Below are 57,671 nucleotides of genomic sequence, written 5' to 3'. Positions count from 1 at the left end.
AAAGTATCAGCAATAAAACTTGATGATATTGCGGTGACTACAACAGAGTCATTAATAACTGCCAATATCAAAAATCTGATTATTGAGCAAAGTCTATTTGCTGAAAATACCACAGATGATTTTCCCCCTTTAGCCCAATTCAAAAACCTAAGTATTAATGATGTAACTGTCTCTCAGCAAGGTCTATTCATCGATACGATTAACCTATTAGGTTTAACTATTGATACCAACTTAGACGAAGAAAAAAATATTACTGGCTTACCCACTTCACCAAAAGATCAATCGCCCGTTGCCGAGCCGCTAGCCAAAACAATTAATTCACCAAAAACCATTGAGGGTGAAGTAGAAAGCGAAGAAAGCTTATTTTTATTGTCACTTAATTCTTTTTCATTTGGTGATAGCGCCGGTATTACTTTTATTGATCGCAGCACAAGTCCTTATTACAAAAGAGCATTTAACATCACAACGTTTAACGCTGGCCCTTTTGATAACCAAAAGCCACAGCAAGAAAGTAATTTTATCTTAACCGGTAACAGTGATAAATACGCCAATTTCAACTTATCTGCCGTTGCTAAACCTTTTAGTAAAAAAGATTATTATAAATTGAATGGTTTCTTCAAAGAGGTCAGCTTGCCTTCATTATCGACTTATATTGCGCAAGCACTTAACTACGAACTTAAAAGCGGTCAGCTTGATGTCGATCTAGATGTAACCGTTGATGATAAAAAAATTGCTGGCAAGACCAAGTTATTTTTAAGAGGTGTGGAGCTAGGTGCAGCAAACGATCATGAAACAGGCACAGTGAAAAGCCAAACATCGATACCTTTTAACATTGCCTTAGGGATGTTAAAAGATGGTGATGGCAACGTAGAGCTAGATATTCCGTTGAAAGGTAGCACTGATGATCCTTCTTTTGGCATGAGTGGTTTTATTAATTTACTGGTAAAAAAAGCAACGATGTCTGCTGCTAAAGAATATTTGATCACTACCTTTGTGCCTTACGCCAATGTAGTTACTGTTGCTATGTCTGCGGGTGATTACTTATTAAAAGTTCGTTTTAGTGATTTAAACTTTCCAATAAAAGAAACACAATTAACGGCTCAGCAAAGCCAATTTTTGGCTCAATTTTCAGCCCTGATGACAGATAAGCTCGATACACAATTAACCTTGTGTGCTATTGCAACACCAGAAGACATTGATAAACCGTTAGGGACTAAGATTACCGACATAGATGATATAAAACAATTGGCTGAAATTTCTGGGCAGCGCCTTGAGGCTTTTAAAGATTATATGGTAAAAGAGCACGGCATCGCCTCTTCTAGGCTGTTACTTTGCTCACCAAAAATAGACTCTACTAAGGGTGCTAAACCAAGAATTACCTTTACAGACTAACTATTTTATTAGCGAATAAAAAAACGCTGACACGTAATGTGCCAGCGTTTTTATTTATCTATTAGGAGATTATCGCAAGTGCCTTTATTAAACGTTTCTCTACCAAAATTAAATTTACTTTCCTTGAGGAATAAAGCCGTTAATTTAGCGTTGAAATAACATCATCTAGGCTAATAAAATATATCTTTTAACCCATTAGCAAAAGCGGTGAAACGTTCTTTTAAGGTACGTTTCAGCTTGATATCTAGTGCACCAAATAAAACTAAACCTTCAACATATATTGTTGGTGCATCAATATAATCAGTTGATGGCGCTTTATTGTCAATGCCACCAAAAATACAAAAAGCTTTCGAAACAACTTTAACATTTTCAGGTACGAATATATCAATTCCGCCAAACAAACAAAAAACTTTCACCGTAACTTCACGCTGAGTAAAAATAGCCTCACTAAAGTCAATATCACAACCACCAAAGACACTTATTGATTTAATTTCTTTAGCGACTCGCCATTCACCACTGCGGCCACTTCCGCTAAAGATATTAATAAGTAAATCACTGTCATCTGTTGGCGTTGAAGAATAATTAAAGCGAAAGTCTTCTTTTTTCTTCTCGATATATTCTTCGTCAACTTTTAAGTCTAAATCAGCAACAAGTGAAACAAGGTCTTCATTAGATTCAAAAGCCATTGCTTGATCTAATCGCCTTTCAAAAGCTTCATGTGAAAGTTCACCGTGACTATAGTTCATCACTAATTGGTCAACCACCTCTTCTCTTACTTTGTCGGTAGGTCTATCTGCAATGTTAACGGCCATATTATTATTCCTTTAAACAGTTAAAATATTATTAAAATGAAAGCAATAAACAGACCATTAATAATAATGTTAAATTACAACACCCTACATATCCACGGTAATAAATAGACAGATAAAACATGATGATTTAGTATTTTTAACCAATATCCATGTAATTCAACCAACCCATCAAGCAATAACAAGGTTTATTCTTTACAGTCATGGTCAAAATTTGGTGCTAACTCATCATAGGATATATTAAGTCTATTTATCAAATCGGAGGAGGTATTAAGGCTACTCGCTAAATATAAATTACGCGTTAAGTAATCAATAGGAAAAATAGGTTCTATCTTGTCCGCATAGGGTGAATTGCTTTCAATGAGCGATGCAAAGTATGTTGATGAGAGAACGATCAACTCAACACGGTCGAAGGCTAACATTTGAATAAAATTATCGTTATTATATGAAATGGATAGATTTTTTTCAGGTTCAAAACCTAGTCTTAATAAATACTCGGCTGAAGCTTGCCCTTTTTGTGCAGCAATAAGATAATTTTTTGCTTCTGCTAATGAATTAACTTGAATATCAGGCCTAGTTTTTAAGCGATAAAATGAAAATTCTATCGAACATAATGGTGCTACCCACCGAAATAAAGACTCCCTCTCTTGTGTCCTTAACAGCGAAAATATAAAAATATTGGGTTGCGTTAACGCTAGTTGATAAGCCCGTGCCCACGGATATATCTTTATCTGATAATCAATAGAGGAATGATGAAAGAGCAATTTTACTTTATCAGCAGACAGCCCACTAAGCTCACCATTTTCATTGATAACTTGGTAAGGTGGATAAATTTCAGATACAACCTGAATGCCAGGTGACTCCTGTTTGAAGGTTTTTACTTGATTTTCATTAGATGCGTAACTATCGACATTAATAAAGATAAGTAAGACAAGTAATTCTCTTTTAAATAATAAGGTCATACAATTAAAAAATCTTCATTCAAAGTTCAACAAATACCTTCGCTGGCATACGCATGGTTTATCACTTTTTAAAAGTTAAGATAAGCCTTGCTCAACAGGTGAGGTTCTTATAGATTCATCCTTATGATATTAATATTAGACGATAATAAATAAAATGTTAGATAAACACTCTCCTGAAGTACAAGAACAAGCAATAAAAATAGCTAAAAGCATACAAAAGCCTAAACAAACGAAGGAGCAGACTAAACTTATTGCCCAAGGTATTGAGAAAGGTATTGCTGAATATAAGAAGCAGCAGAGTAAAAAATCTCGCATACGTGATAAGGCCAAAAAATCATTACTGAGAGAAAAGAACAATCAAGAAAAAAGCACTGAAGCTTGCCCTCAAGAGATACCACCTAAAAGGGCACTTTACTTACCTTGGTTGCTTTTAGTCATCAGCTGGATTGGTTTTATTCTTTTCAGTCAATGATGATAAATAAATTGATTACTTTTATAACCAAAAAGTATCTATCTCAATGTTAAAACCCTTTAATTTTTATTTAAGTATAAACAACAAAATATTCACACGTTAAGACTAAGGTATAAGACCATAGACAATAACGTTACGTTATACTCAATTGCCTTGATTTTAATCAATAAAGCCTTTAGCTGTTGCGGCATACTTTATTTATCATCATTAATGAGAGTCACTTACTATGTCATTATTCGACCAAGATAAGAAAACAGTAAAATGGGAACAATTCTTAAAATCAGGTAATCGCATTTTCATTGGCTCTAATGCCGCTGTACCAAACGCCTTAATCGACGATTTAATTGCCAACAGTGCAAAATTGCATGACATTGAAACGGTTCATATATTAACGCTTTCAGATAATAAGTGGGCAACACCTGAGCACAAAGATTTATTCAAAGTAAATGCGCTATTTATTGGTGGTAAAAATATTCGCGAAGCTATCGCAGAAGGCAGAGCTGACTATACACCGAGCTTTATTTCTGATATTCCCCGTTTATTTCGTGAAAATGTTTTACCACTTGATGCGGCATTAATTATGGTTAGTCCGCCAGATGAATATGGTTATTGTTCACTTGGCGTGAGCGTAGACATAGTGTCGTCGGCAGTAAAATCAGCAAAATATGTTATTGCACAAATCAATTCAAAAATGCCACGAACGAATGGACATAGTTTTGTTCATGTTAATCAAATTCATGCTTGGTTAGAGGCAGATCAAACTCTTCCTGTTTTAGCACAACCGAGTATTGACCGAGTGGCAGAGCAAGTAGGTCAATATGTTTCTATGCTCATTGAAGATGGCTCAACCCTGCAAATAGGTATAGGAAAAATTCCTGAAGCGGTCTTACGCTATTTAGCGAACCATAAAGATTTAGGCATTCATAGTGAGATGATCTCTGATGGCGTAATCGACTTAATACGTTCGGGTGTTATTAACAACCGTAAAAAGACCTTCCACAAAGGAAAAGCCGTGTTAACTTTTTGTATGGGAACGCAGCGACTCTACGATTTTGTTGATGGTAACCCCCATGTTGAATTCTATCCTTCAGAGCATGTTAACTCTCCGGTAAATATTGCTAAAAATGATAATATGGTTTCTATTAATAGCGCTATAGAAGTAGATTTGACTGGTCAGGTCGTTTCAGATTCTATTGGTTATCAATTTTATAGTGGTATTGGTGGTCAAGTCGATTTTGTACGTGGCGCGTCATTGAGTAAAGGTGGTAAACCCATTATTGCGCTGCCCTCGACAACAAAAGATGGAAAAACCTCTCGTATTGTTGCCCATATTACCGAAGGTGGTGGTGTGGTCACTTCTCGCGGTCATGTCTCTTATGTTGTTACTGAATATGGTATTGCTTCATTATTAGGGAAAAGTATCCGTGAACGGGCATTAGAACTTATTCGTATTGCTCATCCAAAATTTCGCGAGCAACTTTTAAAAGATGTCAGGAAAAATTATTGGGTGCCAGAATATCAAGAGAGCTCGCCAACCTCAGTACCTGAATTAGGCGAAATAGAACTCAAAAAATTTACCTTTGAAGACATTAATTATTATTTACGCCCCTTAGCTCCCGCTGACGAACGTCGTTTACAGGAGTTTTTCTATTCGCATACCAAAGAAACCTTGATCATGCGTTATAACCATCATGCCACACAAATGACCCGTGAAAACGCTTGTAAGTTAGTCAGTGTCGACCAACATAAAGATTTAGCCTTGTGCTTTACTCAGCGCACTAATTTAGCTGATGTTATCCATGCCGTTGGTCGCTACTACTTCATCGAAAGTCATAATTGTGGTGAAGTAGCTTTCGTTATCAGCGAGCATAAACGTGGTAAAGGAATGGCAAAAACCTTATTAGATGAAATAATAAAAATTGCTACCCTACGTAAGCTAGACAAGCTCATTGCCTGTGTAAGACGAGATAATGCGCCAATGTTAAAGGTCTTTGAAAAAGCAGGATTTCTTCGGAAATATTCTGAAGAGATGGACGAACTCAATTTAGAATTACAATTAACAGCATCAACAATAGCAGAAATAGAGGAACAATCATGACAGTAGGTGTAATTGGTCATCATAAATGTAATGGGCACAGTATGGGGGATTATCATCCAGAAAGCCCAAAAAGACTGGGGGCGATTCAAGATCAGTTGATCCGCAGTGGTCTTGAATATGTTATCCGCCAATATGATGCTACACCTATCGACCGAGATCTCATTTCACTTGCTCACGATGACAAGTATATCCAATATATTTTTGATAATGCTCCAAAAACAAGCGATCAAGATGCCATTTTTCGCCTTGATGATGATACCAGCATGAATGCTGATACCTTACCAGCTGCCTTATTATCGGCTGGTGCAGCGATTAATGCCGTTGATTTAGTGATGGATAAAACCTTAACGGCCGCTTTTTGTGCTACGCGCCCTCCTGGGCATCATGCTGAATATGATAAAGGTATGGGGTTTTGTTTTTTTAATAATATTGCTATCGCAGCCGCTTACGCAAAGAAAAAATATAAACTAGAACGTGTCGCGATCGTAGATTTTGACGTACATCATGGTAATGGCACCGAAGATATTATTAAAAGAGCCACCGCTAATGGCAAAGAACAAGGTTACTTATTTTGTTCAAGCTACCAGTACCCTTTTTATCCTTTTGAAATGCAAGAAAGTGATACGCCACCTATTATCAACACCCCCTTACCTGCCACTTGCAAAGGCCCTGAGTTTAGAGCGGCGATAAGTAAGCATTGGTTGCCGGCTTTAGAGAAATTTAAACCGCAAATTATTTTCATTTCTGCTGGTTTTGACGCTCATATCGAAGATGAAATGTCGCAAATTAGCCTGACTGAGTGTGATTACCGTTGGGTAACGGATGAACTTAAGACCATTGCTGATAAGTACAGCGAAGGTCGAATAATATCAATGCTTGAAGGGGGCTATGCTCTAAGTGCTTTAGGACGAAGTGTCGTTGAACATATGAAAGGTTTAATCAGTAATCAGTAATCAGTAATCAAGCATGTAGCTGAATATTTTTAAACATCAGCTACATTAAACTAACCACAGAAAACATATTAATGGGCTTTTTTAAGTGACTTTACTAATGTTACGACTAATAACACTAAGCCTCCGGCAATAATACCTATGATACCTTCGGTTAATATCGGTACTATAATTTCAGCGATCGCCCCAAAAGTGTTCGCCAGAAATTCAACCAGATGATGTACCTGCTTATGCAACCATGAAAAACTATGGACCAAAATACCACCGCCTACCAAGAACATTGCAATAGTACCAACCACTGTCAGCGTTTTCATTAATGCCGGGGCAAAAATAAGTAAACCGCGCCCTAAAGCTCGTTGAATGGCATTAAAGCGCCCCGAAACAGACTTTCTTAATAAGTATAAGCCTAAGTCGTCAAGTTTAACGATAGCGGCAACAAGCCCATAAACACCAAAGGTTATTGCTAGGGCAAGTCCAGAAACGACCGCAACTTGAACTTCAAAGGCAGCCTCTTGAACTGTGCCTAAAGCAATAACAACAATTTCTGCTGATAATATAAAATCAGTGCGGATGGCACCTTTAATTTTTTTCTCTTCAAAGGCGACTAAATCTACGTTTTCATCGGCTAAAGCTAACAACTTTTTTTGATGTGCCTCTTTTTGATCTTGAGATGAATTATCATTATGTTGGAAGAATTTATGGAAGACCTTTTCAAAACCTTCAAAGCATAAAAACAGCCCGCCAATAACAAGCAAGAGAGTAATTAAGGGCGGCGCAAAAGCACTAATAACTAAAGCGGTAGGCACAATGATAAGTTTGTTTAACAGCGACCCTTTAGCAACAGCCCAAACTACCGGTAATTCACGTTCAGCTTTAACTCCTGAGACCTGCTCAGCATTCAGTGCTAAATCATCCCCTAATACGCCAGCTGTTTTCTTTGCTGCGACTTTTGATAAGATAGCGACATCATCAAGTACTGTTGCAATATCATCGAGTAAGGTTAATAAACTTGATCCGGCCAATGGTTTCTCCCTGTTTACGCTGCCAGTTATAGACATCATCGTTATTTACCATCCACAATGGAAGGTCTAGATTTGTCGGCAGCTAAAATAACGTGCAACAAGCACTATTGCAGCAAAGACTAGGATGCCTAAAGCTGTTATCAACATTTTCCTGAACATAAAAAAGGCTGCTCATAGCAACCTTTGTTAAGATAATAAACTAATTCGATTACATTTATTCCACAGGTAAAAATGCATCTGATTGTTCAACTTCATATTTTTTATGTAATTTTGCAGCTAAGACACCTTTGCGGTGAGCGAGGGCTGCTTCCATCTTTTTAGCGGCACTTGCAATAGCAGCGTACAACTCTTTTCCTGATGCCGTTACGGAGATCTCATTACCTTCATAGTGAGTAGAAACTTCTAATTTTTGTTGATGAGGCTCGACGGTAATAATTGCGCTAATAGAAGTGAGACTTGGGTAATGCTTAGCAACTTTTTTAAACTTGTCCTCAATTGACTGCTGGATACCTTCAGTAATTTCAACATGGTGACCGGAAATATTTATTTTCATAATGTTACCTTTTACTAAGAGAAAATTGTCTTCACTTAATATACTCGGGGTTATCTCGGTAAAACACAATGGTAATTTTGTAATAAAATGAAAAAAAATTGTAACCATATTGAAATATAAATAAATTATTTCTTAAGCATTGATTTCAAGTCAGCAAATGGATTATAGGTTGCCGTATCTTGATTAGTATCACCGGCAATAACTTCTGTTTTATATTTAGCGTGATCTGTATATTTAGCGTGCTCGTTATCGTGACAGTAAATACATAACAGTTCCCAATTACTTCCATCATTTGGATTATTAGTATGGTCGTGATCAACATGATGCACAGTTAACTCCATAAGGTTTGAATAAACAAACTCACGAGCACAGCGGCCACAGACCCAAGGAAATAATTTGAGGGCACGGTCACGATAACCCTTTTCTTTGGCTTTGTAATTGAGGCTTGCGCCTAAGGTATCAGAGGACATAATTAAGCAATATGAAAGTAAACATAAACCATTGTAAAATGCTGCTTAAATATGTTCAATGTCTATTTCAATTCAATTCAATTCAATCAACATAACGCTTCAAAGGCTTAACGCATTTAAATGACTTCAATCTTATATTCAATATCCTGCATCATATGTCCATGTACCGAATTATCATGATGGTACTGGGCATTAAACTTTAACGTATGAACACCTTTAGCTAAGGGGCGCAACATTAACCAATAGCCATCAGTAGCAGAAGGATAAACTTTTTCTGTTGCTTGTGTTTTCGCAAGTAATGCGTGTAAATCAAAACACTCTTTTGATTTTATTCGATTATTACGGATATTGGGAATAGATTGGCCATCGAGTTCAGCATAAACAAAATACAACTCTCCATTGTTTAATGCCGCTTCTTGTTTTACTTCATCACAGGTTTTACTGACATTTTGTTCTGGCCAATACGCCATATTAATAATAGGAAAGAAGATATGTTTACCATAAGGAATAATGCAATGCCGCTTTATTTTCGAGGTGCCATAACCACCGGCTAAAAACCAAACATTCCCTTTTTGATTAACACCGCAAAACTCTCCCGTACTATCACGCACCGGAGAGCTTCTATCACTCATTGTTTGGGTCCATTGCCACCAAGTATTCGCATATTGATCAAGTGATTTACCGGCAATGCTCTCATTAACGCCAACAACTATCGGTTGATAATTATTAGCTAAGCCACTGAAGGTGAAAAAACTATAAATAAAACAAATAAAACTTAATGTTTTAATACACATATCAATTCCTTTTTAAATGTAAAACCAGTCACAACTCCACAGTATTGTTTTTAACATTGTTGACACTACTATTACAAGATAATTGCAGTGAAATAGTCATGCTATTGAAATACTTTTTCAGCCCAGCGCGCTAAGCCAACGGTTACACTGCCAAAGTGATCGCCAGCAATCACCGGCGTATTTGGCATTTGCTCACGTAAAAATTGGTTTAACACTGGTGACTTTGCTGAGCCTCCAGTAACAAAAATCACATCAGGTTGGCAATTAGCTTGCACCACACATTCATTCATCAATTGAGCAATTTGCTTCAATTGTGAAGAGCTTGCTTTCAACATCAAGGCACGATTAACTTCTACTTTTAAATTATCAGCTAATTCATCTAGGTATATTGGCTGAGAGTCTTGTTCGGTTAAGCCTATTTTTGCTTGCTCTGCACCATTAACAATAAGGTGACTTAATTTTTGCTGGTGAACCTTTAACAAACGGGAGAATACCTCAGGCTGTTTAGCATCGCGTTGCAGCGTTTGCAAATAACGATAATTGGCTTGACTGTAAAAATTAGTTTGCTCGTTAATATTATTAATGGCCACAGCTTGATTAAAACTATTAACAGGCATAGGTTTACCCGTTTTTAACGTATCATTCATCCCTAGGCTTGGCATTATTCCCTTGAGCGCTAATTGAATATCGAAATCATTACCGCCAATACGAACACCGGTGTGCGCAAGCAAATGTTGCTCTCTTGAAGTACTGCTTTTAAATTGTGGTCCCATCAATAACATTGAGCAATCAGTAGTACCACCACCTATATCAACAACCAAAACTTTCGTTTCTTCTTGCAAACTTGCTTCATATTCAAAACCAGCGGCAACTGGCTCATATTGAAATTCTACACTCTTATAACCGACGCGTTTAGCTGCATTAGTTAATATCGTTAACGCTTGACGATTACTTTCTTCACCTTTTAAGCCTTGAAAATTAATCGGTCTGCCAATAACAGTCTGCGTTATTTCTTTTTGCTGGTTTTCTTCAGCCAATGTTTTTATGTTGCTCATCATTGCAGCAACAATATCTTCGAATAAGTTAATTTGGCTATCAACCAAACCACTCGCCCCTAAAAAGGATTTTGGTGACTTAATGTAATAACCTTCTTCAGGATCTTCTAAGTATAGATTCAGCGCCGCTTGGCCAAACGATAATTCACTAGGGATGCCATCGAGCTTTAGCTCTCGTAATACATTCTGACCCCTTTGTAACGGACCAACCCGTTGTTGTTTGAACAGGAGCTGTTGCTCTTCACTTAATTGTTGACATAACCAATGAGAAATAATGTCTCGACTTGGTGCGTATAGTGTTGAAGGAATATACTTACCATGTTCGCCTAAAGATAATATCTTCGGCTGGCCACTTTCCATTACTGCGACAGCACAATTTGAAGTACCGTAATCAAAACCTATCATTGTTTATTTATACCACTGAGTCTAAAAGGGGTCGCGTAGCATACTGGGCAAGTGAGTAATTTTCAACTCATTAATAAATTTCAGTGATGTAATCGGTTTAATAACGCGGGTATTTACATTTTATTCAGTTGGTACCAATGACATTAAATAATAATCTTCAGTACAATTAAAAATAACTTTATTTATCTAATACTTTTGTTTAAAAACGCCTTAGTTAATTAACTGTCTCTTTTGAACATGATTATTACGACTATCAAAATATATTTTTCTCAGTGGATATAAATGTGCCACACCGTATGTTTTACCCACTAAGTCCTGCGCATTAGGTGCTCATTTGCAAAATGCGCTACTTAATAAAAAAAATGAGCTTAATAGTACATTTACTTTTTAGTATTTTCATCGGGGTATGCTCTAATAATAAAATGGCTATTAGTTCACTAACTTGCTGATATTTATTTACCCTCGAAAATTTTTAAACGTGAGGATAAAGTGATCATACTCCAAATTTTTGTTTTAGATCATGTGAATACAGACGCTTCTTGTTATAATGCCTTTAAGATTTATGACTCTATTTAATAAGGAAATAAAATGCCAATCTCACGTTCTCGTAATAATCAGCATAAAGTATACATTCCGTCATCTGCGCGTACTAATCACTACTTGTTAGTTAAATTCCCACTGACTGACGAGTTAATCAGCCTGAATAATCAATTAATTGATCGAACTAGTGAGCAGCCCTACCAGCGTCTATATCAACATTTAGCTGACAGTTTCTTTGACGTGAATAATAAATTAGACATAGAAAGTGGACAATTTATTGCTAACGGAAAATTTGCTCGTATCCGTTATAGCCCAGAAAAATTAACCGTACAAACTGACCAAGAAATTCTTTTTTTGTACAGTCCGCGCAACCATTACAGCCAAAACACTTACATTAACGGCAAAAAGCGCGTGCGAGTTATTACACTGGTATTTTTAGCTAATGGTGACGATGTTCGCCAAACCTCAGCAGAGTTTCATAAGAATGTTCTGCTCGCTTTAAATGAGTTTATTGACGTTAACCACATTAATAAATCAACAGTAAGAGTCTGTGATCACCAACATTTTACTTATGATTTATTCTCTAAAGATAAAGGCGTTACGGGTACACAAACCCATAAATTACGTACTTTAAAAAATCGCTATGCCGCTGATGATATTAGCTTGCCAGACAAAAGAGATGTACTTACTTATGTAGTGGCTGATTTACCTATTAACCGCCGCATCAAAGAACTACTTAATATTGATAAATCAAAAGAGCAACCTTATCAACCACTCTATGATTTAATCAGCCATGCTTTTATTGAGTCGGCTAATAAGCAACATTTATTCGAAGGTGCTATTTTAGCTAATGGTTTAATACCTATCGTCAGAAGTCGTTTGGAAGAAAAGCATAAAGCTGCAGGTGAGTTACAAAAATTAAGCTTCAACCCATTTGAACCTAATAATAACTTCACCTTACATTTTGCTGGCGATTGCTTAGTTGATTCCATACAATTTGTTATCATAGCAACAGAAGATCATAAAACGAGTCAAGGCTATGGTAAATTCCTTAATTTAGCTGAACAAGCACTGCGTTCAACTGCTGAAAAACTAGGCTATGTTAATTCGAAAGAAGAATTAGTCATCCGCTTACACCAGCACCTAGGTTATGACCTTTAAACCATTCAAGTAAAAATGATGCTATTAACGTTTGTCGTATAACCTTTATATACGACAAACTTATCATTTATTATCATGTGGCATGGCTATAAAGGAAATGTTAAAATGTTAGGGATATTTACTTGTAGAGAAAATTCGTGCCATTAAAACAAAACCTTCATCCAAGCAACCGCCATAACAACGGTTATGATTTTTTAGCACTGTGCCAGTCGTTACCGACATTAAAACCCTTTGTTCATACCAATAAATATCAGAACTTATCTATTGATTTTGCCAATGCAAAGGCGGTAAAAGCACTTAATCAGGCATTATTGAAATATCACTATCAAGTAAATCAATGGGATATACCTACGGGGTATTTATGTCCACCTATCCCTGGCAGAGTCGACTATATTCATTATCTTGCTGATTTATTAGCAATATCACTCCCTGCAACTTCAACCTTAAAGGAAAGCAAAGTATCAGTGCTTGATATAGGCGCTGGGGCAAGTTGCATTTATGCTATTTTAGGTCAACGTGAATATCAATGGCAGTTTACTTGCACCGATATAGATCCGACGTCCATTAAAGTTGCCAAGCAAATAATCGCTGCTGACAAGTCGTTTAAAAAATCGATTACTTGTCGCTTACAGCCGAATTCATCACAAATATTTAATGGCATCATTGAAGAAGATGATCGCTTTGAATTAACCATGTGTAACCCACCTTTTCATCGTTCATTGGCTGAGGCAACAAAAGGGTCAGCTCGGAAAGTCAAAAATTTAGCGGCAAATAAAAAAACGTTCAACCCCTCGCTAACAACCAGCCCCAGTGTACCGTTAAATTTTGGCGGTCAAAATGCGGAATTATGGTGCGAAGGTGGCGAGCTTGCCTTTATTAATCAGATGATAAAAGAAAGTAAATCTATCCAAAAACAAGTGCTATGGTTTACCTGCTTAGTGTCAAAAAAAGACCACATTAGCCAACTAAAGCAGACGCTTAATAAGTCGAAAGCCAAACAAATAAAAGTTGTAGATATGGCGCAAGGACAAAAAATCAGTCGTTTTATTGCTTGGAGTTTTCTCGATGAAAGCCAGCAAAAAAATTGGTTTGATTTGGTTTAATTTGGTTTAAGCACGCAGATGAGAAACATTAGTCAACGATTGCAAAAAATAGATAGTATGGTCAGTACTCACTATCAAAGCATTTGGGATTGTTGCTGTGATCATGGTTTACTGGGACTAACATTATTAAAGCGCCAAACAGCTGACACCGTGCATTTTGTCGATATTGTTCCCTCATTAACCACGCATCTTGAATCATTATTACAAAAGCACTTTAGTGCAGACGACTATATCCAAGCTTGGCAGGTCCATTGTATTGATGTCGCAAAGCTACCGTTGGTAATACAAGATAAACAGTTGGTTATTATTGCTGGCGTTGGTGGAGAGCTACTCATTAGTTTTATTGAAAGTATCATCACTAATTTTCAGCAAAACTCGCTCGTTCCCCCAACAAGCGAAATAGAGTTTATTGTTTGCCCCGTACATTACAACTACCCTGTAAGACAAACCCTAATAGCTCATAATTTTATTTTACTGGATGAATGTATCGTTACTGAAAACAAACGTTGCTATGAAATTATCCATGTCAAAAAACAGTTTGGTGCATCTGCCGACATTGATAACCCTTTAAATAAAATATCACCTACCGGTGATAAAATGTGGGATTTGTCGATTAAATCACATCAACAATATTTAGCGAAAACCATTGGCCATTATAAGCGTATGTTACTGGCCGCAAAAGATAATGAGAAACAAACGATTAACCGTATTATTGAACAATACTCTTCCCTTACAACCTAGCTAAGAAAACCTTAAAACAAATCTTGATTAATTTGTATTACATCTAAGTTTATTCGTTAAAAATCAAGTAACTAAACCACTTAAACAAACGCAAAATAGCAACAAAAAAGGCCTGCATAAGCAGACCTTTGATCATTATACCGCTAATTTATAAAAATTAAACGGTACCTTTTTCCATTTGGTTAAGCTCAATAGATTTAAACAAAGCGGTAAAATTGCCTTCTCCAAAACCTTGGTCGTCAACACGCTGAATCATTTCGATAAAGATTGGACCAAAAATATTTTTAGTGAAAATTTGTAATAAATACGAGTTTTCTTTTTGGCTATCGACAAGAATTTGATGATCTTGAATGCGTTTATGATCTTCTTTAACCCAAGGAATGCGTTTAAATACGTCATCATAATACTCAGGGACGATATCAAGGGTATCAATAATATTTTTATCTAACTTGTCTAAAGAACCAACTAAGTCATCACTGATAAAGGCTAAATGCTGAACACCAGGACCGTTATACTCATCTAAGTACTCATCGATTTGGTTATTCTTCTTACCCTTACCTTCATTAATTGGTAAGCAGAAAGTGCCACAAGGCGATGCTAACGCGTATGAAATTAGTGCAGTTTTCTCACCTTTAATATCAAAGTAGCGCACATCGGTAAAGCCAAAAATATCTTTATAGAAATTAGCCCAATGCTCCATCGTACCTTGATGAACATTGTTCGTTAAATGATCAACACGTAAAAAACCTTTATCTTCGTTAATAACCGGAGCGTCAATCGCTTCAAAGTCATCTTCGTAGATAGAACCCGGATTAGTCGTTGATGCTGCAAATTTCTCAATAAAATAAATTAAACTGTCACCAATACCAAAAATAGCTGGATAGGGTAATTTGTTGTCTTCGTTAGCCGCAGATTTAGCACCACGCTTAATCGCTTCTTCAAAAGCAAAATCAGCATCGTCTACACGCCAGCCCATAGAGCAAATAGCAGGACCATGGCTTTTAGCAAATTCTTTTGAAAAGCCTGCTTTTTCATTGTTTAATAAAAAATGAATATCATTTTGATTAAAGTAATCGATATCACGACCTTTAAACTTTTTCGTTTTTGAAAAACCAAAACCATAAAAAGCGTTTTCCATAAAATCTGAATCGGGTGTCGCATATTCAGTGAATTCTATACCACGAAGGTTAAGTGGATTTTTTACATCAGTCATGTTTATCTCTCTTAAAGAATCAATGGGTGCATTATTACTAGGTTTTCAATGAAGAGATAGCGCAAAGCAAATCTAATAAAACATCGCAGCGTAACAGAAAATGTACGTGCTATCTGTGCGGAATGTATTCGACGTCGAGACAAGCCATATAGTGCTTAGCCAACAGCTGTTCAGTTATGTTTACATGACTAATTAACGCTAAAGTATTCATGCTTTTTGGTAAATTACAGGCATAAAAAAAGGTACGATATACGTACCTTTTTATTATTTATTTATCGACTAGCTAGGACGATTAGAACGCTCTTGACGTTTACGAGGACGATCAGTTGTTGGTGTTGATTCAACCGTTTTAACATCTGAAACCGTAATTTCTAATGATTGACGACGAATTTTAACACGCTTTAATTGCTCAAATGATTTCTCTGGCATGCCTTTTGGTAACTGAACATAAGTATGTTTATCATGTAAGTTAATTGCACCAATGTAGCTACTATCTAACGAAATTTCGTTAGCGATTGCGCCAACGATATCACCAGGACGTGCACCATGCTCTTTACCTACTTCTAAACGGTATGTCTGCCAATCAACGTCGGTACGGTTAACTTTAACTTTACGAGGAGCACGTTCGCCACCACGCTCAGCGCCACGTTCATTTCTGCCGCCACGACTTTCGTTACGACCACCACGCTCACTTCTAGAATCACGGTCACTACGCTCACGCGTTTCACGACGAGGCTTAGGATCTTCTTTTGGTTGTAATGGCTGGTTTAATTGTTTTTGGAACAATAAAGCTGCAGCTAAATCAGTCATAGAAAGCTCTGATTCATTGGCCATTGCTTCAACAATTTCACGCATGTTTACTAAATCTTTATCTGCAACAATTTGTGCCATTTCAACACGTGTACGTTCGATACGTTTTTTACCAATTTCTTCAATATTTGGTAATTCATAAGTGTTAATAACACCTGAAGTTAAACGTTCGTAATGACGTAGAGAGTGCATTTCGCGAGGACGAACAAATGCAATTGACATACCTTCACGACCTGCACGACCTGTACGACCGATACGGTGAACATAAGCTTCATTGTCGCCTGGTAAATCATAGTTAACCACTAATGAAATACGTGGAATATCTAAACCACGAGCAACAACATCAGTTGCCACTAATATAGATGACTTACCTGATTTCATTTGTTCGATACAACGTTCACGCTGTGCTTGGTTCATGTCGCCGTTTAAAGCTAATGCTGGGTAACCAGCTCGCTCTAATTGTTCTGCAACTTCTACCGTGTCGCTACGAGTACGTACGAAAACTATCATCGCATCGTAATCAACGATTTCAGCTATACGCTCTAAAGCGGTAATTTTACGAATGCCACTAACTTTCCAAGCAAATTGAGAAATATTTGCTTTTGACTGTTTAACAGCAGCAATTTTAATATGTTCTGGATCTTTTAAGAAACGGTTAGCAATTTTACGAATTGCTGGTGGCATAGTTGCAGAGAACAAAGCCATTTGCGTCGTTTCTGGTAAATGGTCAAGTATCCACTGAATGTCTTCAAGGAAACCCATGTTAAGCATTTCATCAGCTTCATCAAGTACACAAAAAGATAAGTTACCTAGTTTTAGACTCTTACGACGTAAGTGATCCATTAAACGACCAGGTGTGCCAACAACAACTTGAGCGCCACGCTCTAATTGTTGAAATTGTGGCTGGTATGATTGACCACCGTATAAAGTAGCAACCAATAAACCTTTCATATTTTTACCGAAGCTTTCAATTGCTTCAGCAACTTGCATCGCTAATTCACGTGTTGGTGCTAACACCATTAACTGTGGCTTTTTCAATGAAACATCAATTTTAGCCAATGCAGGTAAACCAAAGGCAGCAGTTTTACCTGTACCTGTTTGTGCTTCACCTAAAACATCTTTACCCGCTAATAATGGCGGAATAGTTTTTGCTTGAATATCAGTTGAGTTTTCGAAACCGATAGATTTTACAGCAGATAATAAAGTTTCAGGCAAGCCTAAAGAGTCAAAGCTCACAGGAGCATCGTTAGAAGTAGTCATAAATTTTGTCTTCTCTTGTGGCGGAATAGGTTAAAAGTAACCAAAACATTCCGCGTTATATACGAGGAAACCACCAGGAAGACTTAAGGCACGTTCACTAAAGAACATAGGGCTAATAAAGAATATTAGCTAAGAAGTCTATTGGGCGGAAAACCCCACTCATTTCGTATAACCAGTGTGAAAGAAAATATTCAAGTCAGAATCACTGTTATCGAGGCGCGCATTATACTGACATTTATTTATTATTCAAGGTATATAAATCATTTTGTTCAAAAAACAATCAGAAAAATGTATTTAATACCAATAAAGATAAATAACAGGGGTAATGAGATTGACCGTGAAAAAGAAACGGCTATGGTTAAATTACAAATACTGACAAGTAATCCTCTGTGGCCTGAGCTATATCGGTCATTTTATGTAGACATTGATATAAAAAAGGCCAGACGCTTATATATGCCTGACCTATATTAAAATCAGTTAAACGTAGATAATATTTTAATTACTCGTCAGCACCCGTTAACAAATCAGAAAAAAGTGAAAGTTTATTTAAAACTAAACCATGAATAGATTTTCTTGGGTAGCGCCCCGTTCGACTAATTTCTCCAGCGGGTTCATTCATCAGCAACTCTAATGCTTGATCAATGTCTTCAACAGCGTGAATGGCAAATTGGTTGTTTTTAACCGCTTCAATAACATCGTCCGCTAACATCAGATTATTAACATTGGTGCGCGGAATAATAACCCCTTGCTTTCCCGTTAAGCCTTCGTCTTTACATAAACGATAAAAACCTTCAATTTTTTCATTAACGCCACCAATTGATTGCACACCTCCGTGCTGATTAATCGAACCAGTAATGGCAAAGCCTTGTTTAATTGGCAGTAAAGAAATAGCAGAAATAAGCGCACAAAGTTCCGCCATAGACGCACTGTCACCATCAATATGTCCGTAAGACTGTTCTATTGCAAGGTTGGCAGAAATTGACACTGGAAAACCTTGCCCGTATTTATGTCCTAAATACCCGGTTAATAACAGCACACCTTTGGAGTGAATAGACTTACCTAAGTCTACTTCTCTTTCTATATCGGTGACGCCTTCACTTCCCGCATAAACGGTTGCTGTGATGCGCGCAGGCGTTCCAAAAACACTGTCCCCTATTTCTAAGACAGTTAAACCATTTACTTTACCGATATGGTGCCCTTGGGTGTCAATCAATACTTGTTTTTCTTTTATTTCACCTAACCATGCCTCACTCATTCGGCCAGTTCTTCGCTGTTTAGCTGCAAGCGCTAAAGCAACATGGCTGGCAGTTAAATGACCTTTGTTGTCTGTTTTCTTCCACAAATAAAAAGCTTCATCAAGTAAGTCGTTTACTTGAACAATATTAGCCGAAATTTTATGTTGATGCTCTGCACGTCTCAATGCATAGCGCACTAGCTCTAATACAGCTTCATTACTGACATGTGGATAGTTGTATTTATGTGCACGCTGGCGAATCAAATGAGCGTAATCATTAAGATTTTCTTCGTTACTTTCAAGATACTGATCAAAGTCTGCTAAGACCCTAAATAATTCGGTGAACTCTTGATCATAGTCTTGCAACATGTAATAAATTTCGGGGTCACCGAGCAATATAACTTTAACGTTTAATGGAATTTTTTCAGGTTGTAAGCTAAATGAGCCCGGTTGACTATATTCAGAGTAAGGATTTTCAATGGTAATTTCTTGTGATTTAAGCGCTAATTTTAAACGTGCCCAGACAAGGGGTTGATTGAGTAGCTTGTCTGCCTCTAAAATTAAATAACCGCCATTAGCCTTATGTAACGCTCCAGGTCTAATTAATCGATAACTGGTATAGGTGCTTCCTTGAAAGCTCGCGAAATCAACATGGCCAAATAAGTTTTGAAAGGTTGGGTTTTGCTCATAAATAACAGGAGCGCCAGCATCAGGTTTTTGAGAAACAAGTAAATTAGGTAAAAATTGTTCAACCATAAGTTTACGCGCATCTTTATCGTTTCTGTTCTCAACACTTTCATCAACAAGAATTTCTAAAACAGTATCAACTACATGGGTTTTTACTTTTGACAAGTATTTTAACACGCCAATATTACTGGCAAACTCATGCTCTAATTCTTCTAGAAATGGCCTAATAGCTTGTTCTGCTGTCTCATTTTTTAATTTACGTAATTTATCAGATGAGATGCGTTTCCATTGTGGTAATTCGATCAATTTTTCAGAGAGGAAATTTTCTAATTTATCTAACAACAGATAAAAGTCAGCACGTTTGCCTTCATCTAAACCGGCAAATTCTTTATCATTTAAAGGTTTTCCCTCAACCAGCGGAGAAAAACCAATCTCTCCATTTTCTTCAAACAATAAAACATTATCTTTTAAAGCACTTTCTTCGACTTCAGCGATGGCTTGATCATATTTTTTATTAAATGCGCGATCAACCGCCGACTTTTGTCGTTGATAACTTGGGTTATCAAAAATCTCAGGAAATAAGTCTAATAATTCATCAATAAAAGTATTGATACGTGCCAATAATTGTTTACCATCTCCGGGACTTAAATAGAGGTTGTGCGGTGCATGAACATCATCAAAATTATTGATATAACACCATTCATAAGGCGTTTCTTGATTGCCAGCGGTTGTCGCTAACATTTGCTTAATTAAGGTTTGTCTACCCGTACCATGCTCTCCCATAGCAAAAACATTAAAACCGGGAGCTTCCATAGACAAACCAAATTCAAGCGCCTCTTTAGCGCGAGCATGACCGATAATAATTTGCTCTACATCAGGAGTGACTTCAGCATTAGAAAACTGCTCAGCAGATAATTGAGCAGTTAATTTTTCAACAGGTAACCGAGTAATTGAAGAAGTTAACTTAACGGATGAAGGCATGCAATATCTCACTGATAACGCTTAAAAAACAAGCGTATAATAATTAATAAATTTAATACTGCCAGTGTACCCTCATTTTAAATAATTAGTAAATTTTAGTGGCGTCCCAGCTTCGTTTTAAGGAGCAAAGGGTAACCTTATAAAAGAACTACCGCCGCAATTAAAACAATCAGCAACATCCGCCGCATGACTGTATGTTATTTTTTCTTGGCAATGCTGGCACTCTAACAAACCAAAACCAATAAAGTCGCCCGTTTTATATAGACCACGATGCTTAATATCTTCATCAAGCTCTGACCACTCCACTTGTGACTTATCAGTGATCGCTTGCATATTTTTCCAGAAAGACTCATTGAGTAAGCCTAAATAGAGGGAATGTTTGGCTTGTGCTTCATTTTGAATAATAAATTCGTTGATATCAAAACGTAAATTATCAACAAACTGCTTAACTTTCTCTTCGGGTAATTTTTCTGCCGCTTGCAAGTAAAGCTTACTTTGCTCTACTTTGTTAACGATATCAGTTATCTCATGCTGGTTAACATCTTCAGCCCATGTAACTAAAGCTTGATAAAGCTCTTGAAAAACACTATTTTTTGATTTCATAACACATTCCTCGACGACTTATAGATTAAGTATAGCTAGTCATAGCTTTATAGAAAAACAAATCAAATAAACTTCTAAAAACTATAACATATCCTTACTTTACTTCAATATGCTCAAAACAGTATCTTGATGTGAGACAGGTATATAAGGTATTCTATCGCCATTATTTTTATGCGTTCATGATCGCGGTCAATTTACTATTGATTGGCTAATGAACACCACATTCTAAAGTGTTTGAGAAATCTTTAATGGAATCCATTTACAATCCCCAAGCTATCGAAGCGCAAGTTCAAAAATTTTGGACTGATAACAATACCTTTAAAGCCGAAGAAAAGCCCGGCCAAGAAAAATATTACTGTCTTGCTATGTTCCCTTATCCAAGTGGACGTTTACATATGGGGCATGTGCGTAATTATAGTTTAGGCGATGTTATCTCTCGCTATCAACGCCTGCAAGGCAAAAATGTTATGCAACCTATGGGTTGGGACGCATTTGGTTTGCCTGCAGAAAATGCGGCAATTAAAAACAAAACAGCGCCGGCTAAATGGACCTATGAAAATATTGATTACATGCGTAACCAATTACAATCACTGGGTTTTGCTTACGACTGGAGCCGTGAATTAGCGACTTGTAAAAAAGACTATTACAAATGGGAACAATGGTTCTTTACGCAACTTTACGAAAAAGGTTTAGTTTATAAGAAAAATGCTACGGTCAACTGGGATCCCGTTGATCAAACAGTATTGGCAAACGAGCAGGTTATTGACGGACGTGGTTGGCGTTCAGGCGCACCGGTTGAACGTAAAGAAATTCCACAGTGGTTTATTAAAATTACTGATTACGCTGAAGAGTTACTTACAGATTTAGACCAACTTACTGAATGGCCTGAACAAGTTAAGACTATGCAACGTAATTGGATTGGCCGCAGCGAAGGTATTGAAATGACCTTCCAAGTTGCAGATTCAGATGAAAGCTTTGACATCTACACCACACGTCCAGATACACTCATGGGAGTTACTTACGTAGCACTTGCTGCGCAGCATCCACTGGCTTTAGCTGCAGCAAAAAACAACCCTGCATTGAACGACTTTATCACTGAATGCAAAACCAATAAATCTACCGAAGCCGATATGGCAACGATGGAGAAAAAAGGTGCCGATACCGGTCTTAAAGCGATTCACCCACTAACCGGTAACATCGTTCCAGTTTGGGCAGCAAACTTTGTCTTAATGGATTACGGTTCAGGTGCGGTAATGTCTGTTCCTGGCCACGACCAACGTGACTTCGAATTTGCCACTAAATACGGCTTGGAGATTACCCAAGTTATTGCTGGTAGCAAAGACGACGATTTCAGTAAGGCAGCAATTACTGAAAAGGGATTATTAATTAATTCAGGCGAATACGACGGTTTAGACTTTGAAGCGGCCTTTAAAGCGATATCAGAAAAATTAATCAGTGAAAATAAAGGCTCTGTAAAAGTTAACTACCGATTGCGTGACTGGGGTGTTTCTCGTCAGCGTTATTGGGGTACTCCCATTCCTATGATGCACCTAGCAAATGGTGAATCTGTCGCGGTACCTCTTGACCAGTTACCCGTTGAATTGCCTGAAGATGTCATCATGAATGGCGTTACATCACCGATTAAAGACAATCCTGAGTGGGCAAAAACCACTTATAACGGTGAAGAAGCATTCCGTGAAACTGATACCTTTGATACGTTTATGGAATCCTCTTGGTATTACGCACGTTACTGTTCACCGAACGATGATACACAAATGATTGACCCCGCCAAAGCAAATTATTGGCTACCGGTTGATCAATACATCGGCGGGATTGAGCATGCTATTTTGCATTTACTTTACGCACGTTTTTTCCACAAGTTATTGCGTGACGCAGGTTTAGTAAACTGTGATGAACCGTTTAAAAAGTTATTATGTCAGGGCATGGTTCTAGCAGATACATATTACCGCGAGGCAGATAATGGTGGTCAAGATTGGATTTCACCAACAGATGTAGACGTTGAGCGTGATGAAAAAGGACAAGTTACTTCGGCTGTTAGCAAGCTTGATGGCAAACCAGTTATTTCTGCTGGTATGAGTAAAATGTCAAAGTCAAAAAATAACGGCATCGACCCACAAGAAGTTATCGGCAAATATGGCGCAGATACTGTACGTTTATTTATTATGTTTACTTCACCACCAGAGCAAACCCTTGAATGGTCTGATTCAGGTGTTGAAGGTGCACACCGTTTCTTAAAGCGTGTTTGGAAACTCGCCTTTGATTTTAGCGAACAAGTAAAAGAACATGGCGAAGTGGCTTTATTGAGCACATTAACCTTGAATGCAGCGCAGAAAACATTACGCCGCGAGTTACACAAAACTATAGCAAAAGTCAGTGATGATATTGGCCGAAGAAACACCTTTAATACAGCTATAGCTTCAATTATGGAATTAATGAACCATTTATCGAAAGCAAGTTTAGTCAGTGTTGAAGACAGAGCGGTTATGCAAGAAGCCGTTCGCGCGGTCATTATAATGTTGACACCAATTACACCACATATGTGTCATGAAATTTGGAAAACATTAGGCGGCGCTAATAACGATAATGCTTCGATTGAAGAAGCATCTTGGCCTATCGTTGATGAGAGTGCTTTGGTTGAAGACCAGAAGTTAATTATCGTGCAAGTTAACGGTAAGGTACGTGCAAAAATTACCGTTTCAGCCAACGCCAACAAAGAAGAAGTTGAAGCCTTAGGTTTAAGTGATGAAACAGTGGTCCGCTTTATTGATGATAAGACAATTCGTAAAGTTATCTATATACCGGGTAAACTTTTAAACATTGTTGCTAACTAATCGCGAAAAAGTCCTACAAAGGTAATAAAAATGAGCCATATGCACAAAAAAACGACAAAACACCAAACACGGGTAGCCGCGGCTACTTTGGTGTTATTCACCTTGTTTTTATCAAGCTGTGGCTTTGCTTTACGCGGTGATTATTTATTATCGCCGCAACTGCAAACTTTGCACTTAAGTTCCGCTGATAAATTTGGGGAGCTTACTCGCCAAGTTAAGCAGCACTTAACGATAAATAAAATAAAGTTGCTGAGCCAAGCTACAGAGAATGTCCCGCAACTTAAACTTTCAAAAGACAGCCTAAACCGTCGCACCTTATCCGTATTTCCAAATGGGCAAGTGGCAGAATACGAATTGATTTATACCGTTAGATATCAGCTAGTACTTTCACAAAAGGATGTTCGCTCTTTTGTTTTTGAACTTAATCGCGATTATCAAGATGATCCCAATATTGCGCTTGCTAAAAGTCGGGAACTGGAATTAATGTTAAGCGAAATGCGCAAAGAAGCGGCTAATAAAATCTTACGCGACCTCTCTACGATTAAAATCTAATGCGGATCTATCATAACCAGCTATCTAATACCCTCAATCAGGGCTTTAAGCCTGTTTGGTTAGTTTTTGGTGATGAGCCTTGGCAAAAGAACAACAGCTTAACCACAATAAAACAGCACTGTCAGCAACAGGGATTTAGTGAAGTTATCCGTTTTAGTGCTGACGATAAATTTGACTGGAACCTTTTGGTTGAAGAGTATCAAGCGATGAGCTTATTTTCAGCACAGCGCATCATTGAAATAGAACTAGTCACCGGAAAAATAGCTGACGCCGGCAGTAAAATACTACTTAAACTCAGTGAAAACTTTCATCCTGATGTACAGCTAATCTTTCATGGTCCTAAAATTGACAGTGCGGGTCAAAAACGAAAATGGTTTAAATCATTAGAACAGTTAGGTTGTTTTGTCCCCCTTTATGATATTGAAGGTCGTCAATTACAACAGTGGTTAAATCAACAAATCAAACAGCATAAATTAAATATTCATCACGATGTTACCCCATTGATGATAGAGCTTTTTGAAGGTAACTTACCGGCTTTAGAGCAAGAGTTACAAAAATTTTCATTGCTGTTTGGTACACAACTAATTATTGCTGAAGACGCAGAAAAATTACTGATTAAACAAGCAAAATTCAATCCTTTTCAGGTGGTTGATACCTTACTTAGTGGTGACCTGCCAAAGTGCATTGGCATGTTAGATCAACTGCAACACGAAGGGGCTGCAATCGGTCAGCTTATTTGGTTTATTCACAAAGAGATAACGCAATTATCAACTATGCTAGAGCAAATTGAACAAGGTGAGAGTATCGATAGTATTTATAAAAAATACCGGATTTGGGATAAAAAGAAACCTCTGTATCAGTATGCCCTTAACCATATTAGTCGTGACAATATTTATCAAGCTCAAGCGCGTTTAGCACAAACTGATTTGATCAGTAAAACCAGTAGTGACTTTAACCCTTTTATATTATTGGCAGATGTTTGTATAAGTCTCTATCACGGACAAACCACCAAAAAATTCAATTTAGATTATGAATTCGGCTAAACGAGTAAGCGAAATTAAGAAAAATATTGCCATAATGGGGGGAACGTTTGACCCTATTCATAATGGTCATATTGAAACAGCTAAAGAAACAGCAGCATGGCTTAATGTTGAACAACTCTTCTTTTTACCTGCGCATTTGCCACCTCATAAAAACACCACAACAGCCAGCGCTATGCACCGAACAGCTATGGTGAACCTTGTTTGCCAACAGCAGCCATTATTTAAGCTTGATAATCGCGAACTAAAACGACATAGCGCTTCTTATACCGTAACAAGTCTACGTGAAATAAAACAAGAACAACCCAACAGTCGGGTTTTCTTTATCATAGGTATGGACTCGTTCCTTAACTTTACCCTATGGCATCAATGGCAAACTATTTTGTCACTATGCCATATTGTCGTCAATATTCGACCTGGCTATCAATTAAATCAAATTAATACCGCCACCCAAGAACTATTAAAAAACCATCAAATAGATGACCTAGCAGAAATAAAGCAACAAGATGCCGGCGGCATTATTTTCCATCAAAACCAGTCGCTTAATATTTCTTCAAGTGAAATACGCCAACAACTTTTAAGCAATAATAAACACAATAATCACTTAACAGAATGCGTACATCATTACATTATTGAAAAAAAACTCTATCAAAAATAATTTGCTAGTTAACCTGCAGAAAAAATGATGATATTATAGCGCATTATTATTTACACTAAGAGTAATTCCCTTGCAAGTTGAAGCGTTAAACGCATTTGTTATTGAAAAAATCGAAGAAATGAAAGGTCGTGACATCACGACTTTAGACATCGGAAAAAAATCAGGCTTTGCTGATTATATGGTTGTCTGTTCAGGTAACTCGAATCGCCATGTTAAATCTATTGCACAATCAGTTGCCATCGAATGCCGCGCTAAAGGTATTGAGCCGTTAGGTATTGAAGGTAATGATGTTGGCGAATGGGCGTTAGTTGATTTAGGCAATTTAATTGTTCACGTAATGACAGACGAAATTCGTGACCGTTACCAGTTAGAAGAATTGTGGAACTAAGCTAATAGTGAAGGTTAACTAAACTATTATGCGACTTACCTTATATGCTGTTGGCAATAAAATGCCAGCATGGGTTACTCAAGGCTTTAACGAATATTGTCGTCGATTTCCGCGCGACATGTCGTTTCATTTAGTAGAAATCCCGCCAGGTAAGCGTGGTAAAAACGCCGATATAGCTCGCATTCTAGAAAAAGAAGGCGAATTATTACTAAACGCAATTCCAAAAGGTAACCGTATTGTTACGCTTGAAGTGGAAGGTAAACCGTGGACAACACCACAGCTTGCCCAACAACTTAAGCGTTGGCAATTAGACAGCCGCGATGTTGCTTTACTTATTGGTGGCCCCGAAGGTTTAGCCCCCGCTTGTATTAAAGCTTCAGAACAAAAATGGTCTTTATCGCCATTAACCTTGCCACATCCAATGGTGCGTATTGTTGTTGCTGAAAGTCTGTATCGAGCTTGGAGCATTAACAATAATCACCCGTATCACCGAGAGTAATAATGGCATCGAACAAACGTGTTGCTATTCGAAACCATTCGGCAGAAGCTAATTTATTTGCGCGCAGAACATTTATTGCCTTTATCGGCATACTCGCTTTATTGTTAACCTTAATTAGCAATATCTACGAGTTAGAAATTAATTCTTATGAAAAATATCAAACTCGCTCTAATTCCAATCGAATAAAACTCCTTCCAGTTGCACCTAATCGCGGACTAATTTACGATCGTAATGGCATTCTACTTGCTGATAACAAACCCGTATATTCGCTTGAGGTTATTGCTGAGCAAACGGTTGATTTGAAGAAACACATTGTAGAAGTCAGTGAGTTGCTTGATATCAGTGAAGAAAAGCAGCAAAAACTTTTTGAAGCACTAAAAAGCAAACGACGCTTTAAACCAGTAGAACTGCACTCGCGGTTAAGCGCACAACAAGTTGCATTATTTTCTGTCAACCAACACAAATTCCCTGGTTTTTTTATTGATGCTCGTCTTAAAAGATATTACCCATTTGGTGATTTAACGACCCACTCTTTGGGTTATGTTGCCCGCATTAACCTTAAAGATTCAATTCGTTTGGCCGAAGAAAATTTAGATGAAGATTATGCAGCAACGCGTAATATAGGTAAGCTTGGTTTAGAAAAATATTATGAAAATATACTTCATGGCACTATTGGTCATCAAGAAGTTGAAATAAATAATCAAGGTCGCATTATAAGAACGCTTGATTATGCGCCCCCAATATCAGGAAAAAACTTAACCCTGAGTATTGATATTGAATTACAAATGATTGCTAAACGTGCCTTAGCAGGCAAGCGTGGCGCTGTAGTAGCAATTGATCCACGAAGTGGTGAAATATTGGCCATGTATTCAAACCCAAGTTATGATGGAAACTTATTTGTTCATGGCATTAGTAGTAAAAACTATCGTAAATTACTTAATCCTAAAAACGACAGACCATTACTTAATCGAAGTGTACAAGGTTACCCACCCGCCTCGACAGTCAAACCTTTGCTCGGATTAACAGGATTAGAAGCAGGTGTAATTACCAATGAATCACGCTTCTACGACCCTGGCTGGTTTCAGCTAAAAGGTCTTGAACGTAAATACCGCGATTGGTGGGCCCCCGGCCATGGCTGGGTAGATCTTAATCAAGCCATTGAACACTCATGTAATGTTTTCTTTTATAATTTAGCGTATCAATTAGATATTGATACGATTACCGACATGATGGAAAAATTTGGTTTTGGCGATCTTACGGGTGTTGATATCTGGGAAGATAAACGCGCTATTTTGCCTGGTAGAGAAACCAAGCGTAGTCGATACAATAAACCTTGGTATACCGGCGATACAATCGCTGTTGGTATTGGTCAAGGCTACTGGACAGTAACACCGTTACAGCTAGCTCAAGCTTTTTCTATTTTAACGAATAAAGGCGACATAAAAATCCCACATTTTTTACGTGCTACTGCAGAGTTAGTCGCGGAAGAAGTTAAAATCAATGAGGAAATCACCACCGCTGAGACTGAGGGTAATGTTAATATTATCAATAAAATGGTCACTAAAATGGCAGAATATGATGATAAACCCCCTATTGTTTTAAAAGACAGTAAGCACTGGAGTTTAGTGCTTGATGCTATGCATAACACGGCACAAAAGAAATATCCTGCATTTAAAGGTGCTCGCTATGACGCCGCAGGAAAGTCGGGTACAGCACAACTTATTGCAAAAAAACAAGATGAGAAATATGATGCAGAAGCCACTAAAGAAAAGCAGCGAAACAATGCTATGTTTGTGGCTTTTGCTCCTTATGAGAATCCAGAAATAGTGGTTGCGGTTGTCGTTGAAAATGTTTTGGAAGGTGGTGGTGGTTTTAATGCTGCGCCGGTAGCACGCCAAGTTATGGATCAATATTTTGGTGATAGAGTCATTATTAGTACCGATAAAAGTAAGCATCCACAACACAATAATGTTTATGGTGTTGACAAAAACACAGGACGTAACTAGTGCGTAATATTGGTCATGACCAACAAAAACAGCGAAGTTTCTGGCAAAGAATTCATATTGACTTGCCTCTTTTGTTGGGTATTTTAGCATTAATGACCTTAGGGCTATTTGTTGTTTATAGTGCAGGTGGTCAAGAAGCAGCCATTGTTTACCGTCAAATAACCCGCTTAGGTATAGCATTATTGGTGATGTTCGCCGTTGCTCAAATCCCGCCCCTTTCCTATCAAAAATGGGCGGTACCCGTATTTATTTTAGGTTTGCTGCTCTTAATCGCCGTACTCTTATTCGGTCATATAGGTAAAGGCGCACAGCGTTGGTTAGACTTGGGTTTTATGAAATTTCAGCCTTCTGAAATAATGAAACTGATTGTCCCCATTATGATCGCTTGGTACGTTAGCCAATATGACTTACCCGCTAAAATATCTACCATCACCATTGCATTTATTTTAGTGTTATTGCCAACCTTATTAATTGCTAAGCAACCTGATTTAGGTACGTCACTGTTAATCGCCAGTTCAGGTATTTTTGTGATTTTTCTTGCCGGAGCAAGCTGGAAGCTAATTATCGCTTGTATTGGCTTAGCATCGGCATTTGCACCCGTTCTTTGGATGTTTTTGATGAAGCCCTATCAGAAGCAGCGTGTATTAACTTTTCTTGACCCAGAGCAAGACCCACTTGGCTCTGGATATCATATTATTCAATCAAAAATAGCCATTGGTTCAGGTGGTTTGCATGGCAAAGGTTGGTTACAAGGTACACAGTCACAACTGGAATTTTTACCTGAACGCCATACCGACTTTATTTTTGCGGTGTTTAGTGAAGAATTTGGCTTTGTAGGTGTCGCAGTACTGCTCAGTGTCTATTTAATGATAGTGATGCGAGGCTTATGGATTGCTGTCCATGCCGACCATGCCTTCACAAAACTATTAGCCGGTAGTATAACTTTAACCTTTTTCGTTTATGTCTTTGTGAACATAGGTATGGTGTCAGGCTTATTGCCTGTTGTTGGCGTTCCTTTGCCCTTAGTCAGTTACGGCGGAACATCAATGGTGACATTACTTGCAGGTTTTGGCATGCTGATGGCGATTAGCACCCATAAGCGTTTTATTGCTTAAATTGATTAACAACATAAAAAGAATCTGCCAGTGAAAATACAACTATTAATGATGACGCTTTTAGTCTCGATTTCTGCCTGCAGTGTCAATACCGGACGCTATCAACAACACAAAGATAGTATGCCCAGCCGAGCGCCTACGGCAAGTGAGCTTATTAATATTACGCCAAGAGCAGAGCCCCATAGTAGAGGGGGGAATAAAAGCCAATATCAGGTGCGTGGTAAAACTTATTCAGTATTAAAAAGTGCTGAAAATTTTAGCCAAACGGGTATTGCTTCTTGGTATGGCGAAAAATTCCATGGTCATTTAACCTCAAATGGTGAAATTTATAATATGTACGCTATGAGTGCGGCTCATAAAAATTTACCCCTACCCACTTACTTAAAAGTAACTAACAACGCCAATAGTCAATCAGTAATTGTTAGAGTAAATGACCGCGGACCATTTCATCAAAACCGTATTATTGATTTATCTTACAGCGCGGCTTATAAACTAGGTATGATGAAAACAGGCGTGGCTAATGTCACGATCACTGCCATTACTGATTTTGCTGTTACTGAGATAAAACAAAAAATGACTGAAAATAACTTACCTACAGATAGCGAACAACGTAAATATATTCAAGTTTTCGCCACTAAGAATGAAGTACTTGCCAATAAAACAGCCCAAGCCCTAGAGAATTTATATCAAATAAATACCATAATCCCAATGAACGATGGCCTTTTTCGTGTACAAATCGGCCCAATCAACGATGAAGAGGCGTTAAACACCCTATTGACCAGTTTAAAAAAATCAGGTTATCCAAAAGCATTCAGTCTGAAGTAATCATTCGTAACAATTTGCCACGATAGCACCATAGCAATCAGTAACAAAGATGGTATACTGCTGAAAAATTCTTCTTTTATCATTCAGTTTCGTAGGAATATTATGACTTACCCATTAGCTAAAAAAACGGCTAAAACCTCAACAAAACTTCTCTGCCTTTTAGGCGCAATTTCTTTAACTTTTTCATCTTTTTCCCAAGCGTTAACCATTATTCCATCACCACCAGAAGTTAAAGCAAAAGGTCATATCCTTATTGACTTCAATACCGGTAAAGTTCTTGCAGAGAGTAATGCCGATGCTTTGTTAGCGCCAGCCAGCTTAACAAAGATGATGACCAGTTATATCATAGGTAAAGAATTAGCAAGTGGTAATATCAACAACACTGACTTAGTCAAAGTCAGTGAAAAAGCTTGGGCAAAGAACTTCCCTGGTTCATCGCTTATGTTTATTGAAGTTGGTACCGAAGTTTCTGTAGAGTTATTAAATCAAGGGATTATTGTCGCTTCAGGTAATGATGCTTGTGTTGCTATGGCTGAACATATTGCAGGTAGCGAAGGTGCCTTTGCTCAGTTAATGAATGGTCATGCGGCAGCACTAGGAATGAGTTCTAGTTATTTTGAAAACAGCCACGGTCTAGACAGCCAAGAACACAAGACAACACCCCGTGATATGGCAACACTGGCAATGGCACTTATTCGAGATGTACCAGAAGAATATAAAATTTATAGCCAAAAAGTTTTTAGCTATAACAATATTAAACAATACAACCGTAATAATTTATTATGGGATAAAAGCATGAATGTTGACGGTTTAAAAACCGGTCATACCGCTCAGGCAGGTTACAGTTTAGTTTCATCCGCTACCAAAGGCGGAATGCGCTTAGTTAGTGTCGTTATGGGGACGGAAAGCGAACGAGCAAGAAAAGTTGAGAGTAAAAAGTTACTTAATTATGGCTTTCGTTTCTTCGAAACCTATACCCCTTATAAAGCGGGTGATAAGTTTGCTACCAATCGTGTTTGGATGGGCGATGTAAAAGAAGTCGACTTGGGTATTTTACTCGATACACCTATCACAGTCCCGCGTGGTCAACGTAAAAATTTAGCCGCCAGTATTGAACTTGACCAACAATTAAAAGCGCCGTTAGCTAAGGGAACCGTTGTTGGTAAACTATTTTTACGCTTAGACGGAGAAGACATCGCAGAATACCCGTTAGTAACTTTGCAAGAAGTTAATGAAGGCGGCATGTTTAGCAAGTTAGTCGACTATGTGAAACTACAATTTGTGAACTAGTTAGCAAATAAAAAACCTTGTAATTTTAAACTCGGCTCATGCCGAGTTTTTTATTATTAAGACAAAATTGTGATTAATAATAAAAGCGGTAAATACAATGATCACATTTTATTTGATTAATGATAAAATACCCCCAGATTGACTATTGACCAAGTACTATTTAGAGAGAGAAAATGAAAACCAAGTTTGATGAATTATTAGAATTTCCGACCGTACTTAACTTTAAAGTTATGGGCGTTGCTTGCGACGAATTACCTGATTTAGTGATTAATGAACTACAAAAGCATGCACCCGGTGATTACTCTCCTAAAATTAAAGCCAGTTCGAAAGGGACTTACCATTCGCTTTCAATTGCGGTGACGGTTACCAGTAAAGAGCATATAGAAACAATATATACAGAATTAACGGCTATTGATATCGTCCGCTACGTTCTTTAAAAAAATTACGCTTTAGCGTAACGATAATAACCTTAGTATTTGTCCGGTGTATTCCTATTATTATTTGGATATAATCGGCATCAATAGAATTAAGTGAAGTATAAACTTGAAAAATTCGTTAATCATTCGACAACTTGCCACTATGGACTACACCAAGGTTTGGCAAGGGATGCAAAAATTTACCGATGATCGTAACGAAGACACTCAAGATGAACTTTGGTTAGTCGAGCATCCAGCCGTTTTCACACAAGGGCAAGCAGGTAAAGAAGAACACTTGCTAATGCCAGGTGATATAGAAGTAGTAAAAGTAGATCGTGGCGGACAAGTGACTTATCACGGCCCTGGTCAACAAGTTATCTATTTTATGATCAATTTACGTCGCCGAAAAATGGGCGTGCGTGATTTAGTAACGCTACTTGAAAATGGCTTAATTGCCGCATTAGCTGATTTTAACATTATAGCCAAAGCTAGACCTGACGCACCAGGGGTTTATGTTGGCGAAAAGAAAATTGCATCGTTAGGTTTACGAGTGCGTAAAGGTTGCTCTTTTCACGGTTTGGCACTGAATGTAAATATGGACTTATCGCCCTTTCTTCGGATAAATCCTTGTGGTTATCAAGGACTAGAAATGGTGCAGACAGCCGATATCAGTCAATTAACAGATACTGCTCAAGCAGGTGAATCCTTAGTAAAACACCTCGCTAAATTATTAAATACCAATAATATCAGTTATAAAACTGGTTGGGACGAAATGAATGACCACTAAAACAACTCGAGTTATCCCTGGCACAAAAATGCGTGATGCAGAAAAAATGGCGCATATCCCTATTCAAATTGTGCCCTCAGAGCGTGAAACCATGCTTAGAAAGCCTAAATGGTTACGTATTAAACTACCTCGTACGACAGAACGGATTGACAGTATAAAAGCAGCGCTACGTAAACATGACTTACATTCAGTCTGTGAAGAGGCTTCTTGCCCAAACTTATCCGAGTGTTTTAACCACGGTACCGCCACTTTTATGATCTTAGGTGATATCTGTACACGCCGTTGCCCTTTTTGTGATGTTGGCCACGGTCGTCCTTTAGCCCCTAAAGTTGATGAGGCTAAAAAGTTAGCACTAACACTTAAAGATATGAAACTGAAATACGTGGTGATCACTTCGGTTGACCGTGATGATTTACGTGATGGTGGCGCTCAACAGTTTGCTGATTGTATTAGTGAAATAGCCATACATGCACCAAATACTAAAGTTGAGATTTTAGTCCCTGATTTTCGTGGTCGCATGGACCGTGCCTTAGAAATTTTAAATGCTAATCCTCCACATGTCTTTAATCATAATTTAGAAACCGCACCGCGTCTTTATACCAAAGCACGTCCGGGCGCTAACTACCAATGGTCGTTAGATTTACTGAAAAAATTTGGTGAAGCCAATCCTGCAGTACCGACAAAGTCAGGTTTAATGGTTGGCCTAGGTGAAACAGACGAAGAAATTTTACAAGTTATGCGCGACCTCAGAAGCCATGGCGTGACTATGCTTACCATTGGTCAGTATTTACAACCGAGTAAACATCATTTACCGGTAGAACGCTACGTTCACCCTGATGTTTTCGATATGTATCAAGCTGAAGCGATTAAGATGGGCTTTAACCATGCAGCCTGTGGGCCTTTAGTGCGTTCAAGCTACCATGCTGATAAACAAGCCGCAGGAGAAGAAGTTAAGTAATCCCCCTTGCAAATAACCTAAAGCCTGAATATCTCGATATCACTGATATCATCGAAATATTCAGGCTTTATTGTATGCGACCTCTGTACCAACACATCCACGCAAGAATTTGATTTTATTAAAATAAATCACAACCACTTTTATTAATACCTCAATAGTTCAAAAAACAAACTATTTTTACTTGCCTTGATCCAGGTTATAGTTGTACCATTACCACACACGGAACAACCAGGGCATAGAAAGAAATATGGAAATTACCATTAATATAGAAGATCCGATGCCGTTATTTACACAACTCGTTGAACAAATAAAATCAGCGGTTATTAGCGACAAGGTTAGACCGGGAGACCCACTTCCTTCGATTAGACAATTGGCTAATGATTTAGAGCTCAACAGTAAAACTGTTGCTAAAGCTTACAAATTATTAGAACGAGACTTAGTCATTCAAAGCAAAGGTTATCGAGGGACCTTTGTTCACCCTGATGCAATCGTAAATAGTAAAATGGATTTAAATGCTGATGTTTTAGCACAGTTAGATAATGCTATTTCTGCCTGTAAAACGGCAGGGGTAACCGACTCAGAAATACGTATTGCTTTTAGTAGTGCAATGAACAGTAAAAACAATTAAGGAGCAGAAGATGTCTATTAACATTTTATTTTACACATTATTTTTAAGCCAAATTATACTCATTTCATACTATTACCCTAAGCAAATAATTAAAAAAATTGATGGGGTTTTAACAAACTTTCCGCCGGAGAGTTATCCAAAACTTTACCCTGAGTCAACTGATCAACTAAATGTAGCTAAGGTTCGTTATCGATTCCTAAATCAAATAATACTGGTTATTGGTCTGATATTACTGGGGTTCTATGTTTTGATGTCAAAAGATTATAGTGATAAGCAGAAATTTGCAGAAGGATTGCCCTTAATGTTTGGTATGGTGCAGTTTATCCCCTATATGTTATTAGAAGTCTCTGGGTGTAGACAATTTAAACTGATGAGAAAAGCCAATAAGCGTACCAACCGCACCGCAGATTTGACACCACGTCACTTGTTCAATTATGTTTCACCTTTATTGGTTATTTCAGCTGTGGTGTTATTATTTTCTTATATTTTATTTGATTTATATATTCATAATTTTGCGATTACCAGCGACTTAATTATTAAAATAGTGACACTGAGTTTGGTACATGCACTCTTTATTGGTTTAGCCATTTGGCACCTTACCGGCAAACGTTTAGATCCCCACCAAGCAGTGAAGGACAGAAGTAGCCAAACTCAATTTGCTTTACAATCAATGGGCTCTGTGAGTATTTTCTTAAGCTTATTTTTAATGGCAAACACAGCAGTTGATGTTTATGAACTAGGTTATATGGAGATTATTATTAACAGTATCTACTTTCAAGTTATCGCCTTTGTTGGTATTGGCGGTATGCTTAGAACCGTTAAAATAGAGACGATTAATTTTGATGTTTATAAGGCCGATAATTCGATAGTTTAGCGATTGACTAACCGGTAACTTTATTACGGCCAGTTCAATGACAAATAACATATTTGCAAATGAGCTGGCCAACTTATGCTATTGTGGGTTACCTTCAAAATTTTGTTCTGATTTCATCCCTTCAATATTAATAATTTTCGAACGATTCATTGTTATTTTAAAACGCTGAATGTATTGTTTTGTTTTATTACCCGGTATTTTTTGCTCTTGCACAACCGCTAAATTTATCTGATAACGTCGTTCAACACCTTGATTAGATATCTTACTTCCATCAAGTGCATATAAACGCCCTTCTCCTTTTTTCAAAAAACGTACAAAAGGCGTTAAATTAAAAAACATCTGGTGCTGAATCTCTTTAAAGCCAGGGATAAACTCTTTAGCAATAACTTTTGAATTACAGCGAAAATGTAAGAGTTGTGCCGCTTGCTTGTTTTGTTGACGGCGTTGTTGAAAATGTTTATTAACAATATCAGGTAAGTCTTTGTTCTTAATATAATCAAGCCATAGGGTTTGCATAGACATTTTATTTTTAGACATACTATCGGTAAATACATGCTGCCACTTAGGGCGTCCTCGCTGAATTTTTCGCCAAAGATAGCGTGTGAGATCATCCTTAAATATTTCACGGACACCATAAATCACCCCTAAAAAAGTGATCAGTACTAAAGTTACTTCGTTAAATGCTGAGCGAGCGTTGAGCACAATTGACATCACGAACGCCATAACGACAGCGGTAATACTACCACGAACTAAGCGTCTTAGATTATTGTCTAGGTCATGAGTGGTTCTTTTAAAGACCACACCAAATTCACTTAATCGCTGCAACAAGCGCATTTTGTTAGTGATACGATTTGGGTCTGCTAGCGTAATTTTTGAATTATACTGGCGCTCTGTTCGGTAATTATTTTCTTGGCGACACAAGGCAAACAACACCTCTCGGGTTTCTGAATGCTCTGAGCTTTTTGGTCCATTGGCAAGCAAATTAAGAAATGACTGCTCGGTATACCAGCTTAGGTAATTATCTACATTTTCAAAGTAAGAACTTAGTTTTTGATCTAAAGGGGTATAGCGGCGCAGTTTTTTTAACAAGCTTTGTGTTTGATCAACCAATTCAAGTGCATATTGATAAAAAATTTCGATATCTTTTTCTTGTAGGGCTTGCTTGATATCTGTTTCGAGTGCGACCCTAAATTGATAAGAAAATAAATTTAAGTTACTGCGATAGTCGCCCTGATCACCCTTTTTTTGACTTATAAATCGGCTACGAACTAAAGGTAAATGCACTTGGCGAGAAAAGTAAGCACTATGGCTTCGAATACTGCTGTGAAAGTAATTATCTTCACTGAGGGTAATAGCATTAATGCCCATTTCTTCGGGAATAGAAAAATAAAGATCAAAACGTTGTGATTCTTGTGGTGATAATTGCTGGCTAACTTTAAATGATAAATTTTCATCTTGCGTTAAGCTGATTTTTTTCACTTAATGATCCTCTCCTATTAACAACAACTGAGGGGTAAGTATCTGTCAATTTTACTCTTTTTACCATAATTGCTTTAATAAAAAAGGCCGAGAAATAATTTCTCAGCCTTTTTTATTAAAACTATGACTTATTTATCCACAGCATTTTTTATATTTTTTAGTACTTCCACAAGAACAAGGATCGTTTCTGTTCGGTGTTTTATCAAAACGCTGTGTTTTAGGGACATTTAATGCCGCTTCTAGCTCAACAATATTCTCTTTTACATCAGCATTAATTTCAATGTTAGCAATAAAATTGTGCTCGGTAACAATAGCAATAACTTCTTGCTGCCTTTCTTTTGATGCAACAACGAGCATTAATGGTTTTGCTGCACTACCGAGCTTAACGCCGCGATTAGGCTTATAACCGGCACTGCCGTGAGTGCCCATAACATCAGGAGTACCGCGATAAAAAAATTTAGACATAAAAGCACCTTAATTGAATGTGAGTGCCGAATAATCAGCCATTAAAAAATTCGCGCGAATTCTAACAGCTAAACGTGATTTTAGCTAAATTTATATAATGTTTACCTATAGAGCTAAACCAGACTTAATGAGATAACACCGTTAGGCGACGACTATTTCTCACAGTTCCGCCTCTAAAATGAAGATATTGTTATAAAAAAGCCAGCATCAGTGCTGGCTTTAGTTTATCAGTAGAGACTGGGACGATATGAATCGACATTAACCAGTTTGGTAAGCCAGACAATCACTTATTACTTCTTTATACCTTCAATATGGAGCTCTAATTCAACATGTGATGAAGCAGGTCCTAACGTGTCTGGAATACCAAAATCAGCTAAACCAATTTTTGTTGTTCCACTAAAGCCAACACGGTAACCACCCCAAGGATCTTTACCCTCACCAATTTTTATCGCGTCAATAATAATGGCTTTACTAACACCGTGTAAGGTTAAAGTGCCGTTAATTGCTAATTTATTTTGACCATTATCAGTAATGCTAGTGCTAACGAATTTTGCACTACCAAACTTATCCACATCAAGAAAGTCATCACTACGAACATGCTTATCACGTTCGCCATGGTTAGTATTTAAGCTAGAGGTATCCACCAACATTTCAATTTTAGCCGTAGATAAATCAGCTGCATCATAACTAAAACTGCCACTAAATTTATCAAAACGTCCCGTTAACCAACTGTAACCCAAATGCTTAATTTTGAAGTTAACGGAGGCATGCGCGCCTTTGTAATCTACGATGTAGTCTGCTGCATTAACTGTTGGAGTGAAAGCAGATGTCATAAGTAGCGTTGGCAATATTGAGGCAAGTAATAATTTTTTCATGTGAGTCCTTTTTTATTTAATCGTATGAATAAAGTCTATTTATTGTTTAAACGCTGATAACCAAGCATTCTTGTTAAGGTGTTATCTTTATCGATAAAATGATGCTTTAGCGCTGCTAATGCATGTAAAACAACAGAACACATCAATAGGTAAGCAAGATATTTATGCACCGCACCGGCAAGATCTTCTTGATTAGTAAACAGCTCACCAAAACTCATTATTGATATCAACTGAAAAACTTCGATTGCACGTCCATCAGCCGTAGAAATTAAATAACCACAGATCATTAAAATAAACAGTGCTGTATACAAAAATAAATGCATAAAATGTCCAAGTTTTTTTTCTGTATCGCTATGTGTTTTAAGCGCTTTGGGTTTTATCTGAGCGCTGCGCCAAATCAAACGAAAAATCATTACAAAGAACAAAAGTATACCAATACTTTTATGAAGATCAGGCCCTTGTTTATTCCAAGGATTGTAATAATCGAGATCAACCATCCAGTAGCCTAAAGCAAAGAGTCCAATAACGGTTAACGCAACGAACCAGTGTAAAAAGATACTGACCCAGCCATAGTGCTTTGTGGTGTTTTTGATGTTAATTTCGATGTTCATTAGCATATTACTATTTAGTTTACTGTTAATAATACTACAGGGGTTTCGTGAACAGATTAAGTCGCTAAAGCGTGATTCATTGTTTCCATATAGCTTCTAATTGAGTCGATAATATAACAAGACCCGTGCTTTTAGTAGATTACCTACTTTACCAGTCAAGTCCTTTTTGTGCTTTAACGCCAGCTTTAAAAGCGTGCTTAATTGGTTGAACTTCAGATACGGTATCAGCCAACTCGATTAAACGGCGATGGCAAGCGCGTCCGGTTATAAGTACATGCTGCATTTTAGGTCTATTATTCAATGCCTCTATAACTTCGTCTAGTTCAATATAGCCATAAGTCACCATGTAGGTCATTTCATCAAGTAAAACAATATCAAGCGTTTCATCACTCAACATTTCTTTACTTTTTTGCCAAGCGACTTTTGCTGCTGCTACATCAGTTTCGGTACTTTGTGTTTCCCAGGTAAAGCCGGTTCCCATAACATGGTGCTTAACAGCAAATTGCTTAAGAATATTCATCTCGCCACATTCCCATTGAGTGCCTTTAATAAACTGCACCACGCCAGCTTTTTGGCCGTGACCAATAGCACGCAATACCGTACCAAAACCAGAGGTACTTTTACCTTTGCCATTACCCGTTATTACTACAAAAACACCGCGTTCTTCTGTTGCTTGAGCAATTCGTTGATCAACGTTGGCTTTAATTTTCTTTTGGCGTTCAATATGTTTTTTTTCTTTAGCCGCTGCTTTATCAGCCGCCGAGGGTAAATCACTCATATTATTTCCTATTTAACGGTATCTATTGAAAGAACTCGGCAGTTTAATCTTTTTATAAATTATTTATAATTGCAAAGAGGTTTAAAATTAGGGTATTTTAATTTAACAACAAACTTTCTTTTATGGCTTAACATCGTTTAACTAGTGGATGATGATTAGCACATAAACCTTAGCTTACTCTGTTTAAGAAGAAGCGTTTAAAGTCGCTCTCAAGTAATGGCTTAGCAATATGATATCCTTGCCCTAAATCGCAACCAATTTCTTTAAGCTTTTGATATTGTTCCGCAGTTTCAATGCCCTCTGCGGTAGTTTTAATCTTTAACGATTTAGCTAAATTAACCACAGCTTCCAGTATCAAGACCTTACTATTGACTGCATTTAAGTCATCAACAAAGCTTTTATCTATTTTTAAAAAGTCTAAAGAAAATTGGTGTAAATAACTTAGCGATGAAAAGCCGGTTCCAAAATCATCTAAGGCGACTGGGATATTAATACTTTTCAAAATGTCTAAATGGTTTTTGACCGCGTCAACGTTTAGAATGAGGCTTTCTTCAGTGATTTCTACACATAATCGATCAGTAATATCTGCAGATTTTAGGTGCTGGTCTTGTAAATAGCCAATAAACTCTTTAGATGAAAAACCTGATGTTGAAACGTTAACACTCAACTTAAATTGTTTTGGTAACCAATCAGCCCATAGATTTAATTTACTGACCGCAAGCTTGAGCATATAAAGATCAAGCTGTACTATCTGACCTGATTTTTCTAAAATTGGAATAAAAAAATCGGGATACAAAAGCCCTAATTTAGGATGCTGCCAACGTACGAGTATTTCAGCACCAATAACCTTGCCACTGTCAAAATCAATCAAGGGTTGGTAATTACCAATAAACTCTGAATTTTTAACCGCATTATCAAAATCATACTCAACTTTGACATTGGTTGATTTATTTTGTTCTTCGAGCGCTTCGAAGAAAACATACTGATTACGCCCTTTCAACTTAGCTTGATACATAGCATGATCGGCATCAATCAATAATTGTTCTGCGCTTTCACTCGAATTGTTATAAGTCGCTATACCGATACTAACACTGCTAAAGATATTCAAACCGTCGATATTGAAGGCAGAAGCCGTAGCGACAAGGATACTTTCAGTTATACGACAGATAGTCTCATAATCAATTTTTCCATCAAGTAGTATGGCAAATTCATCGCCACCTAAGCGAGCTAACGTATCCGTATTTCTCAACCTAGTCATTATTGCTTGCGCGATACCAATCAGTAATTTGTCGCCAACGTGATGACCATAGGTATCATTAATTTGCTTAAACCTGTCTACATCAATAAATAATATCGCTATATTGTCTTGGCGATTATTCTGGCAATGTAAAAATGCATGTTGGGTTCTATCTTTGAATAGCGAACGGTTCGGTAAATTGGTTAAAGGATCATGTAAGGCTAAAAATTGTAACTTTTGTTTAGCTTCCATTCTTTCGATGGCATTATTGATATGCTTAGCCACAAACATTAACAATTGTTTGTCTTTTTCTTGAAATAAGAATTCAGTACTATAACTTTGTACGACAACTATGCCTTTATTAATCCCACTACCAAAAGGCACTCCTAACCAAGCTTTGGGGATGTTACCACGAATATAAATGGATTTTTCATCAAGCATCTTTTGGATATCTGCTTCATATAATAAAGAAGGCTGGTCTTTAGCTAACGCATAACCGGTAATACTTAAAAAATTAGGATCGATGTTAATACTAGTAAACGTTGCTCTATCATCAAACTCATCAATAGCATAAGGAAAATCTATTGTTTGCCCATCATCTTTCAATAGCGCAACAAAAAAATTTTTCGCCAAGGTCAGTCTGCCAATACACTGGTGCAAATATTGATAAAACTCATCAATATTTTTAGTTTTAAAGATAATTTCTGCTATTTCAAACAGTGCATCTTGAATTTTATTAGCATACTCTAAATTTTCTATTACCTCTTCTAGGCCATCGACTTTAATAATTTGAGAAATTTTCATTGCGGTAATTGTTGCTAACGCAGTGAGTGTTTTCAGATGAAACTCAGTGTAAAAATTAACACTGGCATGTTCAGAATCAATAACACCTAATAATTGCTGCTTAAATAAAATAGGAACAGCTAACTCAGATAAGGTCGTTTCATCCTCAACAATATAGCTTTCAAACTCACGAGTGTCTTTTACCAATATCGGTTGTTTGGTCGCAGCAACTTTCCCTATAACACCTTCATTAAAAGGTATGATGATAGAATTAGACGAAGTATCCCTTATGGAACTAGTCGTGATTTCACCATCATTGAAGGATTTTTTTTTGTCAAAGCCCGACATTCGACTTAGCGTCATCCCCCCTGAATCTAAGGTGTAAATAACGGCATCTTCAAAACCTAATTTTTCGACAATATTTTGAGCTAAATATTGCCAAATTTCACTTGGGGTATTTAATAACAATATATCAGTCGCAAACTGATTAGTGATGGTTAAGCTTTTTATCGTTTCTGATTTAGATAGTTCGGACAAATTCATTATGCCTAAAGTTATTTTTAAAATATATTCACTATTATTAAGCGATTACAACACATAAATATTCATGGTGAGTAGAGCAAATTTTTAATGTCCTGTCTATTTATCTAAGTAATACAGTTGATTTAGCCGTACGGAAAGGTTGACTAAAGCCCTCCTCTAAAAAAATAGTTCTAGCGGTGCTACAACAAAAAAGGGCAGTAACATTAACATGTTACTGCCCTATCTATCAAATTGACAAAAAATGACTAGTGGTTTTCTGAAACCATATTGACCGTATATTTTGGGATTTCAACAACTAAGTCTTCATCGCCAACCAGCGCTTGACAGCCTAAACGAGATTCAGGCTCTAATCCCCAAGCTCTATCTAGCATGTCATCTTCAAGTTCATCACTTTCTGCAATTGAATCAAAACCTTCACGTATGATCATATGACAAGTGGTACAAGCACATACTTTTTCACAAGCATGCTCAACGCCAATATCATTACGCAGTGCAACGTTAAGTACACTTTCGCCCTTTTCTGCCTCAACCACTGCACCATCTGGGCATAAGTCTTCGTTAGGAAGGAATATAATTTTCGCCATTTTCTTAGCTCCTAAAAGTTTTTAAACTTCGTCTACTGAATGTCCTGCTAGTGCTGTTTTTATCGAAGAATCCATACGACGTTCAGCAAAAATAGCGGTACTTTCATTTAATATTTCAATAGCTGCTTCAATATCATCGGCAACCGTGCTTTGGGCAATCTTCGCTAAAGCGGTTATTGCGTTATTTATTGTGGTGATTTCGTCATGATTTAGTAATGCGCTGTCATTAATCAGTGCCGATTGTACTGATTCAATAACTCGTGAGGCTTCAACTTGTTGTTCTTTCAACATACGCGCTTGTATATCTTGCTGAGCATTGCTCATTGAATCTCTGAGCATTTGAGTAATTTCTTGCTCTTCTAAACCAAATGAAGGCTTCACCGTGATACCTGTTTCAATACCTGTTGACTTTTCCATGGCTGACACTTCTAATAAACCGTCAGCGTCAACTTTAAACGTAACACGAATGTGAGCAGCACCGGCAGTCATCGCTGGAATACCACGCAATTCAAATCGAGCTAACGAACGACAATCTTCAACAAGCTCACGCTCACCTTGCAACACGTGAACAGCCATTGCCGTTTGCCCATCTTTAAAGGTCGTAAACTCTTGTGCTTTAGCAACGGGAATTGTCGTATTTCTAGGAATAACTTTTTCAACCAATCCGCCCATCGTTTCTAGGCCGAGTGATAGAGGAATAACATCAAGTAACAAAATATCGCTGTCGGGCTTATTACCCGCCAAAATATCGGCTTGAATCGCAGCGCCAATGGCAACCACTTTATCGGGATCAATAGACGTTAACGGTAAGCGATTAAAATATTTTTCAACCTGTTGGCGAACCATAGGAACACGCGTTGAACCACCAACCATCACCACTTCAATGACTTCATCAACGCTAATATCGGCATCTTTTAATGCGCGTCGACAAGAACGTAATGTTTTAGTTACTAGAGTATTGATTAAAGACTCAAACATCACACGATTAACTTCGCCATGTTTTTCATCACCATTTTCTAGCGTTAATGAGAAACTAATAACTTCATTTTCTGTCAGTTGTTCTTTCACGTAACAGGCTTGCTGTAACAATTGACGCTCTATGGTTGCTGACAATGGTCGTTGCAAACCCGTCTGTTCGATAATGTGGTCAACAAGAAGATTGTCAAAGTCATCACCACCTAGCGCTGAATCACCACCGGTCGCTAATACTTCAAAGACACCTTTATTGAGACGTAATACTGAAATATCAAAGGTACCACCGCCTAAATCATAAACAGCAATAATACCTTCTTTGCCACTGTCTAAACCATAAGCGACCGCAGCGGCTGTAGGCTCATTAAGTAAACGTAAAACTTTTAGATCAGCAAGTTTTGCCGCATCTTTGGTGCTGTGACGCTGGGCATCATCAAAGTAAGCAGGCACGGTGATAACAACACCGGTCAACTCACCACCTAATGCATGTTCTGCACGTTGTTTTAAACTTTTTAATATCTCTGCCGATACTTGCACTGGGTTTACTTCACCAGTACATGTAGTGATGCTTGGATGACTTTCATCACCTGAAAAAGAATATGGCAGTGAAGGGTATTTTTTACGGATATCAGCTAATGAACGACCAATAAGGCGCTTAGCTGAAACAATAGTATTTTCTGGATCACTCACCGAATGTGCTTTAGCGGCATGGCCTACTAATACTTCATTCGCTTGGTAACTCACCACTGAGGGTAATATATCTCGACCTTTGCCATCAACTAAGGTTTCAGATAAACCACTTTTAACGCTGGCGATAAGAGAGTTAGTTGTACCTAAATCAATACCTGCGGCGAGGCGATGTTCATGAGGAACCGTGCTTTGGCCAGGTTCAGCTATTTGTAATAACGCCATTTTTAGACTCTTTTATATTCGATTACGATTAACGGGCGGTATGATATTTCATTGTAAATAAAAAAACATCGATTTGCTGTTATTTTATTAAACTAAAATTCATATGAACTAACGATCAGTCGTCATTGAAAAGTTGATCTTCTAATTTATCGAGATCGACGCGTAACTTTTGATAAAACTTTAACTTTCGTAATTTATCACCTGCCAATAAGTTTGACTGGATGGAGTTTTCATCAAGCAAGGTATGCATCTCTAAAGCGAGTTCTTCAAAGCCGGTATTTAATACTGCAGCATAATTTAGAATGGCAGCTTCATGGTCGTCAGCATGCTTAACATCGTCAAGCATTTCATGTAATTCCATTTGGCGCATTAAAAAACTGTTATCACTAAATGAAGCTTGTTCATTTGGCTGATCACTTTCTCGCAATGTTAATAGATATTGTGCACGTTTCAAGGGGTGTTTTAGTGTTTGATAGGCATCATTAATTAAGGTTGATCTTTTAACCGCGACTAATTGCTCTTGACTAGAAGCATGAGCGAACTTGTCTGGATGTACTTTTTTTTGTAGTGTTTGGTAAATATCAGCTAATTTATGAACATCGAGTTCATATTGCTCTGTAAAACCGAAAATCTGAAAATAATTCACAAAAACTCCAGCGAACGACTTAACATTAAGTCGTTCACAAAATATATACCACTGCGACTAAGTTACTTGCTACTCAGCAATATTTAAAAGGCTTAGAGACTTGGTATTAAACGTTAAAGCTTTCACCACAACCACACTCGCCTTTGGCATTCGGGTTTGTGAATTTAAAACCTTCGTTTAGACCTTCCTTAACAAAATCAACTTCAATACCATCAAGGTAAACTAAACTTTTTCCATCGATAATGATATTCACATCAGAGATTGAAAACAACGTATCATCTTCATTTAACTCATCAACAAATTCCATCACATAAGCTAAACCAGAACATCCCGTTGTTTTAATACCAAGACGTAAACCGAGACCTTTGCCTCGATTGGTAATAAATGACTGAACACGGTCTGCTGCGTCTTTCGTCATTGTAACACTCATAAATAACTCCGATGTTTAAGCAGTTTTACTGCGGTAATCTTCAATCGCTGCTTTAATAGCATCTTCAGCTAAAATAGAGCAATGAATTTTTACAGGCGGTAAAGCAAGCTCTTCGGCAATAGCAGTATTTTTAATTTTCCCTGCTTCGTCAATTGACTTACCTTTTACCCATTCAGTCACTAATGAACTTGAGGCAATCGCAGAACCACAACCATAAGTTTTAAACTTAGCGTCTTCAATAATACCGTCAGCGTTGATTTTTAGTTGTAACTTCATTACGTCACCACATGCCGGTGCGCCAACCATTCCTGTTGCTACTTGTGGATCATTTTTATCCATTGAGCCAACATTACGTGGGTTTTCATAGTGATCAATTACTTTTTCTGAATAAGCCATGATTTCTCTCCTAATAACGATGAACGAAACAAAATGCCCGCTCATCAGTAAAATTTTTAGTGGGGATGCTTAGTGAGCAGCCCATTCAATTGAGTCTAGATCAATACCGTCTTGGAACATTTCCCAAAGTGGTGACATATCACGTAAATGCCCAATTGATTTTTGAATAAGTGTAATCGCGTAGTCTACTTCTTCAGTCGTGGTAAAACGGCCAAAGCTAAAACGAATTGAACTATGTGCCATTTCGTCATTTAAACCTAAAGCACGTAGAACATACGAAGGCTCTAAACTAGCTGAAGTACATGCAGAGCCAGAAGAAACCGCTAAATCTTTAAGCGCCATAATCAAAGACTCACCTTCAACAAAATTAAAACTTACGTTTAAGTTACCCGGATAGCGATTATCAAAATCTCCGTTAACAAAAACTTGTTCCATTGTGTTCAAGCCAGCCCATAAACGATCGCGCATTTCAGTTACGTGAGCGATGTCTTGAGTAATTTCTTCTTTGGCAATGCGACAAGCTTCACCTAAACCAACGATTTGATGCGTTGGTAATGTTCCACTACGCATACCGCGTTCGTGTCCGCCGCCATGCATTTGAGCTTCAAGACGAATACGAGGCTTACGACGCACATACATAGCGCCCATACCTTTTGGACCATAGAATTTGTGTGCTGAAATTGACATTAAATCAATTTTCAACTTTTCCATGTCTACTTCAATTTTGCCAACACTTTGTGCACCATCAACATGGAAAACAATTTTACGTGCGCGACACATTTCGCCGATTGCAGCAACGTCTTGAATAACACCAATTTCATTATTAACATGCATAATGCTCACTAATACAGTGTCATCACGCATAGCAGCTGCTAATTTATCAAGGTCAATCAAGCCATTGCTCTCAGGATCTAAATAAGTCACCTCAAAGCCTTGACGCTCTAGTTCGCGACAAGTATCTAAAACAGCCTTATGTTCTGTTTTACAGGTGATAACATGCTTACCTTTTTTACGATAAAAGTTGGCAGCGCCTTTAATGGCTAAGTTATTTGACTCGGTAGCTCCTGAGGTAAAAACAATCTCACGAGGATCGGCATTAAGAAGCTCTGCGACTTGATTTCGTGCAATATCAACCGCTTCTTCAGCTTGCCAGCCAAATTTGTGTGAACGAGATGCAGGGTTACCGTAAAAACCGTCAGTAGTCATATACTGCATCATTTTTTCTGCAACACGTTTGTCTACAGGTGTTGTAGCTGAGTAATCAAAATAAATAGGAAGCTTCATTCGCTAACGTTCTCCAGTTTGACAACACGCATTTAGTGCATGTCGTGCATAATATTCTTGGTTTTAATTAATGTTTCTAATGACGGCATAACTTTGTTTGCTCGCGCATGCGCTTTGTCTTGTCGTCTAGACACTAATTTCACATTGCGTTGCTCGACAAGTTCGGCCAACGTTATGTTTTTTAAAAAATCTTCGATTCGGTCACTTAAACCTTCCCACAACGTATGGGTTAAGCATTCGTCACCGTTTTGGCAATTACCTTTACCGTCACATCTCGTCGCTTTAATAGATTCATCAACAGCATTGATAACATCAGCAATCGAAATTTTTGCAGAACACATCCCTAAGCGATAACCTCCGCCAGGACCTCTAATACTATTTACCAAGCCATATTTTCTTAACCGAGAGAATAGTTGTTCTAAATATGACAACGAGATCCCCTGTCGCTCTGAAATATCGGCTAAAGGTACGGGTCCAGTTACTGCATGTATTGCTACATCTAACATAGCAGTTACGGCGTAACGCCCTTTTGAAGTCAGTTTCATTGTGTGCCCCTATCGAATCGTTAGCAATTCTACATAACCTTATAAAATAGTCAACTAAATACCCGACTGTTTTACTCAAGTATTCTACACCTGTTGTAAAAATAAGCAATTAATGGCCAATACCTTAGTTTGATAGGGATCAAACTAAGGGTAACTCATCAATTATTTTCTATTAAATTTCGGGATCAAATGACTCCACACGTTTTTCTCGACGTTTAGCTGCCGCTATTTCATCGTCAATAAATTCGCCAACTCGAAGTTCCGGTAGATCCTCTTGACACACTTCACCACCAAGATGATTGACTTCTTTACATAAGTCAGCGACTTTTTTATCCATTAAGTGCATATGATCAAGGACTCGCCCAATAGCTTTAGCGACAGGATCAGGATTATCCGCAGATACCGCATAGGCGTCGAACCCAAACTTTTTAGCCACTTGGTCACGTTGTTCTTTTTCTGACTGGCTTTTTTCATTAACAATACGTGCCGGAATACCAACAGCTGTTGCATTAGCAGGCACATCTTTCACCACCACAGAGTTTGAGCCAACTTTACCGCCTTTACCGATAGTAATGGGGCCAAGGACCTGAGCTCCTGCACCGATAACCACGTTGTCTTCTAATGTTGGATGACGTTTACCGGCATTCCAGCTTGTACCTCCTAGAGTAACACCGTGATACAAGGTAACATCGTTGCCAATCTCAGCGGTTTCACCAATAACAATCCCCATGCCATGGTCAATAAAAAAGCGACGTCCAAGTGTTGCTCCTGGATGAATTTCAACACCGGTTAACCAACGTGAAAATGTTGATAAGCTACGCGCAAGTAAATACCAGTTATTTTTCCACAACTTATGGCTCAAGCGATGGATCCAAATGGCATGCATACCAGGATAATTGGTGAGAACTTCTAGCGTATTTCGAGCGGCGGGATCTCTATCAAAGACACTTTTAATATCTTCTCTGATACGGCTGAACATATTTCTATCCTTCTATATATTGGTTAAGGCAAGTACCAATATATACCCGTTATCGGTCAAAATGCAGAATTTAGAAGGCACTTTGCATCGAAACGGGTACGATTGCTTACTTTTATTATTCTTTGTTTGCTTCTTTATCATTAGCTTTAGCGGCTCTTTGCACTGAAGCTAAGATTCCACGCATCATTTTGACTTCTTTAACATCGGGACGGGCACGATTAAATAAGCGGCGTAACTTAGTCATCACTAGGCCTGGATGACTCGGTGTTATAAAGCCGGTTTCTTTTAAAGCATCTTCAAAATGTTGATAAAAGCGCTCAGTTTCGTCCATGATCGGATACTCGTCTTCATCAAGCGTCTTTTTGGGTAAATTTTTACTTAAATTTTCGCCTTTTGTTTGAAATGCTTTTTGTTGATCAATTAAAAAACTGGTCCGCACTTCATAACTTAAGGTTTGAACCGCCATCGCTAAGTTCAATGAACTGTAATCAGGATTGGCTGGGATCTGCACATGAAAATGACAAAGTTGTAATTCGTCGTTAGTTAAACCACTGCTTTCACGACCAAAAACTAAAGCAACTGGAAAGTTATAGGCTTCTTCGACAAGTTTTTCTCCACAGCCTCTTGGCTCCAACATTGGCCAAGGTAAAGTACGAGAACGTGCGCTGGTGCCAACAACTAAACCACAATCACTAATAGCTTCCGCTAAAGTAGCAACTACCTTGGCATTTTTTAATACATCAGTAGCCCCTGCTGCTAAAGCTTGTGCTTGACCATTTGGCATTTCAATAGGATCAACTAATATAAGTTCACTTAACCCCATTGTTTTCATAGCGCGTGCGGCTGAACCAATATTACGACAATCGGAAGTATTAACTAATACAATCCGAACATTACTTAAAAGTGATGATTGCTCTGACATTATCTTAAATTACTCAATTTATAGTTAATTTATAAAATAAATTATACCTACTGGTATTAACTATCTAGATGGCTAAAATTAACAATAATATTATCATAGAACATTAACCTTGTGCTGAGAAAAAATCATCAAATTTATTGAAAATGGTTAGTGCGAAAAATTATGTGTTAGTTATTAAACATCTATGAAATTTTTTCTTTGATATTTTATATAAAAAACAATGTCGCTAATTACTGATAACTTTGCTATAATTTTCGCGCTTGAAAATCCGCTCGGCGGCAAGCCTCGTTCTTTATAAAAGTTGTTATACTGTTTAATTCTATTTACAAATATGTAAAAGGTAGTCTCTATATGCATCCTATGCTTAATATTGGTATTCGCGCTGCGCGTAACGCAGGTAAAGTTATTGTTCGTGCCATCGAACAGTTAGATAAAGTTGAAGTTCAAGCAAAAGGGACAAATGATTTTGTCACTAGTGCTGACCTAAGCGCTGAAGAAGCCATTATTGAAACATTAAAAAAATCATACCCTAACCATACAATTATTGGTGAAGAATGTGGTGTGATTAAAGGAAAAGATGACGACTTCCAGTGGGTTATTGATCCAATAAACGGTACAACGAACTTTATTAAAGGCATTCCACATTTTTCAGTGTCTATTGCTTTGAAAGTCAAAGGCAAATTAGATCAAGCCATCATCTTTGATCCTTCTCGCGGTGAACTTTTTACTGCTAGTCGTGGTAAAGGCGCACAACTTAATGGCTTTCGTATTCGCGTAAAACAACATAAAGAACTCTCTGGTGCAATTGTTGCCACAGGTTTCCCATTTAAGCACAAGCAACACAGCAACGCTTACTTAGAAATGTTTAAAACATTATTTACTAAATCATCAGATCTTCGCAGCTCGGGCTCTCCAGCTTTAGATTTAGCTTATGTCGCTGCCGGACGTGTTGATGGATATTTCCAAATTGGTTTAAAACCTTGGGAATCTGCTGCTGGTGAATTATTAATTATTGAAGCCGGTGGTTTAGTCACTGATTTCGTTGGCGATCACAACCATACTGTTTCAGGTAATATTGTTGCTGCTTGTCCTCGTTTATTAAAAACTATTCTAAAAGATATCCGCCCTCACTTAGGTGAAGCGTTAAATAAATAGTCACAGTTTACATAAACAGATTTGAAAGAAGCGCTTACGGCGCTTTTTTTATACCTTGGCAATATTTATTAACATTAAATTTACTTTATATCGTTACTTTTATTGGTGTTTGGATAAATAAAAGGCACAATATCAGCAATATTATTAATCATTAAAATAAGGTTTCACTCATGAAGTGGGCAGCGCTAAGCTTTTCATTATTAACCGTTCTTGCGAACACTGGCTTTAATACAGCAGAAAAATCAATTAACTCAGTAACAATCAGCCAACAATCTGATCAGACTAATGTGGTTGATAGCGCTATAAATATTGAATATAGCAAGTTCGTCTTAGCTAACGGTTTAGAAGTTGTATTTCATATAGACCGTTCAGACCCAGTTGTTGCTGTTGCATTAACGGCACATGTTGGATCCGCTCGTGAAACACAAGGACGAACAGGCTTTGCTCATTTATTTGAACATTTGCTCTTTCTCGAGTCTGAAAACCTGGGTAAAGGTGGATTAGACAAAATGAGTGCCCGTATTGGCGGCTCAGGTGCAAACGGCTCGACTAGCCGCGATAGAACAAATTATTATCAAACTGTCCCCAATGACGCTTTAGAAAAAATGATCTGGGCTGAAGCTGACAAACTAGGTTTTTTTATCAATACGGTGACCGAAGAAGTACTCGCCAAAGAAAAACAAGTGGTTAAAAATGAAAAAAGACAAAGTTATGACAACCGGCCTTATGGTCATACACAGTATGTTATTGATAAAAATCTTTATCCAGAGAGTCACCCTTACAACTGGCAAGTGATTGGTTCATTATCTGATTTACAAAACTCAACACTTCAAGATGTTAAAGATTTCTTTAAAAGCTGGTATGTACCCAATAATGTTACCTTGGTTATTGCCGGTGACTTTGATGAAGCACAAGCAAAAGCTTGGGTACATAAATATTTTGATGAGATTAAGGCGGGTAATGAAATAACGCCCCTCGCCAAGCAAGCTGCAAATCTAACAACAACCAAGAGAATTTATCATGAAGATAATTTTGCTAAGTTACCAGAACTCAGCCTAACTTGGCCGACAGTCCCACAATATCACTCAGACAGTTACGCATTAAATGTTTTAGTTGAATTGCTCAGTGATGGTAAGAAAGCCTTACTCAATAAAAAGCTAATTGATGAATTAACCTTAACCTCTCGAGTAACCATGTATCACTACCAATCAGAGTTGGCTGGCCAATTAATGGTAAAGGTACGAGGCTTTGAGAACACTGACTTAAACCAGATTGACCAAGCAATTAGTCAAGCACTTAGCGAGTTTGAAAAAAAAGGTTTTAGTGATGAAGATCTTGCTACGATTAAGGCAGGTCAAGAAACAGCCTTCTATCGTGGGCTTTCAAGTGTATTAGGTAAGGGCTTTAAATTAGCACAATATAATATTTTTACTCAGGATCCTGGTTTTATTAACCAAGAAGCTAAAAATATTTTAGCCGTCAACAAAGCAGATGTTTTACGTGTTTATCATCAATATATTAAAGACAAAAGTTTTGTTGCCACCAGTTTTGTACCAAAAGGCCAAAAAGACTTAGCATTAGAAAAATCTATAAAAGCACAAATTATTGAAGAAAAAATTGTCGCTAATGCAGAGCAAAGTTTTGATGCTGGCCAGCAATCACGTTATGTAAATACGCCTTCAAGTTTCGATCGAGCGAGTGAACCTAAATATGGTGAAGCCCCAACGCTATCGGTACCTACCGTTTGGCAAAATCAGTTAAGCAATGGGCTACATTTTTACGGGATAAAAAATAGCGAAGTCCCTTTAGTACAGCTTGAGATAACGGTTGCTGGTGGCTTATTATTTGATGATATACAAAAAGTCGGTGTCGCCAACTTAGTCGCTGAAATGATGAATAAAGGGACCAAGTATAAAAGCCCTCAACAACTAGAAGAAGCGATTAATAAACTTGGCGCTACCATTAGTATTTATGCAACTCAAGAATCAATAAAGCTATCAGCCAGTACTTTAGCAAGAAACTATCAAGCAACTGTCGACTTGATCACAGAGATGCTCTTAGCACCTCGTTGGGATGAAAAAGAGTTTACTCTCACCAAGCAAGATATTATTAGTCAAATAATACAACAGCAAACCAACCCCAACCAATTGGCTAATAACCAAATGAATAAATTACTTTATGGTAAAACTCATATTTTATCGAATAACTTATTAGGGACATTATTGTCTGTTGAGGAAATCACTTTAGCTGATTTAAAAATATTTTATCAAACAAAACTGTCGCCAAATTTAACGGATATTCATATTGTTGGCGATATCGATGAAACAAGCGTATTAACGGCTTTTAAAAAATTAGAAAATAATTGGCTTAATACTAAAGCTGTTTTGCCTAAGATGTTACCAGCAGCGCTACCCACAACATCAACCCTATATTTTTATGATGTGCCCGATGCTAAGCAATCGCAGTTGAGAATTGGCTTCCCAGCCTTAAATGCTATGCATAAAGATTTCTATAGTGCTCAAGTGATGAATTATATTCTAGGCGGCGGTAGTTTCGCTTCAAAACTCACCCAAGAATTACGTGAAGGAAAAGGTTATACCTACGGCGTGCGTTCAAGTTTTAGCGGCAGTAAATCAAGTGGCGAGTTTATCATTAGCAGTGGTGTGCGCACCAATGTCACATTAGAGGCTACAGCATTAATAAAATCACTGGTAGAAAATTATCAAACTGATTTTACTGACCAAGATTTAGCAACTACTCAAAGCTATTATTTAAAGAGTAATGCGAGAAAATTCGAAACATATAACGCTAAACTGACCATGTTAGAAAATATTAGCCAGTACAACTTGCCGATAAACTATGTATTAGCACGAGCAAAATCAGTTGAAAGCTTAACTTTGGCTAACGTCAAGTCTTTAGCCAATCAACATTTACACCATCAACAAATGATTTACTTAGTGGTAGGTGATGCAAAATCGCAACTACCACGTCTAAAAGCATTAGGTTTAGGAGAACCTATTCTTATAAATGCTAATTAATTAGAAAGATGAATGTCAGCCTAGTGATTAAACACTAGGCTGAAAAATATATTGAGTATAAAAAGATATAAAAGGATGAGAACGCGGATAAGTCTTAGCCACTGACATTAACTTGTTGCCTATCTTGCATGAATAACACTAACACAAAGCCAATAAATGCTGCAGATGCCGCTAGGTTATAGGCAAGTTCACTGCCTTGCCCTCCTTGCCAAACGATACCAGCAATATAAGCGCCAATCGCGCCACCTAGACCATAAACACCACCGATATAAATAGCTTGGCCACGATTTTGTTGGTCGTGATTAAAATGTTGATGGATAAATTGGATAGAAACACTATGGTACAAACCAAAACTCAGCGCATGTATGCACTGTACTAAAACAAGTACCCAAATGACATCGGCAAAACTACCCGTCATAAACCAACGTAACGAGGTGAGTAATATACTGATGGCCAGCAAGGTTTTTAGTCTGAAGTATCGAAAGAATATACTCGCATAGATAAAAATAAGAATTTCAGCCAATACCGAGATGGTAATGAAGATACCAACCGCAAATCCCGGATAAGCGAGCTCACGAAGGTAAAGCGCAAAAAAACCATAATAAGGACCAAAACTCATTTGTAACATCAGGCCAGCAAGAAAAAAGAATATAAATGAGCGACTGAATATTTTATCGCTGATTTTTTCGATTTGCTGCACAGGATTTTTAGTCTTTTTTGCAGGGTGGAGTTTCATGCTTGAAAGAAATAGTCCCGCCAGTACAATGACACCTAAATAAGTAAAAGCATCTGCGGAATACCGTTCAATTAAATCCCCGGCTATCACAGCCAAGAAAATAAAACCGATACTGCCCCATAAGCGTATACGCGCATAAATTTTAGCACTACGTCTAATGGAATTAAGAGTAAGCACTTCAAGCTGAGGTAAAACAGCGGTCCAGAACAAGCTAAAAATCGCTAAACAAAAAACAACAGGCCAATAACCATTTAGCCAAAAAAGTAATGAAAAACTCAATAATGCCAACAAGGCACCGCTGCGAATAATGGTTAATTGTTTACCTGATTTATCGGCAGCAAAAGCCCAAAAGGTTGGACCGATGATTTTAGTGGCTGTAATAATAGCCAAAATTTCACCTATTTCAATTGAGCTGAAGCTTTTGGCATCAAGAAAAACAGGTAGAAAAGGAATGATCAAGCCTAAGATAGCAAAATACCAAAAGTAACTCGAAGACAGTCTGACGAACTTAACTGATGTCATCACTTTTGGTATTTAATAATAAAGACGACTTAAGCTTCTATATCAGGTGTTACACAAACGACATCAGCATTTTGTCCACGATGACGTAAAAAATGATCCATCAAGGTTAGTGCTAACATAGCTTCAGCAATAGGAACCGCACGAATACCCACACAAGGGTCGTGGCGACCTTTAGTCACTAAGTCAGTCGCTTTACCATCTAAATCAATGGTTTTACCACTAACACCAATACTTGAAGTTGGTTTCATCGCAATATTTGCAACAATACTTTGTCCCGATGAAATTCCGCCTAAAATGCCTCCACTGTGGTTACTTGCAAAACCCTCAGGCGTTAACTCATCGCGGTGCTCAGAGCCTCTTTGATTGACGACAGCAAAACCATCACCAATCTCAACACCTTTAACAGCATTTATGCCCATAAGCGCATGAGCGATATCTGCGTCCATTCGATCAAAGATAGGTTCACCTAAACCAACAGGAACGTTAGTGGCTCGCACCATAATTTTAGCGCCAATAGAATCCTTTTCACGAATAATACCACGCAATAATTCGTCTAAGGCTTCAAGTTTCGTTTCGTCAGGAAAGAAAAATGGATTGTTTTCTACAATATCCCAATCAATATTAGTTGCGCAAACATCACCTATTTGGGTAACACACCCCTGAATTTCAACATTAAATTTTTCTTTTAAGTACTTTTTAGCTACGGCGCCTGCGGCAACTCGCATAGCGGTTTCACGTGCTGACGATCTTCCGCCGCCACGATAGTCACGAATACCATATTTTTGCCAATAGGTATAATCGGCATGACCTGGACGAAAGCTCTGCGCGATATTTCCATAATCTTTTGAACGTTGATCGGTATTTTCAATTAACAGCCCAATAGGCGTTCCTGTGGTTTTTCCTTCAAAAACACCCGACATTATTTTAACCTGATCGGCTTCACGACGTGCCGTAGTATAACGAGAAGTGCCAGGACGACGACGGTCAAGATCATCTTGTAAGTCAGCTTCTGATAAGGCGAGTCCTGGCGGACAACCATCAATAATTGCACCTAAGCCTAAACCATGGCTTTCACCAAATGATGTTACGGTAAATAATTTTCCAAAGGTATTGCCTGACATGAATATATCTTCTCTCTATTATTTGAATACACGATTACGGTAAATAAGCTAAATTACTTTTGTTCAAATGCTTGCGTTAAACTGTTCTGATGGCTTGTTAACTGTTCTTTAGTCAACATAAACACACCATGCCCACCATTTTTAAAGGTTAACCACGTAAAAGGCACCTGTGGATAAACATGCTCAACATGAATTTGAGAGTTACCTACTTCACAAATTAAGACACCGTTCTCATTTAAATGACTCGCCGCTTGAGCAAGAATTTCACGAACAATATCTAAGCCATCGACACCCGAACCTAAGCCCATTTCAGGTTCATGCAAGTATTCTTGCGGTAATGCGTCAACGTCTTCTTGATCAACATAAGGTGGGTTGGTTACGATTAAATCATAACTTAGCCCCTCAACCCCAGAAAAAACGTCAGATTGAATTGGAATAACTTGTTCTGTTAAACC

The 57,671-nt window shown here is 37.7% G+C and carries 53 protein-coding genes (2 of these 53 cut by a window edge); 24 read left to right on the top strand and 29 right to left on the bottom strand.

What is annotated here, in order from left to right; genetic code table 11:
- Positions 1 to 1,392, top strand: the 3' portion of a protein-coding gene (locus H4J76_RS09005; protein WP_182230465.1) for a DUF748 domain-containing protein. 1,059 nt of this gene lie to the left of the window's left edge; the window shows 1,392 of its 2,451 coding nt (coding positions 1,060-2,451); its start codon lies off the left edge, out of view; it ends in the stop codon at positions 1,390 to 1,392.
- 170 nt (positions 1,393 to 1,562) lie between these two features.
- On the opposite strand, the gene H4J76_RS09000 is transcribed toward H4J76_RS09005, so the two are convergent.
- Together H4J76_RS09000 and H4J76_RS08995 are read right to left on the bottom strand one after the other, a co-directional pair.
- On the bottom strand, positions 1,563 to 2,204 hold the full coding sequence (locus H4J76_RS09000; protein WP_070376125.1) for a LiaF domain-containing protein: 642 nt from the start codon (positions 2,202 to 2,204) through the stop codon (positions 1,563 to 1,565).
- 185 nt (positions 2,205 to 2,389) lie between these two features.
- Positions 2,390 to 3,163 carry an ABC transporter substrate-binding protein gene (locus H4J76_RS08995; protein ID WP_182230464.1) on the bottom strand — a complete coding sequence of 258 codons (774 nt, stop codon included), beginning with the start codon at positions 3,161 to 3,163 and terminating at the stop codon, positions 2,390 to 2,392.
- A gap of 154 nt (positions 3,164 to 3,317) precedes the next feature.
- Between H4J76_RS08995 and H4J76_RS08990 the strand changes: the two genes are divergently transcribed.
- The 3 genes from H4J76_RS08990 (at position 3,318) to H4J76_RS08980 (ending at position 6,686) form a co-directional block, all read left to right on the top strand.
- The gene (locus H4J76_RS08990) at positions 3,318 to 3,635 is read left to right on the top strand and encodes a DUF2956 domain-containing protein (protein ID WP_070376123.1); all 318 of its coding nucleotides are present in this window, start codon (positions 3,318 to 3,320) and stop codon (positions 3,633 to 3,635) included.
- Positions 3,636 to 3,861: 226 nt separating this feature from the next.
- A complete protein-coding gene (locus H4J76_RS08985; protein ID WP_070376122.1) occupies positions 3,862 to 5,733 on the top strand; it encodes a GNAT family N-acetyltransferase in 1,872 nt (623 codons plus the stop codon).
- Positions 5,730 to 6,686: a histone deacetylase family protein gene (locus H4J76_RS08980; RefSeq protein ID WP_070376121.1), complete on the top strand. Its 957-nt coding sequence runs from the start codon at positions 5,730 to 5,732 to the stop codon at positions 6,684 to 6,686. The genes H4J76_RS08985 and H4J76_RS08980 overlap by 4 nt, the downstream gene beginning before the upstream one ends.
- A gap of 68 nt (positions 6,687 to 6,754) precedes the next feature.
- Here H4J76_RS08980 and H4J76_RS08975 read toward each other — a convergent pair whose 3' ends face one another.
- From H4J76_RS08975 to yegD, 5 genes are all read right to left on the bottom strand, one after another.
- A complete protein-coding gene (locus H4J76_RS08975; protein ID WP_070377206.1) occupies positions 6,755 to 7,705 on the bottom strand; it encodes a DUF808 domain-containing protein in 951 nt (316 codons plus the stop codon).
- 214 nt (positions 7,706 to 7,919) lie between these two features.
- Positions 7,920 to 8,258 (bottom strand): ribosome hibernation-promoting factor, HPF/YfiA family, encoded by a 339-nt coding sequence (gene hpf, locus H4J76_RS08970; RefSeq protein WP_070377205.1) that lies wholly within the window; start codon positions 8,256 to 8,258, stop codon positions 7,920 to 7,922.
- Positions 8,259 to 8,383: 125 nt separating this feature from the next.
- Positions 8,384 to 8,728 (bottom strand): YajD family HNH nuclease, encoded by a 345-nt coding sequence (locus H4J76_RS08965; RefSeq protein ID WP_070376120.1) that lies wholly within the window; start codon positions 8,726 to 8,728, stop codon positions 8,384 to 8,386.
- A 116-nt stretch (positions 8,729 to 8,844) separates the two neighbouring features.
- Positions 8,845 to 9,522, bottom strand: coding sequence for a hypothetical protein (locus H4J76_RS08960; protein WP_182171239.1), 678 nt, complete (start codon positions 9,520 to 9,522; stop codon positions 8,845 to 8,847).
- Between the two features lie 101 nt (positions 9,523 to 9,623).
- Positions 9,624 to 10,982, bottom strand: coding sequence for a molecular chaperone (gene yegD, locus H4J76_RS08955; protein WP_182214996.1), 1,359 nt, complete (start codon positions 10,980 to 10,982; stop codon positions 9,624 to 9,626).
- 588 nt (positions 10,983 to 11,570) lie between these two features.
- Between yegD and H4J76_RS08950 the strand changes: the two genes are divergently transcribed.
- From H4J76_RS08950 to H4J76_RS08940, 3 genes are all read left to right on the top strand, one after another.
- Positions 11,571 to 12,683: a DUF3083 family protein gene (locus H4J76_RS08950; protein ID WP_182230463.1), complete on the top strand. Its 1,113-nt coding sequence runs from the start codon at positions 11,571 to 11,573 to the stop codon at positions 12,681 to 12,683.
- Between the two features lie 137 nt (positions 12,684 to 12,820).
- Positions 12,821 to 13,786: a 23S rRNA (adenine(1618)-N(6))-methyltransferase RlmF gene (gene rlmF / locus H4J76_RS08945; RefSeq protein ID WP_182230462.1), complete on the top strand. Its 966-nt coding sequence runs from the start codon at positions 12,821 to 12,823 to the stop codon at positions 13,784 to 13,786.
- An 18-nt stretch (positions 13,787 to 13,804) separates the two neighbouring features.
- The gene (locus tag H4J76_RS08940; RefSeq protein WP_182230461.1) at positions 13,805 to 14,527 is read left to right on the top strand and encodes a tRNA (adenine(22)-N(1))-methyltransferase TrmK; all 723 of its coding nucleotides are present in this window, start codon (positions 13,805 to 13,807) and stop codon (positions 14,525 to 14,527) included.
- Positions 14,528 to 14,684: 157 nt separating this feature from the next.
- Here H4J76_RS08940 and hppD read toward each other — a convergent pair whose 3' ends face one another.
- The 4 genes from hppD to H4J76_RS08920 form a co-directional block, all read right to left on the bottom strand.
- Positions 14,685 to 15,740, bottom strand: coding sequence for a 4-hydroxyphenylpyruvate dioxygenase (gene hppD / locus H4J76_RS08935; protein ID WP_070376113.1), 1,056 nt, complete (start codon positions 15,738 to 15,740; stop codon positions 14,685 to 14,687).
- 279 nt (positions 15,741 to 16,019) lie between these two features.
- Complete coding sequence (locus H4J76_RS08930) at positions 16,020 to 17,810, bottom strand: DEAD/DEAH box helicase (protein ID WP_182230460.1); 1,791 nt, start codon at positions 17,808 to 17,810, stop codon at positions 16,020 to 16,022.
- Positions 17,811 to 18,309: 499 nt separating this feature from the next.
- Positions 18,310 to 20,712, bottom strand: a complete 2,403-nt coding sequence (locus H4J76_RS08925) for an ATP-binding protein (protein ID WP_182215003.1) — start codon at positions 20,710 to 20,712, stop codon at positions 18,310 to 18,312.
- Positions 20,713 to 20,829: 117 nt separating this feature from the next.
- Positions 20,830 to 21,315, bottom strand: coding sequence for a zinc ribbon-containing protein (locus tag H4J76_RS08920; protein WP_182215005.1), 486 nt, complete (start codon positions 21,313 to 21,315; stop codon positions 20,830 to 20,832).
- Positions 21,316 to 21,563: 248 nt separating this feature from the next.
- Here H4J76_RS08920 and leuS point away from each other — a divergent pair, with 248 nt between their 5' ends.
- The 15 genes from leuS to H4J76_RS08845 all read left to right on the top strand — a co-directional run bounded on the left by leuS (position 21,564) and on the right by H4J76_RS08845 (position 36,203).
- Positions 21,564 to 24,167: a leucine--tRNA ligase gene (gene leuS, locus H4J76_RS08915; RefSeq protein ID WP_182222095.1), complete on the top strand. Its 2,604-nt coding sequence runs from the start codon at positions 21,564 to 21,566 to the stop codon at positions 24,165 to 24,167.
- Positions 24,168 to 24,197: 30 nt separating this feature from the next.
- On the top strand, positions 24,198 to 24,719 hold the full coding sequence (gene lptE, locus H4J76_RS08910) for an LPS assembly lipoprotein LptE (protein ID WP_259364662.1): 522 nt from the start codon (positions 24,198 to 24,200) through the stop codon (positions 24,717 to 24,719).
- Positions 24,719 to 25,762, top strand: a complete 1,044-nt coding sequence (gene holA, locus H4J76_RS08905; RefSeq protein WP_182222094.1) for a DNA polymerase III subunit delta — start codon at positions 24,719 to 24,721, stop codon at positions 25,760 to 25,762. Before lptE ends, holA begins: the two co-directional genes overlap by 1 nt.
- Complete coding sequence (gene nadD / locus H4J76_RS08900; RefSeq protein WP_182222093.1) at positions 25,749 to 26,417, top strand: nicotinate-nucleotide adenylyltransferase; 669 nt, start codon at positions 25,749 to 25,751, stop codon at positions 26,415 to 26,417. The genes holA and nadD overlap by 14 nt, the downstream gene beginning before the upstream one ends.
- A gap of 70 nt (positions 26,418 to 26,487) precedes the next feature.
- Positions 26,488 to 26,805 carry a ribosome silencing factor gene (gene rsfS / locus H4J76_RS08895; protein WP_070376106.1) on the top strand — a complete coding sequence of 106 codons (318 nt, stop codon included), beginning with the start codon at positions 26,488 to 26,490 and terminating at the stop codon, positions 26,803 to 26,805.
- Between the two features lie 28 nt (positions 26,806 to 26,833).
- On the top strand, positions 26,834 to 27,304 hold the full coding sequence (gene rlmH / locus H4J76_RS08890; RefSeq protein ID WP_070376105.1) for a 23S rRNA (pseudouridine(1915)-N(3))-methyltransferase RlmH: 471 nt from the start codon (positions 26,834 to 26,836) through the stop codon (positions 27,302 to 27,304).
- 2 nt (positions 27,305 to 27,306) lie between these two features.
- Positions 27,307 to 29,310 (top strand): penicillin-binding protein 2, encoded by a 2,004-nt coding sequence (mrdA, locus tag H4J76_RS08885; RefSeq protein ID WP_182215013.1) that lies wholly within the window; start codon positions 27,307 to 27,309, stop codon positions 29,308 to 29,310.
- Positions 29,310 to 30,425, top strand: coding sequence for a rod shape-determining protein RodA (gene rodA, locus H4J76_RS08880; RefSeq protein ID WP_182222091.1), 1,116 nt, complete (start codon positions 29,310 to 29,312; stop codon positions 30,423 to 30,425). The genes mrdA and rodA overlap by 1 nt, the downstream gene beginning before the upstream one ends.
- Positions 30,426 to 30,455: 30 nt before the next feature.
- Complete coding sequence (locus tag H4J76_RS08875; RefSeq protein ID WP_310734071.1) at positions 30,456 to 31,250, top strand: septal ring lytic transglycosylase RlpA family protein; 795 nt, start codon at positions 30,456 to 30,458, stop codon at positions 31,248 to 31,250.
- A 102-nt stretch (positions 31,251 to 31,352) separates the two neighbouring features.
- On the top strand, positions 31,353 to 32,540 hold the full coding sequence (locus H4J76_RS08870) for a serine hydrolase (protein ID WP_083278044.1): 1,188 nt from the start codon (positions 31,353 to 31,355) through the stop codon (positions 32,538 to 32,540).
- A 173-nt stretch (positions 32,541 to 32,713) separates the two neighbouring features.
- The gene (gene ybeD, locus H4J76_RS08865) at positions 32,714 to 32,977 is read left to right on the top strand and encodes a DUF493 family protein YbeD (RefSeq protein ID WP_070376102.1); all 264 of its coding nucleotides are present in this window, start codon (positions 32,714 to 32,716) and stop codon (positions 32,975 to 32,977) included.
- Positions 32,978 to 33,119: 142 nt separating this feature from the next.
- Positions 33,120 to 33,743: a lipoyl(octanoyl) transferase LipB gene (gene lipB / locus H4J76_RS08860; protein WP_220463210.1), complete on the top strand. Its 624-nt coding sequence runs from the start codon at positions 33,120 to 33,122 to the stop codon at positions 33,741 to 33,743.
- The gene (gene lipA / locus H4J76_RS08855) at positions 33,733 to 34,701 is read left to right on the top strand and encodes a lipoyl synthase (protein ID WP_182215017.1); all 969 of its coding nucleotides are present in this window, start codon (positions 33,733 to 33,735) and stop codon (positions 34,699 to 34,701) included. Before lipB ends, lipA begins: the two co-directional genes overlap by 11 nt.
- 247 nt (positions 34,702 to 34,948) lie before the next feature.
- Positions 34,949 to 35,329, top strand: a complete 381-nt coding sequence (locus H4J76_RS08850; protein ID WP_070376099.1) for a GntR family transcriptional regulator — start codon at positions 34,949 to 34,951, stop codon at positions 35,327 to 35,329.
- A 10-nt stretch (positions 35,330 to 35,339) separates the two neighbouring features.
- On the top strand, positions 35,340 to 36,203 hold the full coding sequence (locus tag H4J76_RS08845) for a hypothetical protein (protein WP_182230459.1): 864 nt from the start codon (positions 35,340 to 35,342) through the stop codon (positions 36,201 to 36,203).
- Positions 36,204 to 36,281: 78 nt separating this feature from the next.
- Here the strand turns inward: H4J76_RS08845 and H4J76_RS08840 are convergent, their stop codons facing one another.
- The 15 genes from H4J76_RS08840 to trmJ form a co-directional block, all read right to left on the bottom strand.
- A complete protein-coding gene (locus H4J76_RS08840) occupies positions 36,282 to 37,682 on the bottom strand; it encodes a hypothetical protein (protein WP_182230458.1) in 1,401 nt (466 codons plus the stop codon).
- A 132-nt stretch (positions 37,683 to 37,814) separates the two neighbouring features.
- Positions 37,815 to 38,147, bottom strand: coding sequence for a PBPRA1643 family SWIM/SEC-C metal-binding motif protein (locus tag H4J76_RS08835; RefSeq protein WP_182171187.1), 333 nt, complete (start codon positions 38,145 to 38,147; stop codon positions 37,815 to 37,817).
- A 290-nt stretch (positions 38,148 to 38,437) separates the two neighbouring features.
- A complete protein-coding gene (locus tag H4J76_RS08830; protein ID WP_182230457.1) occupies positions 38,438 to 39,022 on the bottom strand; it encodes a YceI family protein in 585 nt (194 codons plus the stop codon).
- 35 nt (positions 39,023 to 39,057) lie between these two features.
- A complete protein-coding gene (locus H4J76_RS08825) occupies positions 39,058 to 39,621 on the bottom strand; it encodes a cytochrome b (RefSeq protein WP_182222114.1) in 564 nt (187 codons plus the stop codon).
- 160 nt (positions 39,622 to 39,781) lie between these two features.
- Entirely contained in the window at positions 39,782 to 40,411 is a 630-nt protein-coding gene (gene cobO / locus H4J76_RS08820; RefSeq protein ID WP_070376094.1) for a cob(I)yrinic acid a,c-diamide adenosyltransferase, read from the bottom strand.
- Positions 40,412 to 40,580: 169 nt separating this feature from the next.
- On the bottom strand, positions 40,581 to 42,968 hold the full coding sequence (locus tag H4J76_RS08815) for an EAL domain-containing protein (protein ID WP_182230456.1): 2,388 nt from the start codon (positions 42,966 to 42,968) through the stop codon (positions 40,581 to 40,583).
- Positions 42,969 to 43,219: 251 nt separating this feature from the next.
- A complete protein-coding gene (gene fdx, locus H4J76_RS08810) occupies positions 43,220 to 43,558 on the bottom strand; it encodes an ISC system 2Fe-2S type ferredoxin (protein ID WP_070376092.1) in 339 nt (112 codons plus the stop codon).
- A 21-nt stretch (positions 43,559 to 43,579) separates the two neighbouring features.
- A complete protein-coding gene (gene hscA, locus H4J76_RS08805; protein ID WP_182230455.1) occupies positions 43,580 to 45,442 on the bottom strand; it encodes a Fe-S protein assembly chaperone HscA in 1,863 nt (620 codons plus the stop codon).
- 115 nt (positions 45,443 to 45,557) lie between these two features.
- Entirely contained in the window at positions 45,558 to 46,088 is a 531-nt protein-coding gene (gene hscB / locus H4J76_RS08800) for a co-chaperone HscB (RefSeq protein ID WP_182215029.1), read from the bottom strand.
- Positions 46,089 to 46,194: 106 nt separating this feature from the next.
- Positions 46,195 to 46,518 carry an iron-sulfur cluster assembly protein IscA gene (iscA, locus tag H4J76_RS08795; protein WP_070376089.1) on the bottom strand — a complete coding sequence of 108 codons (324 nt, stop codon included), beginning with the start codon at positions 46,516 to 46,518 and terminating at the stop codon, positions 46,195 to 46,197.
- Positions 46,519 to 46,533: 15 nt separating this feature from the next.
- Positions 46,534 to 46,914, bottom strand: coding sequence for a Fe-S cluster assembly scaffold IscU (gene iscU, locus H4J76_RS08790; RefSeq protein WP_070376088.1), 381 nt, complete (start codon positions 46,912 to 46,914; stop codon positions 46,534 to 46,536).
- A gap of 69 nt (positions 46,915 to 46,983) precedes the next feature.
- Positions 46,984 to 48,198 (bottom strand): IscS subfamily cysteine desulfurase, encoded by a 1,215-nt coding sequence (locus tag H4J76_RS08785; RefSeq protein WP_070376087.1) that lies wholly within the window; start codon positions 48,196 to 48,198, stop codon positions 46,984 to 46,986.
- A gap of 32 nt (positions 48,199 to 48,230) precedes the next feature.
- Positions 48,231 to 48,743, bottom strand: a complete 513-nt coding sequence (gene iscR / locus H4J76_RS08780) for a Fe-S cluster assembly transcriptional regulator IscR (RefSeq protein WP_070376086.1) — start codon at positions 48,741 to 48,743, stop codon at positions 48,231 to 48,233.
- A 172-nt stretch (positions 48,744 to 48,915) separates the two neighbouring features.
- Positions 48,916 to 49,722: a serine O-acetyltransferase gene (gene cysE, locus H4J76_RS08775; protein WP_182215031.1), complete on the bottom strand. Its 807-nt coding sequence runs from the start codon at positions 49,720 to 49,722 to the stop codon at positions 48,916 to 48,918.
- Between the two features lie 115 nt (positions 49,723 to 49,837).
- Positions 49,838 to 50,644: a tRNA (cytosine(32)/uridine(32)-2'-O)-methyltransferase TrmJ gene (trmJ, locus tag H4J76_RS08770; RefSeq protein WP_182215033.1), complete on the bottom strand. Its 807-nt coding sequence runs from the start codon at positions 50,642 to 50,644 to the stop codon at positions 49,838 to 49,840.
- A 351-nt stretch (positions 50,645 to 50,995) separates the two neighbouring features.
- Between trmJ and suhB the strand changes: the two genes are divergently transcribed.
- Positions 50,996 to 51,799 (top strand): inositol-1-monophosphatase, encoded by an 804-nt coding sequence (gene suhB, locus H4J76_RS08765; RefSeq protein WP_070376083.1) that lies wholly within the window; start codon positions 50,996 to 50,998, stop codon positions 51,797 to 51,799.
- Positions 51,800 to 51,969: 170 nt separating this feature from the next.
- A complete protein-coding gene (locus H4J76_RS08760; RefSeq protein ID WP_182230454.1) occupies positions 51,970 to 54,837 on the top strand; it encodes a pitrilysin family protein in 2,868 nt (955 codons plus the stop codon).
- Positions 54,838 to 54,931: 94 nt separating this feature from the next.
- Here the strand turns inward: H4J76_RS08760 and H4J76_RS08755 are convergent, their stop codons facing one another.
- The 3 genes in view from H4J76_RS08755 to prmB are tightly spaced (at most 53 nt apart) and all read right to left on the bottom strand, a layout consistent with a single transcriptional unit that may run on beyond the window.
- Positions 54,932 to 56,095, bottom strand: a complete 1,164-nt coding sequence (locus tag H4J76_RS08755) for an MFS transporter (RefSeq protein ID WP_182222082.1) — start codon at positions 56,093 to 56,095, stop codon at positions 54,932 to 54,934.
- A gap of 29 nt (positions 56,096 to 56,124) precedes the next feature.
- Positions 56,125 to 57,216: a chorismate synthase gene (gene aroC / locus H4J76_RS08750; RefSeq protein WP_070376082.1), complete on the bottom strand. Its 1,092-nt coding sequence runs from the start codon at positions 57,214 to 57,216 to the stop codon at positions 56,125 to 56,127.
- A 53-nt stretch (positions 57,217 to 57,269) separates the two neighbouring features.
- Positions 57,270 to 57,671 carry the final stretch of a 50S ribosomal protein L3 N(5)-glutamine methyltransferase gene (prmB, locus tag H4J76_RS08745; RefSeq protein ID WP_182230453.1) on the bottom strand. The gene runs 543 nt beyond the window's last position, so 402 of the gene's 945 nt are visible here — the last part of the coding sequence; the start codon falls outside the window, past its right edge; the stop codon is at positions 57,270 to 57,272.

Source organism: Colwellia sp. BRX9-1, assembly GCF_014077195.1.
Classification (GTDB): domain Bacteria; phylum Pseudomonadota; class Gammaproteobacteria; order Enterobacterales; family Alteromonadaceae; genus Colwellia_A.
The sequence above is the reverse complement of the archived record's forward strand: the minus strand, read 5'-3'. Positions and strand labels throughout refer to the sequence as shown.

Bases quoted from the DNA above. Each gene is read 5' to 3' on its own strand.
- H4J76_RS09000 (WP_070376125.1), bottom strand. From the start codon at position 2,204: ATGGCCGTTAACATTGCAGATAGACCTACCGACAAAGTAAGAGAAGAG.
- H4J76_RS08995 (WP_182230464.1), bottom strand. From the start codon at position 3,163: ATGACCTTATTATTTAAAAGAGAATTACTTGTCTTACTTATCTTTATT.
- H4J76_RS08990 (WP_070376123.1), top strand. From the start codon at position 3,318: ATGTTAGATAAACACTCTCCTGAAGTACAAGAACAAGCAATAAAAATA.
- H4J76_RS08985 (WP_070376122.1), top strand. From the start codon at position 3,862: ATGTCATTATTCGACCAAGATAAGAAAACAGTAAAATGGGAACAATTC.
- H4J76_RS08980 (WP_070376121.1), top strand. From the start codon at position 5,730: ATGACAGTAGGTGTAATTGGTCATCATAAATGTAATGGGCACAGTATG.
- hpf (WP_070377205.1), bottom strand. From the start codon at position 8,258: ATGAAAATAAATATTTCCGGTCACCATGTTGAAATTACTGAAGGTATC.
- H4J76_RS08965 (WP_070376120.1), bottom strand. From the start codon at position 8,728: ATGTCCTCTGATACCTTAGGCGCAAGCCTCAATTACAAAGCCAAAGAA.
- H4J76_RS08960 (WP_182171239.1), bottom strand. From the start codon at position 9,522: ATGTGTATTAAAACATTAAGTTTTATTTGTTTTATTTATAGTTTTTTC.
- yegD (WP_182214996.1), bottom strand. From the start codon at position 10,982: ATGATAGGTTTTGATTACGGTACTTCAAATTGTGCTGTCGCAGTAATG.
- H4J76_RS08950 (WP_182230463.1), top strand. From the start codon at position 11,571: ATGCCAATCTCACGTTCTCGTAATAATCAGCATAAAGTATACATTCCG.
- H4J76_RS08940 (WP_182230461.1), top strand. From the start codon at position 13,805: ATGAGAAACATTAGTCAACGATTGCAAAAAATAGATAGTATGGTCAGT.
- hppD (WP_070376113.1), bottom strand. From the start codon at position 15,740: ATGACTGATGTAAAAAATCCACTTAACCTTCGTGGTATAGAATTCACT.
- H4J76_RS08930 (WP_182230460.1), bottom strand. From the start codon at position 17,810: ATGACTACTTCTAACGATGCTCCTGTGAGCTTTGACTCTTTAGGCTTG.
- H4J76_RS08925 (WP_182215003.1), bottom strand. From the start codon at position 20,712: ATGCCTTCATCCGTTAAGTTAACTTCTTCAATTACTCGGTTACCTGTT.
- H4J76_RS08920 (WP_182215005.1), bottom strand. From the start codon at position 21,315: ATGAAATCAAAAAATAGTGTTTTTCAAGAGCTTTATCAAGCTTTAGTT.
- leuS (WP_182222095.1), top strand. From the start codon at position 21,564: ATGGAATCCATTTACAATCCCCAAGCTATCGAAGCGCAAGTTCAAAAA.
- lptE (WP_259364662.1), top strand. From the start codon at position 24,198: ATGAGCCATATGCACAAAAAAACGACAAAACACCAAACACGGGTAGCC.
- holA (WP_182222094.1), top strand. From the start codon at position 24,719: ATGCGGATCTATCATAACCAGCTATCTAATACCCTCAATCAGGGCTTT.
- nadD (WP_182222093.1), top strand. From the start codon at position 25,749: ATGAATTCGGCTAAACGAGTAAGCGAAATTAAGAAAAATATTGCCATA.
- rlmH (WP_070376105.1), top strand. From the start codon at position 26,834: ATGCGACTTACCTTATATGCTGTTGGCAATAAAATGCCAGCATGGGTT.
- mrdA (WP_182215013.1), top strand. From the start codon at position 27,307: ATGGCATCGAACAAACGTGTTGCTATTCGAAACCATTCGGCAGAAGCT.
- H4J76_RS08870 (WP_083278044.1), top strand. From the start codon at position 31,353: ATGACTTACCCATTAGCTAAAAAAACGGCTAAAACCTCAACAAAACTT.
- ybeD (WP_070376102.1), top strand. From the start codon at position 32,714: ATGAAAACCAAGTTTGATGAATTATTAGAATTTCCGACCGTACTTAAC.
- lipB (WP_220463210.1), top strand. From the start codon at position 33,120: ATGGACTACACCAAGGTTTGGCAAGGGATGCAAAAATTTACCGATGAT.
- lipA (WP_182215017.1), top strand. From the start codon at position 33,733: ATGACCACTAAAACAACTCGAGTTATCCCTGGCACAAAAATGCGTGAT.
- H4J76_RS08850 (WP_070376099.1), top strand. From the start codon at position 34,949: ATGGAAATTACCATTAATATAGAAGATCCGATGCCGTTATTTACACAA.
- H4J76_RS08845 (WP_182230459.1), top strand. From the start codon at position 35,340: ATGTCTATTAACATTTTATTTTACACATTATTTTTAAGCCAAATTATA.
- H4J76_RS08835 (WP_182171187.1), bottom strand. From the start codon at position 38,147: ATGTCTAAATTTTTTTATCGCGGTACTCCTGATGTTATGGGCACTCAC.
- H4J76_RS08830 (WP_182230457.1), bottom strand. From the start codon at position 39,022: ATGAAAAAATTATTACTTGCCTCAATATTGCCAACGCTACTTATGACA.
- cobO (WP_070376094.1), bottom strand. From the start codon at position 40,411: ATGAGTGATTTACCCTCGGCGGCTGATAAAGCAGCGGCTAAAGAAAAA.
- fdx (WP_070376092.1), bottom strand. From the start codon at position 43,558: ATGGCGAAAATTATATTCCTTCCTAACGAAGACTTATGCCCAGATGGT.
- hscA (WP_182230455.1), bottom strand. From the start codon at position 45,442: ATGGCGTTATTACAAATAGCTGAACCTGGCCAAAGCACGGTTCCTCAT.
- iscA (WP_070376089.1), bottom strand. From the start codon at position 46,518: ATGAGTGTTACAATGACGAAAGACGCAGCAGACCGTGTTCAGTCATTT.
- iscU (WP_070376088.1), bottom strand. From the start codon at position 46,914: ATGGCTTATTCAGAAAAAGTAATTGATCACTATGAAAACCCACGTAAT.
- H4J76_RS08785 (WP_070376087.1), bottom strand. From the start codon at position 48,198: ATGAAGCTTCCTATTTATTTTGATTACTCAGCTACAACACCTGTAGAC.
- iscR (WP_070376086.1), bottom strand. From the start codon at position 48,743: ATGAAACTGACTTCAAAAGGGCGTTACGCCGTAACTGCTATGTTAGAT.
- cysE (WP_182215031.1), bottom strand. From the start codon at position 49,722: ATGTTCAGCCGTATCAGAGAAGATATTAAAAGTGTCTTTGATAGAGAT.
- trmJ (WP_182215033.1), bottom strand. From the start codon at position 50,644: ATGTCAGAGCAATCATCACTTTTAAGTAATGTTCGGATTGTATTAGTT.
- suhB (WP_070376083.1), top strand. From the start codon at position 50,996: ATGCATCCTATGCTTAATATTGGTATTCGCGCTGCGCGTAACGCAGGT.
- H4J76_RS08760 (WP_182230454.1), top strand. From the start codon at position 51,970: ATGAAGTGGGCAGCGCTAAGCTTTTCATTATTAACCGTTCTTGCGAAC.
- H4J76_RS08755 (WP_182222082.1), bottom strand. From the start codon at position 56,095: ATGACATCAGTTAAGTTCGTCAGACTGTCTTCGAGTTACTTTTGGTAT.
- aroC (WP_070376082.1), bottom strand. From the start codon at position 57,216: ATGTCAGGCAATACCTTTGGAAAATTATTTACCGTAACATCATTTGGT.